44 protein-coding genes and 5 tRNA genes (1 of these 49 cut by a window edge) are annotated in these 57671 nt (G+C 37.3%); 21 read left to right on the top strand and 28 right to left on the bottom strand.

What is annotated here, in order from left to right:
- The 5 genes from ND2E_RS00630 to ND2E_RS00650 form a co-directional block, all read left to right on the top strand.
- Positions 1-367, top strand: partial view of a hypothetical protein gene (locus tag ND2E_RS00630; RefSeq protein WP_033095918.1) — the 3' portion only. It extends 233 nt beyond the left edge of the window; 367 of the gene's 600 nt are visible here — the last part of the coding sequence; the start codon falls outside the window, past its left edge; its stop codon occupies positions 365-367.
- 59 nt (positions 368-426) lie between these two features.
- Positions 427-1896: a beta-barrel assembly-enhancing protease gene (bepA, locus tag ND2E_RS00635; protein ID WP_223303720.1), complete on the top strand. Its 1470-nt coding sequence runs from the start codon at positions 427-429 to the stop codon at positions 1894-1896.
- Positions 1897-1969: 73 nt separating this feature from the next.
- Positions 1970-2326, top strand: a complete 357-nt coding sequence (arsC, locus tag ND2E_RS00640; protein WP_033095916.1) for an arsenate reductase (glutaredoxin) — start codon at positions 1970-1972, stop codon at positions 2324-2326.
- Between the two features lie 44 nt (positions 2327-2370).
- Entirely contained in the window at positions 2371-2766 is a 396-nt protein-coding gene (locus ND2E_RS00645) for a DUF2069 domain-containing protein (protein ID WP_033095915.1), read from the top strand.
- A 35-nt stretch (positions 2767-2801) separates the two neighbouring features.
- Positions 2802-4745 carry a hypothetical protein gene (locus ND2E_RS00650; protein WP_033095914.1) on the top strand — a complete coding sequence of 648 codons (1944 nt, stop codon included), beginning with the start codon at positions 2802-2804 and terminating at the stop codon, positions 4743-4745.
- A gap of 103 nt (positions 4746-4848) precedes the next feature.
- On the opposite strand, the gene hda is transcribed toward ND2E_RS00650, so the two are convergent.
- Positions 4849-5556, bottom strand: a complete 708-nt coding sequence (gene hda, locus ND2E_RS00655) for a DnaA regulatory inactivator Hda (RefSeq protein ID WP_033095913.1) — start codon at positions 5554-5556, stop codon at positions 4849-4851.
- Positions 5553-6944, bottom strand: coding sequence for a DUF2066 domain-containing protein (locus ND2E_RS00660; RefSeq protein ID WP_223303719.1), 1392 nt, complete (start codon positions 6942-6944; stop codon positions 5553-5555). Before ND2E_RS00660 ends, hda begins: the two co-directional genes overlap by 4 nt.
- A 601-nt stretch (positions 6945-7545) precedes the next feature.
- Here ND2E_RS00660 and purM point away from each other — a divergent pair.
- The 4 genes from purM to ND2E_RS00680 all read left to right on the top strand — a co-directional run bounded on the left by purM (position 7546) and on the right by ND2E_RS00680 (position 11406).
- Positions 7546-8586 (top strand): phosphoribosylformylglycinamidine cyclo-ligase, encoded by a 1041-nt coding sequence (gene purM / locus ND2E_RS00665; protein ID WP_033095911.1) that lies wholly within the window; start codon positions 7546-7548, stop codon positions 8584-8586.
- A gap of 119 nt (positions 8587-8705) precedes the next feature.
- A complete protein-coding gene (gene purN / locus ND2E_RS00670; RefSeq protein WP_033095910.1) occupies positions 8706-9347 on the top strand; it encodes a phosphoribosylglycinamide formyltransferase in 642 nt (213 codons plus the stop codon).
- 191 nt (positions 9348-9538) lie between these two features.
- Positions 9539-10294 (top strand): DUF3108 domain-containing protein, encoded by a 756-nt coding sequence (locus tag ND2E_RS00675; protein ID WP_033095909.1) that lies wholly within the window; start codon positions 9539-9541, stop codon positions 10292-10294.
- Between the two features lie 620 nt (positions 10295-10914).
- The gene (locus ND2E_RS00680; protein ID WP_033095908.1) at positions 10915-11406 is read left to right on the top strand and encodes a hypothetical protein; all 492 of its coding nucleotides are present in this window, start codon (positions 10915-10917) and stop codon (positions 11404-11406) included.
- A gap of 146 nt (positions 11407-11552) precedes the next feature.
- Here the strand turns inward: ND2E_RS00680 and ND2E_RS00685 are convergent, their stop codons facing one another.
- Positions 11553-13454 carry a DUF885 domain-containing protein gene (locus tag ND2E_RS00685; protein WP_033095907.1) on the bottom strand — a complete coding sequence of 634 codons (1902 nt, stop codon included), beginning with the start codon at positions 13452-13454 and terminating at the stop codon, positions 11553-11555.
- A 267-nt stretch (positions 13455-13721) separates the two neighbouring features.
- On the opposite strand from ND2E_RS00685, the gene ND2E_RS00690 reads away from it, so the two are divergent.
- The 3 genes from ND2E_RS00690 to ND2E_RS00700 all read left to right on the top strand — a co-directional run bounded on the left by ND2E_RS00690 (position 13722) and on the right by ND2E_RS00700 (position 19106).
- Positions 13722-16022: a YgiQ family radical SAM protein gene (locus ND2E_RS00690; RefSeq protein ID WP_033095906.1), complete on the top strand. Its 2301-nt coding sequence runs from the start codon at positions 13722-13724 to the stop codon at positions 16020-16022.
- A 547-nt stretch (positions 16023-16569) separates the two neighbouring features.
- Positions 16570-18162 carry an ABC-F family ATPase gene (locus tag ND2E_RS00695; protein WP_033095905.1) on the top strand — a complete coding sequence of 531 codons (1593 nt, stop codon included), beginning with the start codon at positions 16570-16572 and terminating at the stop codon, positions 18160-18162.
- Between the two features lie 104 nt (positions 18163-18266).
- Positions 18267-19106, top strand: coding sequence for a 23S rRNA (adenine(2030)-N(6))-methyltransferase RlmJ (locus tag ND2E_RS00700; protein WP_033095904.1), 840 nt, complete (start codon positions 18267-18269; stop codon positions 19104-19106).
- 79 nt (positions 19107-19185) lie between these two features.
- Here the strand turns inward: ND2E_RS00700 and ND2E_RS00705 are convergent, their stop codons facing one another.
- Complete coding sequence (locus tag ND2E_RS00705) at positions 19186-20856, bottom strand: FMN-binding glutamate synthase family protein (RefSeq protein ID WP_033095903.1); 1671 nt, start codon at positions 20854-20856, stop codon at positions 19186-19188.
- A gap of 393 nt (positions 20857-21249) precedes the next feature.
- On the opposite strand from ND2E_RS00705, the gene ND2E_RS00710 reads away from it, so the two are divergent.
- The gene (locus tag ND2E_RS00710; RefSeq protein WP_033095902.1) at positions 21250-22572 is read left to right on the top strand and encodes a transporter family protein; all 1323 of its coding nucleotides are present in this window, start codon (positions 21250-21252) and stop codon (positions 22570-22572) included.
- 399 nt (positions 22573-22971) lie between these two features.
- Here the strand turns inward: ND2E_RS00710 and ND2E_RS0122095 are convergent, their stop codons facing one another.
- The 4 genes from ND2E_RS0122095 to ND2E_RS00725 form a co-directional block, all read right to left on the bottom strand.
- Positions 22972-23454 (bottom strand): hypothetical protein, encoded by a 483-nt coding sequence (locus ND2E_RS0122095; protein ID WP_052057080.1) that lies wholly within the window; start codon positions 23452-23454, stop codon positions 22972-22974.
- Positions 23455-23475: 21 nt separating this feature from the next.
- Complete coding sequence (locus tag ND2E_RS00715) at positions 23476-24180, bottom strand: C39 family peptidase (protein ID WP_033095901.1); 705 nt, start codon at positions 24178-24180, stop codon at positions 23476-23478.
- Between the two features lie 11 nt (positions 24181-24191).
- Complete coding sequence (locus ND2E_RS00720) at positions 24192-24560, bottom strand: hypothetical protein (RefSeq protein ID WP_033095900.1); 369 nt, start codon at positions 24558-24560, stop codon at positions 24192-24194.
- An 87-nt stretch (positions 24561-24647) separates the two neighbouring features.
- A complete protein-coding gene (locus ND2E_RS00725; protein WP_033095899.1) occupies positions 24648-26780 on the bottom strand; it encodes a hypothetical protein in 2133 nt (710 codons plus the stop codon).
- A 600-nt stretch (positions 26781-27380) separates the two neighbouring features.
- Between ND2E_RS00725 and ND2E_RS00730 the strand changes: the two genes are divergently transcribed.
- Entirely contained in the window at positions 27381-28190 is an 810-nt protein-coding gene (locus ND2E_RS00730) for a winged helix-turn-helix domain-containing protein (protein ID WP_033095898.1), read from the top strand.
- A gap of 217 nt (positions 28191-28407) precedes the next feature.
- On the opposite strand, the gene ND2E_RS00735 is transcribed toward ND2E_RS00730, so the two are convergent.
- The 10 genes from ND2E_RS00735 to ND2E_RS00780 form a co-directional block, all read right to left on the bottom strand.
- Positions 28408-29757, bottom strand: coding sequence for a DEAD/DEAH box helicase (locus tag ND2E_RS00735; RefSeq protein WP_033095897.1), 1350 nt, complete (start codon positions 29755-29757; stop codon positions 28408-28410).
- A gap of 54 nt (positions 29758-29811) precedes the next feature.
- Positions 29812-31224, bottom strand: coding sequence for a glutamate--tRNA ligase (gene gltX / locus ND2E_RS00740; RefSeq protein ID WP_033095896.1), 1413 nt, complete (start codon positions 31222-31224; stop codon positions 29812-29814).
- Positions 31225-31569: 345 nt separating this feature from the next.
- A tRNA-Val gene (locus ND2E_RS00745) sits at positions 31570-31645 on the bottom strand.
- Positions 31646-31681: 36 nt separating this feature from the next.
- Positions 31682-31757, bottom strand: a tRNA-Val gene (locus tag ND2E_RS00750).
- A gap of 36 nt (positions 31758-31793) precedes the next feature.
- A tRNA-Val gene (locus ND2E_RS00755) sits at positions 31794-31869 on the bottom strand.
- A gap of 36 nt (positions 31870-31905) precedes the next feature.
- Positions 31906-31981, bottom strand: a tRNA-Val gene (locus ND2E_RS00760).
- Between the two features lie 36 nt (positions 31982-32017).
- Positions 32018-32093: transfer RNA gene (locus ND2E_RS00765), tRNA-Val, on the bottom strand.
- A gap of 162 nt (positions 32094-32255) precedes the next feature.
- A complete protein-coding gene (locus tag ND2E_RS00770) occupies positions 32256-33569 on the bottom strand; it encodes a BamA/TamA family outer membrane protein (RefSeq protein ID WP_081962138.1) in 1314 nt (437 codons plus the stop codon).
- Positions 33570-33589: 20 nt separating this feature from the next.
- Complete coding sequence (locus tag ND2E_RS00775; protein WP_033095895.1) at positions 33590-34282, bottom strand: DUF3313 family protein; 693 nt, start codon at positions 34280-34282, stop codon at positions 33590-33592.
- Between the two features lie 101 nt (positions 34283-34383).
- A complete protein-coding gene (locus ND2E_RS00780; protein ID WP_223303718.1) occupies positions 34384-36582 on the bottom strand; it encodes a carbohydrate-binding family V/XII in 2199 nt (732 codons plus the stop codon).
- Positions 36583-36714: 132 nt separating this feature from the next.
- On the opposite strand from ND2E_RS00780, the gene ND2E_RS00785 reads away from it, so the two are divergent.
- Both ND2E_RS00785 and ND2E_RS00790 read left to right on the top strand, forming a co-directional pair.
- Positions 36715-37134, top strand: a complete 420-nt coding sequence (locus tag ND2E_RS00785) for a hypothetical protein (RefSeq protein ID WP_033095893.1) — start codon at positions 36715-36717, stop codon at positions 37132-37134.
- Positions 37135-37159: 25 nt separating this feature from the next.
- The gene (locus ND2E_RS00790) at positions 37160-37612 is read left to right on the top strand and encodes an RNA-binding S4 domain-containing protein (protein WP_033095892.1); all 453 of its coding nucleotides are present in this window, start codon (positions 37160-37162) and stop codon (positions 37610-37612) included.
- 135 nt (positions 37613-37747) lie between these two features.
- Here ND2E_RS00790 and ND2E_RS00795 read toward each other — a convergent pair whose 3' ends face one another.
- Complete coding sequence (locus tag ND2E_RS00795; protein ID WP_033095891.1) at positions 37748-38230, bottom strand: GNAT family N-acetyltransferase; 483 nt, start codon at positions 38228-38230, stop codon at positions 37748-37750.
- A gap of 364 nt (positions 38231-38594) precedes the next feature.
- Between ND2E_RS00795 and ND2E_RS00800 the strand changes: the two genes are divergently transcribed.
- From ND2E_RS00800 to yfbR, 3 genes are all read left to right on the top strand, one after another.
- Entirely contained in the window at positions 38595-40304 is a 1710-nt protein-coding gene (locus ND2E_RS00800) for a proline--tRNA ligase (RefSeq protein WP_033095890.1), read from the top strand.
- A 309-nt stretch (positions 40305-40613) separates the two neighbouring features.
- Positions 40614-41843 carry a pyridoxal phosphate-dependent aminotransferase gene (locus ND2E_RS00805; RefSeq protein WP_033095889.1) on the top strand — a complete coding sequence of 410 codons (1230 nt, stop codon included), beginning with the start codon at positions 40614-40616 and terminating at the stop codon, positions 41841-41843.
- Between the two features lie 49 nt (positions 41844-41892).
- The gene (gene yfbR, locus ND2E_RS00810; protein ID WP_033095888.1) at positions 41893-42486 is read left to right on the top strand and encodes a 5'-deoxynucleotidase; all 594 of its coding nucleotides are present in this window, start codon (positions 41893-41895) and stop codon (positions 42484-42486) included.
- A gap of 213 nt (positions 42487-42699) precedes the next feature.
- Here the strand turns inward: yfbR and ND2E_RS00815 are convergent, their stop codons facing one another.
- On the bottom strand, positions 42700-43278 hold the full coding sequence (locus ND2E_RS00815) for a DUF4136 domain-containing protein (RefSeq protein ID WP_033095887.1): 579 nt from the start codon (positions 43276-43278) through the stop codon (positions 42700-42702).
- 533 nt (positions 43279-43811) lie between these two features.
- On the opposite strand from ND2E_RS00815, the gene ND2E_RS00820 reads away from it, so the two are divergent.
- Together ND2E_RS00820 and ilvN are read left to right on the top strand one after the other, a co-directional pair.
- Positions 43812-45539, top strand: a complete 1728-nt coding sequence (locus ND2E_RS00820; RefSeq protein ID WP_033095886.1) for an acetolactate synthase 3 large subunit — start codon at positions 43812-43814, stop codon at positions 45537-45539.
- The gene (ilvN, locus tag ND2E_RS00825) at positions 45539-46036 is read left to right on the top strand and encodes an acetolactate synthase small subunit (RefSeq protein WP_033095885.1); all 498 of its coding nucleotides are present in this window, start codon (positions 45539-45541) and stop codon (positions 46034-46036) included. The genes ND2E_RS00820 and ilvN overlap by 1 nt, the downstream gene beginning before the upstream one ends.
- An 80-nt stretch (positions 46037-46116) precedes the next feature.
- Here the strand turns inward: ilvN and ND2E_RS00830 are convergent, their stop codons facing one another.
- The 8 genes from ND2E_RS00830 to ND2E_RS00865 form a co-directional block, all read right to left on the bottom strand.
- Positions 46117-46947, bottom strand: a complete 831-nt coding sequence (locus ND2E_RS00830; protein WP_033095884.1) for a hypothetical protein — start codon at positions 46945-46947, stop codon at positions 46117-46119.
- A gap of 67 nt (positions 46948-47014) precedes the next feature.
- Complete coding sequence (locus ND2E_RS00835) at positions 47015-49144, bottom strand: transporter substrate-binding domain-containing protein (protein WP_033095883.1); 2130 nt, start codon at positions 49142-49144, stop codon at positions 47015-47017.
- Positions 49145-49573: 429 nt separating this feature from the next.
- Positions 49574-51244 carry a glutamine--tRNA ligase gene (glnS, locus tag ND2E_RS00840; RefSeq protein ID WP_033095882.1) on the bottom strand — a complete coding sequence of 557 codons (1671 nt, stop codon included), beginning with the start codon at positions 51242-51244 and terminating at the stop codon, positions 49574-49576.
- A gap of 263 nt (positions 51245-51507) precedes the next feature.
- On the bottom strand, positions 51508-52794 hold the full coding sequence (locus ND2E_RS00845; protein ID WP_033095881.1) for an HD domain-containing phosphohydrolase: 1287 nt from the start codon (positions 52792-52794) through the stop codon (positions 51508-51510).
- Between the two features lie 246 nt (positions 52795-53040).
- Positions 53041-53451: a hypothetical protein gene (locus ND2E_RS00850; protein ID WP_033095880.1), complete on the bottom strand. Its 411-nt coding sequence runs from the start codon at positions 53449-53451 to the stop codon at positions 53041-53043.
- Positions 53452-53688: 237 nt separating this feature from the next.
- On the bottom strand, positions 53689-54702 hold the full coding sequence (locus tag ND2E_RS00855; RefSeq protein ID WP_033095879.1) for a glycosyltransferase family 2 protein: 1014 nt from the start codon (positions 54700-54702) through the stop codon (positions 53689-53691).
- 13 nt (positions 54703-54715) lie between these two features.
- The gene (locus ND2E_RS00860) at positions 54716-55981 is read right to left on the bottom strand and encodes an oligosaccharide flippase family protein (protein WP_052057078.1); all 1266 of its coding nucleotides are present in this window, start codon (positions 55979-55981) and stop codon (positions 54716-54718) included.
- A 174-nt stretch (positions 55982-56155) separates the two neighbouring features.
- On the bottom strand, positions 56156-57622 hold the full coding sequence (locus ND2E_RS00865; protein ID WP_033095878.1) for a sigma-54-dependent transcriptional regulator: 1467 nt from the start codon (positions 57620-57622) through the stop codon (positions 56156-56158).
- Positions 57623-57671 lie beyond the last annotated feature (49 nt).

Raw genomic sequence — 57671 nt, 5'->3', positions numbered from 1 at the left:
AAACAAGCCACAAATTGTCTTACGCCATGAATTTAATGATATGGGCTATGAGTTACATTGCTATCCAGCTATTGAAGGTGAAGTCGTTACACATAATATGATTGATAAGGGTAACTGCCCTTTTAATCATTGGATACCTGAGAAGACACAGATGCTATTTCGCCTAAATAGCTTAGTTGCTTTTGCTATTTTCTGTTTCCAAAGTGGTGATGAAGCAGATAAAGCGCTGCTAAAATATGCGCATTACAAAGTGAAAGAATTAATCACAACTTTAAGCGAATCTTTCCAGATTGTTGTGGTCAAAGGCTATAGTATAGCGGAGTTTTACCAAGAAATAGCCAAAAGAAATGGTAATATCCTTACCTAAGATACCTAAGTGATAATTATCGCTCTTGTATATTTCCATTATGACCCTAGGATGTAATATTGTTTACTCTAAAACCTATGTTTACTGCCCTGTTATTTACAGTAGGCATTGCTGCAGCCACTAGCTTTAATGCCAGTGCTCTTGATAACCAAAACAATAAAAATAAATTGCCCGATATCGGCATATCAGGTTACAGCGTATTATCAACCGATAAAGAGCTGCAAATTGGTAAAGCAATGATGCGTCAATTACGCGCTTCGCAACCTCTAATTCAAGATCCTGTTCTCATTGAATATATTAACCACTTGGGTAACAGCCTGGTGAAAAATGCGCAAGGTGTTAATTATGCTTTTGAATTTTTTCTTATCAATAATAACGAATTAAACGCTTTTGCATTTTTTGGTGGTCACGTTGGTATTCATAGTGGATTAATAACTACCGCAGACACGGAAAGTGAATTAGCTTCTGTTATTGCCCATGAAATTTCACACGTAACTCAGCGCCATTTAGCCAGACGTCTTGAATCACAAAGCCAAACACAAGGTTTAACCATGGCAGCTATGCTTTCTAGTGTTTTGATCACACTAGTTAACCCGAGCGTAGGAATGGCTGCACTTAGTGCAAGTATGGCAGCAACACAACAAGCCAGCATTAATTACACGCGTGGAAATGAAAAAGAAGCCGATAGAGTAGGAATTGCGTTACTAGCAAGTAGTAATTTTGACCCCCAAGGTGCTGCCAGTTTTTTTAGTAAAATGTCGACTAAATATCGTTACGCCAGCAAACCACCTGCAATGTTGCTTACCCATCCATTGCCTGAATCACGTATCGCAGATGCTCGCCAGCGTGCCTTAAATTACCCGGCAAGACCACTGCCACCAAGCTTGGGCTTTGAGCTAACCAAGGCGAGATTAAAGGCAAGATATCAAGGAGATGCGCGGTCAAACATTGCATTCTTCGAGCAAAAATTAGCGAAAGATCGATACGCAATAAAAGCGGCGGCACAATATGGCCTAGCTTTATCATATTTTGAAAACAAACAAACTCGTAAAGCCTTGCAATTATTAGAAATATTAAAGAAAAATGACGAAGATAATTTATTTTATGTCGACGCGTTAACGGATGTCTATATCGCAAATAATCAAGCAGATAAGGCTATTAAAATGCTTGAGCAATTAAACTTATTCATGCCAAACAATCAAGTAGTGAGTTTAAACTATGCTAACGCATTACTTACTGTTAAACAGTATGATCTTGCAGCTCAGATTTTACAGGACTTCTTATTAGTCAATCCTGGTAACTTCATCGCTTATGATATACTTACGACCTTGTATAGAACTCAAGAAAAAACAGGCTTAATGCATATGAGTAAAGCTGAAGTTTATGCGTTGCTTGGAGCCTATCCAAAAGCCGTAGATGAATTGCAGACCAGCTATGCCTTTCTTGATGAACAGCCTTTAATGCAAAAAAGAGTAAAGGCCCGAATATTACAATTACAAGAACAAGAGAATCGATTAAAACGTCTCTAACTATTTAAAAGATTGTCTTCTTGCTGGCATTTTAATTACCATTTCACTACCAATTAATTATTAAAGGAAAACTATGTTTACTATTTATCACAACTCGAGATGCTCTAAGAGTCGCCAAACACTTGCATTACTTGAAGCAGAAGCACAAAAAACACAACAAGAAGTTACTATTGTTGAGTACTTAAAAACACCACTTGATCAAGCACAAATTAAGCAATTATTAGCACAACTTAATTGCTCTGCTATTGAAATGATGCGGGTAAAAGAAGCCGAGTTTACTGAAAGTAATTTGAAAGAGGCGAATGAAGAAGAACTTATTAACGCCATGGCCAATACCGCTAAACTTATTGAACGTCCTATTGTCACTGATGGCAGTAAAGCAATTATCGGCCGACCTCCAGAAAATGTTTTAACCTTTTTTAAACAGTAAACTCTTAAATTACTTTTAAATTATTAATCTAGATAAGCAACCAAATGAACAAACAAAGATTTTCAACGAGTAATTATAAAAAAATAGCCTTAACAGGTTATTTTTCTTTATTAGTATTTATGCCGTTATGGTTAATCGTATTAAGCCCAAGTGAAAGTTTGAGTACAACAACGTCACTGTTAATGTTTACCCTACCATTATTGTTTCCATTAAAAGGTTTATTACAAGGAAACCCATTTACCTATGCTTGGTCCAACTTTATTGTGTTAATCTATTTTCTGCATAGTTTAACAACCCTTTGGGTGCTGCCAGAAGACAGATTGTGGGCGATGTTAGAACTAATCTTTGCGAGCGCTATGTTTTTTGGAGCGACTTATTACGCCAAGTTTCGTGGTCAAGAACTTGGTCTGAGCATTCGTAAAAAGAAAGACGCTAAATAGCTCTTGTACCAGATTGATTAAGAAGGAAGGAGTGAATGCGCTACAATTTTCGAAATATCAAGTTGTTACCAATGCTTTTCACCCTAGTACTAACGGCTTGTGGTGGCAGTTCTAATGAGCCTGTAACCAATTACCCCACGGCTAGCATAGTACAACTTGATGAAGTGCAAAATATAAATCAAAGCGTCGATCTTCTTCTTCATTTTCCTTCTGATAGCGTTAGTCAGATTAATTGGGAGCAAACATCCGGTGAGCCCGTATTACTTTTAGCAAAGAGCAGCAAAGTAGTATCGTTTACACCAACGCAAGCTGGTCATTACGGTTTTACTGTCAGTTTTATACTCAATGAAGGTGTAGAGCAAACCTTAACAAAAAATATTACAGTGAATGATGAACACCATAAGTTAACGACACGTCTATCTCATGAAGCGTTAGCGGGTAACAAGGTGTCCTTTCGTAGTCAGCTTCCTAGTACAATTGATGCGAACACCGTAAAGTGGAAGCAAATAGACGGACCTCGTGTTGCTTTGAGCAATGAAAGTAGTGATGGTGAGTTAGCGCTTTTTTTTGATGCTCCCCAGGTTGAATTCGATACAATCATTTCCTTCGAGGCATCAGCGACAGATCCTGAAAGCAATATCATATATCGAGATCAAGTCGCCGTTCTCGTTGAACCAGCGGCTGAAATAGGTAGTAATGCTTATTTTTCAGATCGCAAAGCCTCAGTTTTTGTTTTTAACCGACAAAGTCCTTATGCAGATGCGCTCATCAATTGTGTGTATTCTAATACGTTGACCAGCTCATGCACTTTATCCCAAACACCTCTGCTTGCGAAGGAGGTAAATAACACATCTGTGACACCTTCAATAGAAAGTATTATGGATCGCGTTGTGGTATCACATCAGTGGATGGGAGATCGATTTAAGGATTTTCTCATGAATAATGATACCAATGACGATATCAAAAATTTACTTAGAGCAACTACCGCGATTGTTATTTCTTATGATGTACGTCCTTCTTTTTATTGGGCAGCAACAGGCGCAATTTATTTAGACGCAGAAAATTTTTGGTTAACGCCTGATGAGCGTGACACTATTAATGAGGCTCCTGATTATCGAGCCAATTTTGGTCAAGACTTACAATTTACCATGCCTTGGCGTTACGTGAAGCAGAATGCATATGCGAGTCAAAGCTATAGTAAATCCGAGCGAGTTACGCGAACCGCAGAAGAAGCATTATATCGCTTAACCTCTTTAATGTATCATGAACTCGCCCACGCCAATGATTTCTTTCCAAGTAATGAATGGTACGTACATAATAGTGAGCAGCGCGTTCTTGATGCTGCTACTAGTACAACATTTGAATCAGACGAGCTCGCAATTTCCTTTCCACTCAATAGCCAAGAAATGCGTGGATTAGCACAAGTTAGTTTTACTGGTGAAAGCGCTAATCAAACACAAAAGAACTATTTACCAGCAGATATTGAAGAATTTTTTAGCCCTGAATCTGCTTCAGATTATTATGCTTATTCAAGTTTACGTGAAGATTACGCCATGTTATTTGAAGAGTTAATGATGCAAAGCCGATTTAATGTAATACGTGATGTTGCCATCACCAATCAACCGAGTGGTGAAAATATCTCCACCGCTGATTATATTGTCACTTGGGGACAACGTGGCCGTATTGGCGACGATAAATTACGAGACCGAGTACTTTTTACTGCCAGTCGTGTCTTACCTGAATTTGATAGTCAAACAGCAATGAACTTAGTGTCTGCGCCTATTGAAATGCTTGAAGGTAGTAATTGGCTCGAAAATTTAATCATTAGTCCCAATGAGCGTAGTAACAGAAAATCAGTAAAGCGACTGACTAAAGCCACCATGATTACCGGTATTACTGAATCCTCGTTAATCAACGTCGCTGCTGAACATGAAAATAATTTTACCCGTTATTATCAAAAGCCTTTACCTAGCCATTAATGGCTCATTACGTCTGTACCATTAATTACTCTTGCAACAAAAAACGCGATTAAACAATCGCGTTTTGGTACGGCTCTTAAATTCCACTTCGCTTTTCTAAAAGCTATTGAAGCGTTAGCACTTCCTTGATAAAAGGAATGGTGATTTTTCGTTGCTCTTGAATAGACGCTTTATCTAAAACATCTAGTGACCTAATTAAACTGCCCATATCTCGACTCAAACGATTTAGTAAAAATTTTACTACTTCATCAGATAAAAACAATCCACGCTGCGTGGCTCTATATTGAAGGGCAATAACTTTTTCCTCATCATCAAGTGGTTTAACTTGTTCTGTTAATCCCCAACTGAGTCGTGAAACTAAATCGGGTAAACTAATACCTAACTGTTGGGCACTCTCATCACCTGAGATCAATAAGTAATTATTTTGTTCAAGCACTCTGTTGTATAAGTCAAAAATAGCTTGTTGCCAGCGTGTATCGCCCGCAATCAAATGAATATCATCTAAGCAGATTAAATCTATTTGTTCTAGACCATCTAAAACTTCTACCGGTAAATGTTTCAACTCAGCACAAGATAAACACACAGAAGACTTGCCAATCTGCGCGGCATAAGTGCTACTTGCATGCATCAAGTGTGACTTACCAACACTCGATAACCCAAAGAGAAAAAAACTGTGTGGTGTTTCTTGTTTGGATTCGATAAAAGACTTTAACTGGCCAACAATTCCTTGATTAATTTCACTTTTAAAACTATCAAAGGTTTCATCATCAGGTAATTGCACCATCAAGGTTAATTGAGCCACTTGCTTCATCCTTGCTCCCAATAAAAAACTGGCACTTGAGGTACGATAATTAGTGGTGCTTTTGCTTCTGTTATTATCTGCAAATCATCCTTATTAATAAGTTCATCAGCAGAGTCAGTAGTAAGATTTGTCTTATTCTCTACTGTTGAGATAGGCTCAGCGATGTTACTACCTATGGGACCTTCAGTATTTTTTATACTCTCAGGTTGTTTGTTAAGTTCACCTCCATTAGTGTCACCAGCGCTTAAAGCTGTGATCTTTACTTGATCATTAGCTTTGCTGTTCAGTTCTATATCATCTTGAACTTGTCTATTAAATTGTTGAACATTAAATTCTTGAGTATGAGAAAAACCTTCAAGTAGATTATCAAGTTGTTGCGTCAATTTATCATTTAACTTTAATGAGGCTAAAAATGATGATTTTGAACCAATTAAATCTAACTTGAATTGGCGAACATCACCTTGGGCACTAATTAGTGTGACAGCTTTAACAGCTGACAAGTCTTTTAAAAAGTCATACAGTTCCATATCGCTTGCCAATGAGGTGACATTTTTAACTTCAATGACAAAATCATTTTCCGCTGTGGTTGATAAAGCATAGGATTGATAAATTAGCTCAGTAATATCTGACAAACCTTCCCCAATCAAACTAACTTTATCAACACCTTCATATTGTTGAGTATAAAGAATACCTTGGGTGAAAATACGCCAGTCCAGCACTTTAGGAGTAGCCTGCTCATTTTGGTCACATAACAAGCCGCACTGAGTATCAGTAGAGGTTAACGCTGTCTTATTTTCATCAGTATCAACAAGCAAGGTCGAGTCTGATACTCTCATCACTACAATGGTATCGGCAAAATAACGTTGCGATGCTTGCAAAATTTGGTCAGGAAAATACCCCCAAAAGTCACTTAAAACGACTTGTTCATTATCGGTTAAATCCATTAAAGGCATAACAATAGGTAAGCCGCGTTGTATAGAAAAGTCATTGATAATTTCAGGAATAATACTATTTTCATCAGAAGCCACGATTTTACGGCTTAGACCTTGCTCATCAATTAACCATAAAAGTACCTGTGGACGTAAACTGCCCCATAATGCGAGATTAGCCTTTTTAAACAATTGATTTACTTTATTTTCATCAAAACTAACAACAAGACTTAGTGCTTCTCCTTGTTGTTGATATCTATATTGACTAACGTAGCGACTGGCATTGTTTTGGGCTTTTTTTAACACATCATGTGTTAAAACAGTTTTTTTGCCGCCAATTTTTAAAAAGACACCTTGGAGGGCCTTTTTTATTGCTTGTTCACGTTGTCCCCGCGCCTGTGAGTCGACAACAACATGGGCTTGGTAAAGATCGTTAACTTCAAGCGCAGCTAAATTAGCACTAAACAACGTAAATACCAGCATTATTAATACAAAGGAAAATCTAAACATATCGACTAAAAATTTTAAAAACTCTATGATTTTATATGTATTATCTTACCACATTGACAGCAATTAATACTCGCAAATATTCATAATAGCCGTTCTATGCACTTTATTTCCTAGTCAAGGCAGTAAGACTCGTACAGAAAAGCATCGACTGCTTATCGTGCAGCTCCATTTCCCTATAACTTTGTTGCAATATTTCATTAGTAAATAAAATATAAAGATCGGTTTTTAAGAGTCGCATGCCATGGCTTGCCTAACATAACAACGATGAAAAATAGAAATACGTTATTTTCATCTAATAAGAAGAGACAAACTAACGGGATGATGCAAGTCTAATTATGCTGAGCATATTCTTCTAAATAATTGATGTCATCAATGACTTCCTTACCTCAAAGCCCATTCACTCGAACTAATTAGATACTAAAAGGTTTCGTATCAGTTCTTTGGAAAGACAACAATAAAATAAAACAAGTCGAAGATACTGTTTATCGTCTTGAGTATGAGTCTTTGCGCTGGTAGAATACGGCCCTTAAAATACTGTCGGTAATTTCTGAGGTTTCCCGTGAGCGAACAAAAACAGTCGTTAAGCTATAAAGATGCTGGTGTTGATATTGATGCTGGTAATGCCCTTGTTGAAAACATTAAAGGTGCAGTAAAACGCACAACACGCCCAGAAGTTATGGGTGGTTTAGGTGGTTTTGGTTCGGTATGTCAATTACCTACAGGTTATAAAGAACCTGTGCTAGTTGCAGGTACCGACGGTGTAGGTACTAAATTACGTTTAGCTATTGATTTAGCTAAGCACGATACTGTTGGTATCGATTTAGTCGCAATGTGTGTTAATGACTTGATTGTTCAAGGTGCTGAGCCATTATTCTTCCTCGACTATTATGCTACAGACAAACTTGATGTTGCAGTTGCTTCATCGGTCGTTGAAGGTATCGCTGAAGGTTGTATTCAATCAGGCTGTGCTCTTGTTGGTGGTGAAACTGCCGAAATGCCAGGCATGTACCACAAAGGTGATTACGATATCGCTGGTTTTTGTGTTGGTGTGGCTGAAAAATCTCGCCTAATTGACGGTACTAATGTTGCTGCAGGCGATCAACTGATTGCTCTTGGTGCTTCGGGCCCTCACTCAAATGGTTTTTCATTAATTCGTAAAGTGTTAGAAGTAAACAACACTGATACTAATGAATTACTTGAAGGTAAGAAAATCGCTGATCATTTACTTGAGCCAACAAAGATTTATGTAAAGTCTGTGCTTGAGTTATTAAAAGATGTCGATGTTCATGCACTTTCTCATATCACCGGTGGTGGTTTCTGGGAGAACATCCCTCGCGTATTACCTGAAACGGCTCAAGCTGTAATTAAAGGTGATAGCTGGGAGTGGCCAAGTATCTTTAACTGGTTAAAAGAAAAAGGGAACATCACTGAACATGAGATGTACCGTACCTTTAATTGTGGTGTTGGCATGATTATCGTTGTACCTGCTGACAAAGTAGCACACAGTATTGAAGTGCTAACGGCCCATGGTGAAAAGGCTTGGCATATTGGTACTATCGCAGATATGGCTGAGGGTGAAGAACAAGTTGTTTTTGCATAAACAACGAGTTTACTAAACCAAATTAAGTATATTTTAAAGGGGCTATTTAATAGCCCCTTTTATTTATTACAATGTTATCAATCCTTTTTAACCTTTTATTAAGTAAAGTAGGAAAATATATGTCGAGCAAAATAGTAGTATTGATTTCTGGCAGTGGCACTAACTTACAAGCCATTATTGATGCCTGCACTGACAGCAATTATCCCGCAGAAGTCGTTGGAGTCATTTCAAATAAAGCCGACGCTTATGGCCTAACCCGCGCTCAAAATTCTGACATTAATGCCGTGACCCTTTCTCATAAGGATTTTGCTAGTCGTGAAGATTACGACCAAGCACTTATCAAAAAAATTGACTGTTTTGATGCAGACTTAATTGTATTAGCGGGCTTTATGCGCATTCTTACCCCTAAGTTTGTTCAACATTTCCAGGGGAAACTGATAAACATTCATCCTTCGCTATTGCCTAAATATCAAGGCTTAAATACACACCAACGTGCTATTGATGCAGGTGATGAAGTTCACGGTGTTAGCGTACATTTTGTCACCGAAGAGTTAGACGGCGGTCCAGTAATTCTTCAAGCTAAAGTCCCCGTTTTTGAAGGCGATACTAGTGACGATTTAGCTGCGAGAGTTCACGAGCAAGAACATCGTATTTATCCATTGGTAGTAAAATGGTTTGCTGAGCAACGACTTATAATGCAAGGTGACAATGCAGTGCTCGATGGTCACGTCCTACCTATTTCAGGTTATGCGGCTGACTAATCTGTTTCTTTGAGAACATAAAACCAGTGTGAAGCATGATAACCTTACGGCTACAAATTGTATGAAAAATGCTTCAAGTGTTTTAAACGATAATCCAATAACTGGCACAACAAATAATTACCAAATTATTGCTCTCCTCTAGGACAGAAGCTGTTAGTATAAAAGTATACTCATCGCTTCTGGACTGTTTAATGCAAAAACTTCTCCCCATACTCTTTTTATTAATGCCTATGTTGGCTTATGCTACTGATGTTGAAATATCACCTAAATCTGTAGCCCAGCAGCAAAACTCATTTGCTGAAACTATTCCTGCTTTTCGGGCGACTTACACACTGTTACGAAAATCAGATCCTGTAGGAGAAGCTATCAGAGAGTTAAGTTACCTTGATGATGGTAAAATTAAATACCATTATGAAACAGATATCAGTTGGTTAATTTTTTCTGATACTCGAAGTGAAACGGCCATTGTTGATATCAAAAATAACCAAGTAATACCTTTTCATTATGACTATCAGCGTGAAGGTACTGGTCGTGATAAGTACTATCAATGGCAATATGATTTAGCAGGAAAAACGGCTACAGATCTGAAGAAAGATAAAAAGATATCACTCGACTTTACCGATGGTTTACTAGATAAGTTGAGTTATCATCTACAAAATCGCATTGATTTGATTAACAATCCAGAGCAGAAACGTTTTATATATCCAGTTATTAGTACAAAGGGTTCTATTAAAAATTATCAATATCAATATGATGGTAAAGAAGAGCTAATTCTCCCCTATGGTTTAGTCAAAACTATTCGATTAAAGCGTGAAATTGTTGAGAAAAAACGCATCACTTATGCTTGGTTTGCGCCAGAGTTAAATTACTTGTTAGTAAAGCTCTATCAAGTAAAAGGAGGCTCTGAACAGTTTGAAGCTCAATTATCAACTCTTGAGTTGAAATAATCTGCCCTCTTAGCCACAGCTTGATCTAGCAGATAATTCATTCACTACAGCCGAAATAAAACTACATAGTTTCTATATCCTATATTTTCTTAGCCCTAAATAAGTCAAAGGCCTATTTAGGGCTAATGCTTGCTAAAGCATTTCCTCGATAATCCTCTTCTAAATCTTTCGCTCAGCCAAACCTTATTCCACTAGGTTTTCTCAACTGTGCTATTTAACTCAACAAAACAACTTCCACTTAGACCATTTAATAGTAATTACCCAAACTTGCCCGTAACTTTTCATACCTAAAGCACTTCAAATGACGTATTTCTATCGCTTTGTTAAACATGTACGGCCAAGTCCTCTTTTAATGATAACAGTCATTTAGATGTCAAAATTAATAACAACGCATGACCACTTATCGGCCATTTCTGAGCTAGTTTTTTTGCATATCACTCGGAACCTAAATACCACTATATAGCGAGCAGACTGCGACTGCTTATTTGTAATTGCCTTTTCATATGGTTAAACAGCTTTTGCTCATAAAAAACAAAAAATGCTTGAATAGTCACCAAATACCGTATACTGTACATCTATACAGTATAGTTATATAACACGACTTAGCACGAGGCATCACTATGATCACAACCAATACAAGTATTAACCCGAGTATTAATAATGCCACGAGTACTCCCCTTGCAGTGCAAGCTTGTTTAAAGCTAGCCAATGTCGATAACCATCAGGAATTGTCTTCACATTATGTAAATATTTGCCAGCAACATAATCAAGAAAAAAAATGGCTGCTTTTTATCAACCCCGAAGAATCATCTATTGAGCAGCTAGCACTTACCCATGGCGTTGATATTTCAAAGGTGCTGTGTGTTAGCTTTAAAGGTAAAAATAAAGTAAATAACCTGCTCAATTCAAAATCAGCTCACTTAGATATTGAACAAATAAAAAACGTGTTGTGTCGTGGAAATTGCTCAGCAGTTATTCTATCAAATGCTTCCTTTGCTGTTGACGAAATGGCTGAACTTGATAATTGTGCTCGTTTAGGTGAAACCCACTGCCTCTTACTTAAAAATAATCGCACAAATGCAACCGGCCTGAGTAGCTCAAAAGTTCACTAAACGTGGTTGAGTCACTTCAAATAAAAAAGCCGTATTGTGATTAACAATACGGCTTTATTATTTTAAGACTAGTCGTAGCCATAAAACCATGGCTTGATGATTTAGCTTTTGGTTTTCTTTATATGACAAATATTTATCAAAGACTGTTAAGACTTATTATCTAGCCAATGATTTACATTACGCGTTAACACTGCCATAGGCACCGCACCATTTAGAAGCACCACATCATGAAATTCAGCCAAATCAAACTTATCACCTAAACGAGCTTTGGCTTGTTCTCTTAAACTTAATATTTTTAGCATACCAAGTTTATAGCCAAGTGCTTGGCCCGGCCATGCCATATAACGTTCTATCTCTGCCACAACATCAGATTCAGCTGTACCCGTTTGCTCTGACATATAACTGATGGCTTGCTCACGAGTCCAGCGTTTATCATGCAATCCGGTATCAACCACTAAACGCACTGCTCTAAACAGCTCCGCTTGTAAGCGACCTAAATCACCAAAAGGGTCATCTTCATACATGCCTAATTCATACGCAACTTGTTCTGAATACAAGGCCCAACCTTCAGCATATGCGTTATAAGGTGCTATTCTGCGTAAAAAAGGAAGTTCAGCTTGATCTAAGTTCAATGCAATTTGCCAGTGATGTCCCGGATTTGCTTCATGATAAGTTAGCGTTTTCAAGCCAAACTTAGGATTAGCTTTCATATCTCTTAAATTAATCCAATAAATACCAGGTTTACTGCCATCAACAGCAGGTGATGTATATTGTCCTCCTGGAGCACCATCTTGCACCTCTACCGGAAAAGATTTTACTTCAACCTGGTAACTCGGCGTCGTTTTAAACACTGGCGCCATTTTTGTGGTTATCTCAGCGATATAGCCATTAATATCGTTAAGTAATTCTTCACGTCCAGCTGTTGAATCTTCATATAAAAATCGTGGTTCTTCATTTAATGCCACCATACGTTCACCCACAGAGCCCTTTTTATAACCCTGCTTTTGCAAAATGTCATTCATAGCGTTACTAATACGCGCTACTTCATCCAAACCAATTTGATGAATTTCACTTGGTGATAATTCGCTATCCCCTAGCTGCTTAATAGCATCTTGATAATAAGCACCACCATTTGGCTGTGCCCAGATACCGGATTCAGAGCGTGCTTTACTCAAGAGTTCTGCACTTGATTTTTCTACTGATTGATAGGCTGGATATACTATTTGACTTACGTTATCGATGACTTGGGTGATTAAAGACTGTTTTTGTTCTGCTGTAAGTGACTTAACTTTTTCAATTTTCTCACGAAATACACTCACAAAGGGATGTAGTTCTGCTGATACACTAGTAAAGCCTTTTAAGTATTTAATCGCCCCTTGTAAGGTTACTTTTGAAGGTAGCCAGTTTTGAGCGGCATCAGCAGTTTGTTTTTCAATAATTGTCGCAGCTAGTTTATCAAACTGAGCTAAACGTGTGATGTAATCTAATGCCTCTTGTTCTGTAGTAATAGGCTGATCATTTTGCATCACCCTTGGAATATCTATTAATGGACCATTAATTTGATTAACAATAAACGGGGAAAGTCCCATCCAGGTATCAATATAACCAATGCTAAAACTGGGATCTCCAGCAAAATAACGCGTAATTCCTGCCATAACTTGTTGATTATTTCTGGCTGTTATATCTTCATTTGCTAATTTAATACTGGCAATTTTATTAGATATTGATAATAACTCAGCTCTCAATTGCTTTTCATCATCCGGACTGAAAAACTCCATGTCGCCACTAATAACTTTACCGACATCTTTTTTAGATAAACCATACATGGTTGCAGACAAAGCTCTTCGTTTAAAAAGGCTTTGCTTAGCTTGCTGATATAATGCAGCTAATTGTTGTTTTGAACTAAGCACTTCTTTAGGGGCCGTAATTGTTGGAGTAGCAGTTGTTTTCGTTTCCGTCACATCAGTTGTAGTATCATTACATGCGGTCAAGCCTAATGCGGCAATGACTGCACTAGCCAACAAGCTGCTTTTTAGATTCTTATTCATATTTTCCTCAGAAATGCGATTAGCACTATGGTTTATTCATCTTTTTAATTATTGTAAGGGTTACGTGGAATTTGAGTTCACTGCGATTAAAACAAATGAAATAAAGATTGTAAACAATATACAATCTTTATTTATAAATAACCTCTCTGATGTCGTTTAAAAAATAGACAGATATAATTGAGAATCATCTAGATTATCTGATATAATCCCGCGCCCGCTGACGCGGTACGATGATTTAGCATCGGATAACCCCAATGGGAAGGTGATATGACTTCAGTAAAAAAACAAGTAATTTCAAAAACTCAACAGGGATTGTTTGATTATCCAAAATACTGGGCTGAGTGTTACGGCACAGCACCTTTCTTACCTATGTCTCGCAAAGAAATGGATATTCTCGGTTGGGATAGTTGTGACATTATTATTGTCACCGGTGATGCTTATGTTGATCACCCAAGTTTTGGCATGGCTATTATCGGTCGTATGCTTGAAGCACAAGGCTTCAGAGTTGGTATTATTTCACAACCGGCATGGCATTCAAAAGACGCCTTTATGGAATTAGGAAAACCTAATTTATTTTTTGGTGTTACCGCCGGTAACATGGATTCCATGATCAACCGGTACACCGCAGAGCGCAGAATGCGTCATGACGATGCCTATACGCCAAACGATGAGGGTGGTAAACGCCCCGACCGTGCCGTAACAGCATACACCCAACGCTGTAAAGAAGCCTTTAAAGGTGTACCAGTCATAATTGGTGGTATAGAAGCAAGTTTACGTAGAATTGCGCATTATGATTATTGGTCAGATAAGGTACGTCGCTCTGTTTTATTTGATTCAAAAGCAGATTTGTTAGTATTTGGCAATGCCGAACGCCCGTTAGTTGAAATTGCTCATCGTATCGCCCGAGGTGAAGATGTTAAAAATATAACTGACGTTAGAGGCAGTGCATTCTTAACCAATCAAGCCCTTCCTGGTTGGCAAGGTATTGATTCTCGGGATATTGATAGACCGGGTAAAATTGATCCCATTCCTAGCCCTTATGAAGAAATCACACCCACGACATGTAGTGATAATGAACCGCAAACAGAAAATACTGCATTTAATAATGATATCACTAAAACGGCACAAGCTATTGAAATTGCTGATTATCGAAATAAAACTTGGGATAAGAAGGCTAAACCTTGGCAAACCACTTACATTAACTTACCTACTTTTGAGCAAGTAAAAGATAATAAAGTACTCTATGCCCATGCATCACGTATATTCCATCAAGAAGTAAATCCTACTTCTGCAAAGCCCTTAGTACAGAGCCATGGAACTCGTTTGATATGGTTAAACCCACCTGCTAAACCTCTATCGACTGAAGAAATGGATGGGGTATTTGGTTTGGAGTACAAACGCGTGCCCCACCCGAGTTACGGTAAAGCGAAAATACCGGCTTATGACATGATAAAAACGTCGATTAACATAATGCGTGGCTGTTTTGGTGGCTGTACTTTCTGTTCAATTACCGAGCATGAAGGACGCATTATTCAGAGTCGCTCCCATGAGTCTATCATTAATGAGATTGAAGACATTAAAGATAAAGTGCCCGGCTTTACTGGCGTGATTTCAGATCTTGGTGGTCCAACGGCCAATATGTATCAACTTAACTGTAAAAGTGAAAAAGCTGAAGCAACCTGTAGAAAACCTTCATGTGTTTGGCCAACAATTTGTGGCCATTTAGATACAGATCACACGCCAACAATAGAGTTATACCGTAAAGCACGCAAGGTCAAAGGCATTAAGAAAATATTAATTGCTTCAGGTGTCCGTTATGATTTAGCAATAGAGCATCCAGAATATGTGCAAGAATTAGCAACCCATCATGTTGGTGGCTATTTAAAAATTGCCCCTGAGCATACCGAGCAAGGCCCTTTAGATAACATGATGAAGCCTGGTATGGGCAGTTATGATAAATTCAAAGAAATGTTTGATCATTACTCTAAAGTTGCTGGCAAAAAGCAATATTTGATCCCCTATTTCATCTCTGCACATCCTGGCACAACCGATAAAGACATGGTTAACTTAGCGCTTTGGCTTAAAGGAAATAACTTTAAGTTAGATCAGGTACAAAATTTTTACCCTTCGCCTTTAGCAAATGCTACCACGCTATATCACACTGAGCTTAATTCCTTACGCAATGTAACCAGTAAAAATTTAGCCAAAATAGACGGTAAAATTAACGTACCAAAAGGAACTATTCAGCGACGTTTACACAAAGCAATACTACGTTATCACGATCCAGTAAATTGGCCTCAAATTCGCCAAGCCTTGACTAAAATGGGACTCACTAAACTTATTGGCTCTGCACCGAATTGCCTTGTGCCGAGAGAAACTCGTGGTGAACAACAATTAGCCAATAAAGACAGGCAAGGCAAAAATAATTCACAAGGCTTTAAAACAAGTCCAGGTCAAAATAAAGCGAGATCAGGACATAATGGTAAAAGAAAGAAAACACCAGTCCATAAAAGAGGCTTAACACGTTTTTCTGACAATCAATTTTCTGATAGAAAAAAAGCTAAGTAATAGCTTTTTATGGTAATAAAAATAAAGAAGCATGATAGTTAGCAGGTATTCAATCATATCTGCTAATGGTTTCTTTAACTGCCATAGAAGTAACTGACGCTTTGGACTATTTATAAAAGACAAAAAATGTACATAATACCAGTTTCATTAAGTTTGTGATCTTGTTGTGCGTAGGAAAAATAAATCAGGGCAAGGCGCTCGATTGAGTAATAGCTGGCTATTGGGATTGAGAGCAACGCAGTCGTGAAGTATTTTAACCAGCACAAGTGAGCAATAATTTAATGGAATTGGTATAAGCATCATTATTGCCTGTAACTATTTGCCTTTGCGTCATTTTCAAAGCTCGCTTCTCTTTTAAAAATTTTTCCAATTCTACATGAAATAGCTACAGTTACTGTATTAATATATGGCTCCTTACAGATAACACTCAAATTTAAATAGTCTAAGAATATCACTAAAATTAGTGTATAATCGCGCGAAATATTTTATCGGTTATTTTACTGGCGAAAATCAATTCAGTAAAACTCAACATTCGACGGAAAACATCATGCTAGCAGCAAATAATATCACTCAACAATTTGGCGCTAAGCCATTGTTTGAAAACATTTCACAAAAATTTGGTGGCGGTAACCGTTACGGTTTAATCGGCGCAAACGGTTGTGGTAAATCAACCTTTATGAAAATTTTAGGTGGTGATTTAGAGCAAACATCAGGTAACGTAAACCTTGATACAGGCGAACGCTTGGGTAAATTACGCCAAGACCAATTTGCTTTTGAAGAATACAGCGTTATTGATACTGTGATTATGGGACATACTGAACTTTGGGCAGTAAAAGAAGAACGAGATCGCATTTACGCTTTACCTGAAATGAGTGAAGCTGATGGCATGAAAGTGGGTGATTTAGAGTCTGAATATGCAGAAATGGACGGTTACTCTGCTGAAAGTCGCGCTGGTGAATTATTAATGGGTGTTGGTATTCCTGTTGAACAACACTATGGTTTAATGAGCGAAATAGCTCCAGGCTTTAAACTTCGTATATTGCTTGCTCAGGCTTTATTTTCGGATCCTGATATCTTATTACTTGATGAACCAACCAACAACTTGGATATTCATACAATCCAATGGCTTGAGGAAACGTTAAATGAGCGTGACTCAACCATGATCATCATTTCGCATGATAGACACTTTTTAAACAGTGTTTGTACCCATATGGCCGATTTAGATTACGGTGAGCTTAGAGTTTACCCTGGTAATTACGATGAATACATGTTGGCAGCAACGCAAGCCCGAGCGCGTTTATTGTCTGACAACGCCAAGAAAAAAGCGCAAATTGGCGAGCTTCAAGCCTTTGTTGCCCGTTTCTCAGCTAACGCATCAAAAGCTAAACAAGCAACTTCACGTGCTAAGCAAATAGATAAAATTCAACTGGATGAAGTCAAAGCATCAAGTCGAAGCAATCCATTTATTCGTTTTGAGCAAGAAAAGAAATTATTCCGTAATGCATTAGTTATTGAGCAATTAAATAAAAGCTTTGACGATGCACACATTCTTAAAGATATTTCTGCCCTAATCGAAGTTGGTGAACGCATTGCTATCATCGGTGAGAATGGTATTGGCAAAACAACCTTCTTACGCTCATTAATGAATGAAGTGGGCTATGAGGCAGATTCTGGAGAGTATACTTGGTCTGAAAATGTTAATATTGGCTATTACGCTCAGGATCATGAATACGAATTTGAAAATGATATGAATTTGTTTGAATGGATGAGTCAATGGCGCCAACCAACAGATGACGAGCAAGCTGTACGTGGTTACTTAGGTCGCTTACTTTTCTCTGCTGATGATATTAAAAAGAATGTAAGCGTGCTGTCTGGTGGTGAAAAAGGCCGTATGTTATTTGGTAAGTTAATGATGCAAAAACCAAATATATTAGTGCTCGATGAGCCAACGAACCACATGGATATGGAATCAATTGAATCATTAAACATGGCATTAGAGCAATACGAAGGAACCTTATTATTTGTCAGTCACGATAGAGAATTTGTTTCGACCATTGCTACCCGTGTAATCGAGTTAACCAGTGAAGGATATGTCGATTTTGCAGGTACTTACGACGAGTACTTAGCCAGCCAGGCTTAACCTATCTCAGAACATCAAGCGACGAGGTAGAACGTTACTCTATTTTGTCGCCTTATTCTTTCCACTATTTTCACTATTAACCAAACAATTCAAAAGGTCTTACTATGCTAAGTTATCGTCACGCCTTTCATGCGGGAAATTTCGCTGACGTATTAAAACACAGTGTTTTATCGCTAGTGCTTGATTATATGACTCGTAAGGAAAAAGGGTTTTGCTATATTGATAGCCACTCAGGTGCAGGAATGTACCAATTAGCTGACGAATATGCACAAAAGACAGGTGAATATAAAAACGGTATTGCCAAAATAATCAATGATGTTAATGCACCACAAGCACTTGAACCGTATTTATCATTAATTAACAGCCTTAACCTTAATAGTGAACTTGACATCTACCCTGGCTCTCCTGGCGTTGCAAAAGCATTTGTTCGACGTCAAGACTCAAGTCATCTATTTGAATTACACCCGAGTGATATTCACCACTTAGAAGATTTTTGCCAACGCTGGCGGAAAGTATTTGTTAAGCAATCTGATGGCTACAAAGGTGTGCTTGGTTTAATACCACCACCCAGTCGTCGTGGCGTTGTTTTAATCGATCCGCCTTATGAACTAAAAGAAGATTATCAAAAAGCGGTAAGTACCATAGTTAAAGCTTATAACAAGTTTTCAACAGGAACCTATATCGTTTGGTACCCTGTTGTTAAACGTCACTTTATCGAGCAAATGGAAAAAGACTTCACAAACAGTGATGTGAAAAACTTATTACAAGTTGAGTTTTGCTTAAATAGAGATACTGAAGAATACGGCATGACTGGTACAGGGTTGTTCATTGTTAATCCGCCTTGGCAATTAGCATCACAACTTGAAGAGGTATTACCTTACCTAAAAGACAAATTAGGTAATAACGATTCAAAGTTTACCCTAACGCAACTTATTGCAGAGTAATCTCTGCTAGATTTTTGCTCGACATACAACGAGGTTGTGAGGGCTTATTACTTTGCCCACCCAACCTTAGGTTGTTTGTCTAATTAACTTTGCGAGCTCTTTCTTGGTGAAATTCTGGCGCTTTAAGTATAAAAACATCATCAACGTAAAACTGCTCAGCACTACTAGTATGCCACCAGTGTTGCCATGACTCATCCAATTCTACATCGCTAAGTGAAGGCTCTATCAACGCATTTAATGATAAAGGCGTCACCAGACTTCCCATTGACATTTGCATGCCATAAGGCGAGCGTCGCTTTATCATTTGGGGTATAAGTTTAGCTGGATCATCCAATCCCATACTACCTACCAATTCAAAAAAGCTCGACAACGTGTTGCTATGGAAATTTTTTACTCTATCGCTTTTCGATGCTATATCAATGGCTTTGCCTCTAGCAGGATCTTGGGTCGCAACACCAGTCGGACAAAGGTTAGTATTACAATGTCTTGATTGAATACAACCAATAGCCATCATCATAGTACGAGCAGCGTTAACCACATCAGCACCAGCAGCAATTTTTTCTAGTAAATCAAAACTTGATGCCGTTTTGCCCGAAGCAATTATTTTTATTCTATCCCTAAGTCCCACACCAACTAAAGCATTGTTAACTATGCTTATGCCCTCTAAACAGATCAAACCTAATCGGTTAGTAAACTCCACTGGCGCGGCGCCTGTCCCTCCTTCTGCTCCATCAACAGTAATAAAGTCAGGCGTAATACCTGTTTCTAACATCGCTTTACAAATACTTAGAAATTCAGCGGGGTTACCAATACATAATTTAAAACCAACAGGCTTACCGCCACTCAAACTACGTAATTGTTCGATGAATGTTAACAAGTCTTTTGGTGAAGTACATTCTGGGTTTACCGCGGGTGAAATGCAGTCTCTATCTTTAGAGATATGACGAATATTCGCTATTTCATCGGTTATTTTAGCTTTAGGAAGTACCCCGCCATGACCTGGTTTTGCCCCTTGAGATAACTTTATTTCAATCATCTTTATTTGTGGTAATTTAGCAGTTTTTTCAAAGGTATCGGGGTTAAATCGCCCCTTTTCATCACGGCATCCAAAAAGCCCAGTCCCTAACTGCCATACAATGTCACCACCATGTTTCAAATGATATGGGCTTGCAGCGCCCTCACCAGTATTATGATAACACCCCGCTTTTTTAGCTCCTAAATTTAATGCTTCAATCGCATTAGAGCTTAATGACCCAAAACTCATTGCTGAAATATTTAAATATGATGCTGAATAAGGCTGCTGGCAATTACTTCCTCCAATGATCACTCTCTTGGATGTTTCTTTCACAATAGTAGGTGCCAACGAATGCCATAAACTCAAATAGTTATCTTCAACAAGGTTACGTTGAGTACCAAAAGCAATGGTATCTCGGACATTTTTAGCGCGCTGATATACCAGACTACGTTGCTCTCGATTAAATGGACGTTCTTCGGTGTCGTTAGCAATAAAATATTGTTGAATTTCAACGCGGTAAGATTCAAGAAAATAACGCAGATAAGCCACAACAGGGTAAAGGCGATTTAAGCTATGGCGACTATAGAAGATATCATATATGCCAATAATGCTATAAATTAACGTGGAAATTAAAACGAAGAAACTAAAAGCACTTTGGCTGTGCATATAGAAGTACCCTGCTGAAAAATTACCAACACTGGCAATAAACCATAGTACTTTTTGCATGATGGTCATGAAACATCCTTATATAAATATAATAATTATCTTAGTCAAACGCATTAATCATAAGTAAAAATCAATTCGCTTGTTCATAATAACTTACCATTTTTCACTATTCATTGAATACGAAAGTTTTTATTAATAAAAACGAATTACCTATTATCAAATAAAAACATGAACTTACAGCGAGTCATTGGTTCGTTAGCCGATAATATCTATAAATAAAAGTGATAAAGCTAGTTGTCTACTCTTGATTATTTCCCCCTAAATTTGCATTTCAAGGGTTAACATATAAGCTTATATTAACTACCTCTTAGGTCTAAAAGCATGATGTTAAGTTAACAAATATATTTGTTAACTTTCAATGACTGACTAAAAACTTTGAATGTTTTCATATAAGAGAAATTTATGAAAAAAACTACTAGCCACATAATCTTAGCCCCTGTAAAACGATATAAACTAGTTGTATTTATGTTTGCATTGTTGATGTCTACAAGCCCTATTAGTTACTCACAGGATGCTGCTGCCCAGTCAGAGTCCGTTGAAAAAAAATATCAGCTTGAATTAGAGAGACAATCTAAAATACTGACACAACAAGGTCGAGAAATAGAAAACTTAAAACGTTTAATTAGAAACCAATCCTCTAAAAACAAGCAAACACAAAAAAAACCTTCTCCTAATAAAAGCAGCCAACAAGCCAGTAATCAAAAGCCTAAATCATCTACGAATAAAAACGCCCAACAAGCTAGTAATAAAAAACCTAAATCGACAACTGTTATCAATAAACCCGTAGGTAAAGCCCCACCTAAACAAGCCACTCGAATCGATGTGTCTGCGATACCGAAGTTAAGTACAAACAATAGTGGTGTGTTAACAAGATCAGGTACTTTGATTATTGAGCCAAGATTTGGTTATTCATATACAGATTCTAATCGTGTATTTCTAGATGCTTACTCTTTTCTTCCTGCCTTAGTTGTTGGTTTGATAGACCTTAGAGAAATCAAGCGACATACATTTGTTGGTAGCCTAGGTGCTAGATATGGTATGAATGATCGTTGGGAAGTTGATATGAAACTTTCATACATTGGGCGAAATGACAGTCAACGCTCTCGTCCAGTAAGTGTAGGCGTTAGTGAAGATGAAATATTTACCGCTAGTGGAAGTGATATGGGTGATATTGAGTTATCTACGCGTTACCAGCTTAATTCTGGCGCTAACGGGGGAGCTATTTATGTCTTTAATCTAGTCGCGACAATCCCGACAGGTACAAGCCCATTCGAAGTTGAGTATATCGAATCAAATCCAGGCGTTGTTTTTCCCGTAGAGTTACCAACAGGCTCTGGTTTCTATAGCATCCAACCGAGTTTAACGGCAATTTATTCAACAGATCCTGGCGTACTTTTTGGTAATATAAGTTACGGTAATAATTTAGAAACTAATGAAGAAGTTGGGCAAGTTAACCCTGGTGATAGCGTAGGTTTTAGCTTTGGTTTAGGCCTCTCTTTAAATGATCGTACATCCATGAGTTTAAGTTACTCCCATAAACATGTACTGAAATCGAAAATTGATAATATCAAAATTGAAGGAAGTGAACTTGATATTGGACAGTTGATTATCGGTTATTCATTCAACTATTCAACAACAACTAATTTAAACTTATCTTTAAATATTGGTGTTACTGACGATGCTCCAGATGTTCGACTTAATTTCAGGGTTCCAATGATGTTCTAACACGATACCTTTAGATAGTATCGTTTTATATACTTCTCATCACTTTAAAACTAGAAGGTTAGATAAACAAATGAGAGCGCTAGCTATTCTCTGTCATATAAAATGATCATCACTTTAGCCTAAATACAGCAAAACTTGAGCTGTGTTTGAATTATCCCTTCTAAACACTTTGATGCCTTTATGCTTAAGATATCACGAACGTACTCTTAAGTAGAAAGCGGCGAAAAAACAAGGCATGCCTTATTAAATTTTGAAAATAAAAAGGCAATTATCCTGAATGTCTTCTTTTGAAATAACATTAATAGACAAGGTATACTAACAACACTTATTATTACTTTTCAAATACTTGATAGAAGTTAGAAAGTTTTGTGAAATAGGATAACTTTTGGTTTATATCTATTAGTTAATCGTAATAGGTAAGGAGTGCAAATTATAAAATTGGCTATTACTTGGGCTTAGATTGATATTATTTAAATTTTTAATATCAATGTTAATATTGTTTATGGTTTGTAGCGTTTGGTTATCTAGATCATTTTGGATAACAGACTGAAATAATTCATTCGATAACCCTGGTATATTCAACTTCCCATCATTAACTAAATACTGGTTATCTGCGGTTTCAAAATATGAGCTAGCGGTTTCTTCACCATTTCTAAATAATAGTTTTTCAAAACTGATATCTACAATAACACCGTTAGGTAAAATAAATCCTCCTCGTGTATAAGCTAAGTGTGAATCAGATACCTTGTGCCATTTCTCTGTCTCTGAAGGTGGTTCAAAATCTCCATCTTCCGAGCTGACAGCTAAAGCTACTCCTGACATAGTGACTAAGACCACCAGCATATATAGATTATTTAGAAGCATATCTGATTTAATATTCATGTAAATATCCTAAAGTTTATATCAGAAATCAACACCAGAAGGTTGGAGTATATTAAAGAGTGCTAAACTAGAATGATCAACAGCAAGACCTAAATGCCCTTTTACTCGTAAATTCCACTCTTCTTGCGTTTGGTAATGATTAGAAGCGATATCTTTTTTATCTTGGATAACAAAAATAATTTGTTTATTCCACATTTTTTCAAACTCTTCTCTGCTGTACACTTTAATTCCCAGAGCAGGATCACCTACTAATACTTCTTTTTCATCGCTACCTTTTATAATAACAAAATGCATATAGCCTTTATTATTAATAATAGTAATGGCCGGAATTTCAGCTTTAGCTAGCTGATTTAAACTGATTTTAAAACCATTAGATCTATAACCCCGCCGTGAAAGATATAACTTCATATCAAACAATGAGAACCCATGTTGCTGTATTTTTTTTTGATCACCATACTTATACATATCTTTAAAAACCATTAGTTCATCAACAACATCGTCATAATGAAAAGATAATAGACTTGCGAGGGTTGCAGAGCCGCAACTGAAATCATATTGTTGCTTATAAATTGTTTTAAAGCGCTGTTCTTTGATACTTGAAACATTTATCGAGAAGTTACCTCCACTAAAGCCTCCTCCTAAATTAACAGTACCTGCAGAAGCAGGAAACATTAGGGTTAGCAGTATGACTAGTAATGATAGAGATACCTTAAACAATTTACTCATAACGGGTACCTTTACTCGGGAGTTATTGTAATAGTAATAATAGTCGAATCTTGAATAATGACATTGTTTCCCGTATTTTGAATTATAGAAAAGACACCACTTGCATCATGAAATGAGCCTTGATCTATGATGTTATATCCGGTCACACTGTCGCTGACTTTATTATCAGTAAGCTCGGCTGCTAAATTTGCATTATTAGTAACATCAACATCAACAATTCCGCCAAGACCTCGGGTTTGATCTAACTCTTCAAGCAAAACCGGTGCAACATCAATTATCGCAGCGTCTAAAGCAACATCATCAGCAAAGATTTTGTTACTACATAGAACTAACAAGGTTAGTAATGTGATTAGGCGAATATTTTGATATAGCTTTTTCATAGCCCTTATCCTTATAAGAGTTGCTAACATCATGTCAGCAACTCCTTTAACGTCTTACCCCATAAACTTATCGAGTAGTCGAAGAGTTTATTGGTTTACATTAACATTCCCTTGAAGTGACACTTGTTGTTGGGTTAAAGCATTATTACCAAGGTTTTGTACATTTTGGTTAATACCTGCAGTTCCATTAAAAGTATCTGTCATATTATTGCTATTTGTGACTGTAGAAGCACCGTTAAGGTTATACGCTACATTATTTTGAGTTACAGCACCTGTTAAAACAGACTCATTAACTCTATAGGTCGTAGTTGCTGTACCGCCATTATTTGCTGAAGATGTTCCCCATCCGTCAGCCCAAGCTCCACTATTGTCGCTATTATCGGTATTGGTACTATTATCACTGTTATCAATACTGGCAGTCCCGCCATTATTTGCTGAAGCAGAGTGATCTGTCGCCTCGGCATAACTGTGGTCACTGTTATCAGAATTATCACTATTGTCAGTATTATCTACACTAGCGACACCACCATTGTTAGCCGCTGCAGATCCCATTGCATTTGCATTTGTCATACTATGGTCTGAGTTATCTGAGTTATCACTGTTGTCGGAGTTATTCGAATTATCATTTGCATTATCCGAAATCATCAAGTCAAAATCGGTACTGCTATCTGAGTTGTCCGAATTATCAGAGTTATCACTATTATCTGAGTTGTCTGAATTATCGCTATTATCGGAGTTATCCGAATTATCATTAAAGCTATCTGTAACAGCTAGGTCTACGTCATTACTGTTATCTGAGCTATCAGAATTATCAGAATTGTCAGAATTATTACTGTTATCATTAGCATTATCTGAGATGGCTAGGTCTAAATCAGTACTGTTATCTGAGCTATCAGAATTATCAGAGTTGTCTGAATTGTCTGAATTATCACTATTATTCGAATTGTCATTCGCGGTATCAGATACTGCTACATCAGTACTGTTATCAGAATTGTCCGTATTATCACTGTTATCTGAGTTGTCCGAATTGTCATTCGCTGTGTCAGATACTGCTACATCAGTACTGTTATCTGAACTGTCGGAGTTATCTGAGTTATCACTATTATTCGAATTGTCATTCGCGGTGTCAGATACTGCTACATCGGTACTGTTATCTGAATTATCACTATTATTCGAATTATCATTCGCAGTGTCAGATACTGCTACATCAGTGCTGTTATCTGAGTTGTCCGTATTATCACTGTTATCTGAATTGTCCGAATTGTCATTCGCGGTGTCAGATACTGCTACATCAGTACTATTATCTGAACTGTCTGAATTATCTGAATTGTCATTCGCAGTGTCAGATACTGCTACATCAGTACTATTATCTGAATTATCACTATTATTCGAATTATCATTCGCAGTGTCAGATACTGCTACATCAGTGCTATTATCTGAATTATCACTATTATTCGAATTATCATTCGCAGTGTCAGATACTGCTACATCAGTACTATTATCTGAATTATCACTATTATTCGAATTATCATTCGCAGTGTCAGATACTGCTACATCAGTACTGTTGTCTGAGTTGTCGGTATTATCAGAGTTATCATTACCTGAATCAGCTACATCAACGTCTAAATCATTACTATTGTCAGAATTATCGCTATTATTAGAGTTATCATTGGCATTATCTGAAATGGCAAGATCATTACTATTATCTGAATTATCACTATTATTCGAATTGTCATTCGCGGTATCAGATACTGCTACATCAGTACTGTTGTCTGAGTTGTCGGTATTATCAGAGTTATCATTACCTGAATCAGCTATACCTACGTCTAAATCATTACTATTGTCGGAATTATCGCTATTATCAGAGTTATTGCTATTATCCGAGTTGTCATTAGCAGTATCAGAAATAGCTAAGTCATTACTATTATCCGAATTGTTGGTATTATCGGAGTTGTCATTAGCACTATCTGAAACAGCTAAATCATTACTATTATCTGAGTTATTAGTATTGTCAGAGTTGTCATTAGCATTATCCGAAATAGCAAGGTCATTACTATTATCTGAATTGTTATTCGCTGAGTTATCGGTAGAGGTTGCGGTCGAGTTATCATTTGCTGCAGCGGAGCCATTGTCCGCTTCATTTGCCAATGCGACATTGGCTGCAGAACTAAGTATCAGGGCAATACTTACTGCTAGTATATTTTTGTTAAAAAATTTCATATTTTACACTCCACTAAAAATTATTTAGTAACTATTAATCTGATTGAAAATCTAACGTTACAAGAAAAATAGTGACACCTTAAACGTCCATATAAAGCGTGTATGCCTATATAAAATGCGTTAACTAAAATCTGCGTTAACATATATCTGAATGCATCGGCTTCGTATTCACTGTGAATAGTAGTCTACGGCTAACTTAAAATTCCATTAAAGACACATCAAAAAACACTTAAAAAATGAACGTCAGAAACTTAATTTAGAATTGATGTTACTAAATACAAAGGCATTAAAAGTAAGGTGTTACTGGGTTTTGAATGATAAATATCGTGTGGAAATAAAGTGTTTAAGGATAGTCATATTGTCAGTATTTTTTACACTTTTCACTTATATTTCATCAGCTTTTTATTCAGAGTCATTTAAGCGATTGTATTAGTGCTAAAAATTATTTAGGGCGCAAATATTGCTTAATTTTTAAGCGTATTAATTAAATTTTTTTTGTTAACAACGAATTAACCTTTTATTCAGGCCTCGATCTTACCTTCAGATTAAGATTACTTATTGGGTTAATTACGTCATTTAAAATTTGAAAAGGATTTAAATATGCCGTGTTTTCAGCATGACAACAGTATGCTCATAATTTCCAATGATAGTTTTATTATTGGTTTATTAACGGGATATTGTGTTGCCAATCATTTCACTCTTAAATGTATCCCCCGCTCTAAGCCTCTTTATTGCAATGGAACTCATCCTAAGTATAAGTTAATTATTTTTGATTTACGTGAAATGACCCCCTCATTAATTGAAGATCATTTAGAGTCTTTAAACAATATCCATCATAAATATTCTATCCCGATTTGTGCAATACATAATAGAAATAGAATGCCACTTCATCTTTTACTACCTTGGTTAAATTATTATAAAGATGAAACTTTTATTGAAAAACTTGATGATTATATTAATAAATACATCATCGATTTCACTCATGTATTTGATGAACGAAGAAATTACAATCGTAGATTAGGGACTGATCGGCGAAAATTATTAGGTACCATAGACTCTTTTTCAACCAAACAACATAATGGCTCAGTTAAGTTACTTAACCCCGATGTTGAGCTCGAATTATTAGGTTTATTTAAAATTGATAGAGATTGTCAGAATGTCTATTTGAAAGGGAAAAACTTAGAACTTACCGCTAAAGAGTTCAAGCTTTTTAAGTTGTTAGCTGAAGATCCCGAACGGGTATGCACAACGGAAAAACTAATTACGCATTTGTGGCCAAATAGAGGACGGGCAAATAAATCAGACCTTTATCAATACATGCATTTATTAAGAAAAAAAGTAGAACTGGATCCAGATAACCCACATTGGATAATAACCATAAAAGGTGTTGGTTATAAACTACATATATAATTATTTTGTTTCAAATTTATGCCATGATACAAGAATGTTAGCAGTGACTTATTTACCTTATCGCAGAAGATAAACAAGTAATTTAATCCTATGTTCGGCAAGTATCGCAGCGTTTAAAAGGTACTAAACCTTATTATTCACTGCGATCAAAATGAAGAGTGCTCACAACTATAAAACATGGATACTGCATTGTGATAGCGTTACTCTTATCCAGACTTTAGTCTTGTTCCTTCTTAGTATCATCTTCAATTTGTTCTGGCGCTAATGCTTTTTTTCGCTTAATAATTTTCATTTCACCTGCATCTTGTATATCCAAGAAAGTTTTCTTAATAACTTTTCTCGGTTTATTGTGTGTCGACTTTTTCTCTTGAACGACGTTAGCTTTGCTTTTTACCGCTTTGGCTTTCTTAGGTTTTAAACCTTTAAACTTAACTTTAATTCCTTCAACTTTGGTAAAAGAAATTTTTTGCTGTAAAAAGGCCTCCACATTTTTAAAGCTTAGCCAATCATTTGGCCCAACTAATGAAATAGCATCACCTTTTGTTCCTGCACGACCAGTTCGCCCGATACGATGAACAAATTCTTCAGTGTGCTTTGGCATATCAAAATTAATAACATGTGAGACGTTAATTAAATCAAGGCCGCGAGAGGCTAGATCAGTTGTTACTAATATTTTATGTTGGCCTTTTGAAAAGCTCTCCATAATTTGATTTCGTTGGCTTTGATTTAATTCACCACTCAATGCAACAGCGTTAAGCTCTTGCTCTGATAATAGCTTAGCTAGACGTTCGGTATCACTGCGCGTTGCCGTGAAAATTATAATTTGTTCAGATTTTTCACTCGCTAAAAAATGTAATAATAACGCCTCTTTTTGCGTGAGATTATCAGCAAGGTAAAAACGCTTGGCAATGTCAACATGCTCACTATGGCCTGCTTCAACAGCAATTCGCTTTGGCTTAGTCAATAATTCAGTAGCGAACTCATTTACTTGTGCATGATCTAAAGTTGCTGAAAACAGTAAAGTTTGACGCTTACGATGATCGGCCGCCTTATTTATTTGACTAAGTTCACTACTAAAGCCTAAATCAAGCATACGATCAGCTTCATCTAATATAAGTAATTCTAAACCATTGAGGTAAAAATGACCTTGCTTCAAATGATCTGCTAGACGCCCTGGTGTTGCAACGATAAAGTGAGGATCCTTCTCTAACACTTTGACTTGATCATTAAAGTTTTCCCCGCCTAAAATTAAAACCGCTTTAAACTGAGTATTCGAAGTAAATAAACGTAGCTGACTGAAAACTTGTTTAGCCAGCTCTCGTGTCGGAGTTAAAATAACAACACGTGGGTCACGCTTTGATAAAGGTCTGTTCTTACTTAATCGCTGCAATGCAGGGATGATAAAAGCTAACGTTTTACCAGAGCCTGTTTTTGATGAAGCAATTAAGTCATGCCCAGCCATTGCTGCAGGAATAGCCTGTTGTTGAATTTGTGTTGGCTCGTTAAAACCAAGATGTTCTACAGTATCGATTAAACATCTATCTAAACCAAAGTCACTAAATTGCACTAGGCATTCTCCTAAACGTATTTAAAGTGGTTAAACTAATCATAAGAGATATCATTAACCGGCTGCAATTCTTGCTTCTACCACAACCAAGGCTTGTTCAATTCTTTCAATGACTTTGCTTTGATCTAACAGTGCTAAGGTAATATCAAGCGATGGTGAGTTACCGCCACCTGTTGCAGCAACACGAAGAGGCATACCTACTTTGCCCATGCCTAGTTCTAACTCTACTGCGGTATCGTTGATTGCTGCGTGAATAGGCTCTGGTGACCAATCAGTGAGTGCTGCTAATTTCTCTTTAACTAACATCATTGGCTCTTTAACAACTGGACGTAAGTGCTTTTTAACTGCTTTTGCATCAAGTTCCGTAAAATCTTCATAAAAATAACGTGAAATATCTGCCATTTCTTTTAATGTTTTAACACGATCGGCTTGAATTTTCACAACGTCTGCCAACGCAGGTCCATTGTCTGTGTTAATTCCTTGATCAGCCATATGCCATGCTAAATGTTCTGCAACATAAGTCGGATCCATCGTTTTCATGTAATGCTGATTCACCCAAATAAGTTTATCGGTATTAAAACCTGATGGAGCACGATTACAGTCCTTTAAATCAAATAATTCAATCATTTCTTCACGAGAGAATATTTCTTTATCGCCATGAGACCAGCCTAAACGTACTAAATAGTTTAGAAGTGCTTCAGGTAAAAAACCATCATCACGGTATTGCATAACACCAACTGCACCATGGCGTTTAGATAAACGCTTACCATCATCACCTAGAATCATAGGAATATGTGCGTATTGTGGTACATCTGCACCTAAGGCTTTGAGAATGTTAATTTGTTTAGGCGTATTACTAACATGATCATCGCCACGAACAACATGGGTAACTTTCATATCCCAATCATCAACCACAACCGTTAAGTTATACGTAGGTGTACCGTCAGAACGAGCAATGATTAAATCATCTAATTGCTCATTACTAATCGCAATATCACCTTTAACCATGTCTTTAATAATAACGTCGCCTTCAAGCGGATTCTTAAAACGAATCACAAACGGTTTATCTGCCGGGTGGTCTGTACGGTCACGCCATAAGCCATTATATTTTTCTATTTCGCCTTTTGCTTTGGCTTCTTCGCGCATTGCATCAACTTCTTCACTTGTGCAGTAACAGCGATAAGCATTACCGGAGGCAAGTAGTTGTTCTATTGTTTCGTTATATCGGTCAAAACGTTCAGTTTGAAAGTATGGTCCATGTGTCCACTCAAGATTTAACCAGTTCATTCCATCCATAATGGCATCAACAGAAGCTTGGGTTGAACGCTCTAGATCGGTATCTTCAATACGAAGGATAAAGTCACCGCCATTTTTCTTGGCGTATAACCAGCTATATAAAGCTGTACGGGCACCACCAACATGAAGGTAACCTGTTGGGCTTGGGGCAAAACGTGTTGTTAAAGTCATAAGAATCTCTATAGCTGTCACTAACAACGCCTATTTGGCGACATTAGGATTATAAATCGAAAAATTGACCGCATTTTAACACCGCAATTGAGTTAATTCATCACTTTGATGTAATTAAATAACTTATCTTTGCAATGGACTTTAACGGAAAGAAAAATGAGCAATAATCACTCTCTTTTTTGATTTATACAACAGCTAAATTCATAGTAGTTTCAAATGAAAGCAGCACAGTGTCTATTGTTTGAAAAGAGGACCTTCGAACTATTGACATTTTGTGGCAAAGAGAGAAAATAGGGTTATAAAACTTGTTTAAGTGAAAATTAAAAGGGAATTTAAAATAAAGAGTGGTGGACGATACTGGGCTTGAACCAGTGACCCCCGCCTTGTAAGGGCGGTGCTCTCCCAACTGAGCTAATCGTCCATCTAAGTTTTAATTCTTCATGGATAAAGAATAAAGTGGTGGACGATACTGGGCTTGAACCAGTGACCCCCGCCTTGTAAGGGCGGTGCTCTCCCAACTGAGCTAATCGTCCATCTAAGTTTTAATTCTTCATGGATAAAGAATAAAGTGGTGGACGATACTGGGCTTGAACCAGTGACCCCCGCCTTGTAAGGGCGGTGCTCTCCCAACTGAGCTAATCGTCCATCTAAGTTTTAATTCTTCGTGGATAAAGAATAAAGTGGTGGACGATACTGGGCTTGAACCAGTGACCCCCGCCTTGTAAGGGCGGTGCTCTCCCAACTGAGCTAATCGTCCATCTAAGTTTTAATTCTTCGTGGATAAAGAATAAAGTGGTGGACGATACTGGGCTTGAACCAGTGACCCCCGCCTTGTAAGGGCGGTGCTCTCCCAACTGAGCTAATCGTCCGTCTCTTCGGGGGCGTATTATAGGCAGTTCGTAAAAGCTGTCAACCGAAAAGCTTGAAGTTTCTTGTTTTTTTTCAAAAAGCCATGCGTTTGATTTATTTTTACCCACAACGCTACATTAATACCCAATAAAACTCAGACATTATATGCTTAAGTTAATTAACTAAAACGGATGACCTATCATCAACCAAGTACTTCCCCCTTCTTTTGAGCTTGTGAAGTCTAATCGAACGACAATACCTGCAGTTAACGCTCTAAGGGATACACCTACATCAGATTTCCAATCAGAAAAAAGTGTGTCTCGATTAAATGTCGGTGAGACTCTCCCTCCTTCAACATACAAAACGGTTTGTAACCAATCAAGCTTTAAAAACCTTAACCATCGTACATTCTCTGTTGGGTTATAGTCCCAAGTCATACGGTATTCTGCTGTTGCATAGACAACAGCTTTATCATGAAAGCGGTTTTGTCTAAATCCTCGCAAACGATACATACCGCCTAATGTTGCTCCTTCTAAAAAAGGAGCATTATTGGTGACTTGGCTGTTCCCTTTATCGTCATATGCAACATCCCAGCTGGGTGAATACCCCAACCAAGCATTGAGCGCAATAATATTTTGTTTCGCATATGAACTTTTACCTAGAGAAAAATATTTACTCGCTTCGATTTCAACAAAGTCCCACTGCTCTTTTGATTCTAACCACTCAGGGTTATAACTATAAGCAATATATTGTGAACTTCCTTTACTGGGGTTAGCAGGAAAGTCGGTATTATCGTAAAGTAGACCTAACTCAAGTGCGTGGACTGCGCCTGAAAGCTCACCACTCTCATTTCTGTATTGTTGATAACGGTTAAATTGCCTAGCAATTACTATGCTAGTACCTGTTGTTAGTGGATTCCAATTAGGCTGTTCGCTATCATTTTTCAATAATCCGCCACTTAATTGGTAATGAGACATACTGTGCTCTTTTGCACTGCCCCATGGTAGTACATATTCTAAGCTCACCTCCCACCAATTGCTTGAACCACTTCCCTGAATGAAATCATCAAAGCTAGAGTCATTAGATCCTGCTCTAGGTGCAGGTGTATAGACCTCTGGTAAAGGTGAGTATGCACGTAACAGCGGGTATTCTCCCATCATGCCAATCGCGCTAACAAAAAAGCGTTTACTGCCCAAAAGACGGTAATTCCAGAGACCAGCCCCTAAACCTTTGGTTTCTCCGCCACCATAAACAGTGCCCCCCAAAGTCATTTGCTTTTGATAAAGACCGGTAGCCATAGCGCCAACGCCGAAAACTAAGCCTAAATCATCGGTACTAAATGCATAGGGTAAAACTAAACTCTCACGCTTTTTAATATTCTCTTGTCGCTGCACCGAGTATTTAACCTTACTCGGTGGTTTAGCTTGTACTGCAGAGCAAACAAAAATAAATACGCCAAAGGCATACACTAATAACGCTTTAACACTCTTTTTCATGTAGACAATTTAGCCCTCGCCTAGTTACTCTTAGGCGTATGGGCTTCATCAAATTTAATTCTTAGTGCTTTAGCCCATTTTCGGATCATACGCTTTGCATCTGCACGATTAGAGACACGGTTTGCCCACTGATAATAACTATTGTCTCCTGCAACTGCCGTATTAACGGCACGGGCTAATATTTCACCGCTGACACCATCATACAACTCTATAAATAAAGTAGCTTGTCCAGCTTCACTAGCATAGGTTTTTACATTTATTGATGACTTAATATCTGGTGCTGCAACATCTAAATTGATAATAGCAGGCCTTATAACTAAGGTATTTGAACCAACTTTATTAACGATAGGAAATTTAGCACTCTTACCAAACTCCTCTTTAAACACTTCATCAAACAATTTAGCCACATCGGCTTTCATGCGTATGACATCGGCATCACTTATTCTTGTCGATAATGAGAGCTGATCTCTATTGTAATCGCGCTTCCAATTCTTTTTGAACGCGACAGCACTTGGGAGAATTTGCACTTTGTCATATTCAGAAAAATCAACGCCTTCTTTTTTATAAGCAATAGTTGAGCGTGTTGATTTTTTTAATTCCATCCCCTCTGGCGAGATTTGTGGAGCATTCGTTGGATTAGTTGAATTACAACTCATCACCATAAATGCAGCAATAGCAATAAAACTTAACTTGAGACCGTGTTGTTTATTCATCTTTCTTTCCTTTTATTGACGTTTAGTGAAAAACCTTATCCGGTATTTACTAAGGCTTTCTGTCCATTTATTTTATAGCGGAGATCATTTGGTTGAGCAAATTATCTACCTCGTCGAGCACTTCCCATCGGCTGACGAGCTCCTCGCGACATATTTCCCATTTGTCGACCATGCAACTCTCGGTTCATCGTTTTATGATCAAAGGTACGATTATTGCGCTTTTGACTATTTATCTGTTGGTTACGTGATTGTTGATTAGGAAAAGAAGGGGAATTCAGCGTTCCTTGTTTCGGCACCGTTTTCCAGTTTTTATTGCTACGGTTTTGCCACTGACCATTTTCATGTCGTACAACACCACCACGCTTGTCGGCATAGACATTGTTCGCTCTTTTAGGAGAGACTTTTGCTCTGTTTATTTTTCCTGTCGAGGGTTGTTTAATAGCATTACGCTTTTTATTAACCCCTTGATTATATAAGTTATTAGCTCTATGACCTTGTGTTATTCTCCCCCCTGCCCTATTAGCCGGATTTTCAGCTATTCTTTTCTTAGCATGAGCACGATTTGCAATACTCACTGAGTTGCCAATATTCACATTACCATTAATGTTTATGTTGGTATTGCCTCGATAGCCACCGCCATAATAGCGACCGCAACAAGGTCTTGGGTGGTGGTGATAACCACCGCTCCATACAACACCAACTCTAAAGAATGGGCTCCCCCAACTTACACCAACATTCCAACCAGTCCATGGGTTATAACCTACATGTAGCCCCCACGTGGGAGGTCTAGGGTAATACCAACCGCCAACATAATAAGGAGGGTAATACCAACCGGTACCATAAATAGGTACCCCATAATAGGGGTAGGACCACATGTAACCAGGGGTATAACCTACGTAAACGATTTCAGGTGTCGAATCATAAACGGTGACATAAGTCGTATTGTACATAGGTGAGCTAGGTGGAATTTGGGCTATCGCTTCTTGAGGTATATTATCGGCCACTTGCCATGGGCCTTTAGGCTTAGAGGCAACAAACCAAACACCATTATCAACCGCATAATACTTTTCCGAGATTTTGAGTACCTGCGCTGAAGTATTGGTTGCATACTCAACTTGTGTCTCAGCTATTTTCTCGAAAATAGGCTCACCGTCGTAATTTACCGTTAGTTTAGCTTCACTACGTTTAATCGCCGCTGTTTGCGGGATTTGAGCATCTAATACCGCTTGTTCTGCTTCGTCGGTCCCGGCCACAGAAGTTCTAATGCCACCAATAGCAGAGTCAGGTGGGATTTCTTTAAAGCTTTGTGGCAATTTATCAGCACGAACGAAAATCCAAGGTCCTTGTTCACTTTTACTTCTAAACCAACGTCCTGATAACAACACATACATTTCACCACTGGCAAGCTCACGCAACCAAGGTGTTTCTGTATTTTCAACATAGAGTAATTTGCCCCCGACTAAACTCGTCCAATTAGCTTTACCATCTGAAACAACCAATTCTGTCGGCTCAGTTACCGTTACAATATTGGGTGCTGAAATGACTTGTGGTGCATCGCTTATTTCATCTTCTTTTGGGATTAACGCTTTAAGATCTGCTGGAGGATTAGCTAAAATAGTCCATGGTCCCAGCGCTGAAGACGCTTGATACCATAAGTGACCACTGGTTAAATAAAATTTTTCTTGGTTTTTTTTCTTTACTACCGCCAGAGGTGTATTTAAAGCTCGTTGATAACTACTCTTTTCTATATCTCTAAAGACAGGGTCACCGTCATAACTAAGTAATACAGAAAGCGTACTGGTGAATTGTATTATCGGGGGATCATTTTTAATCGCGGCGAGGCTTTCTTTTATTTGTTCCGCACTAGTTAAACTCGCTGTCAATTTAGATAAAGACGCGGTAAATGAAGAACTAACTAATTGCGCTTCAACAAATTGACTAAACTGCTCTTCATCTGACTCTTTCGAGTCAGGCCAACCTACTTTAGTTACTTTCAATTGGCTAATCGTTACTGTATTTTCACTACGATCTGTCGCTATTTTAGCCGAGAACCAAAACACACCAAAAATGGGGCTTGGGTTGTCTTTTAATTCAAGGGACATTGCTGCTCGTCCAGTTAAAATATTACCTTTAAGTTTTTCCGGTTGAGGTTGATAAACCACTATCGTGCCGCGATCACCCGATAATTCTTGTGGCCAATCAGTAGCAAAACTAGTTAAAGAAAAAAGTAGGAAAAAACATATTATAAACCATGTTTTAATAACTGTTAGTATGGGTACATTAAGGCGAAGTTTCATCATACAATCCTGTATTGTGTACGGGTTAATGTAAAAAAAATGTCAGTATGCTAATATCGCCTGAAATTATGCCGCTGTAAATAAAATTACGTTAAAAGTTTAAGCGGTAACTACTTATATATACTAGGATTATCTATGAAAGCTCCTTTATACGCTGACATTCTTACCATTTGCCAAGACATTGCTAACGCTTCGAATACCGACAATGATGAACTGAGACTTGCCAGTTGTAAAAAATTACAGCAGCTTTGTGCCACGAACCAAGGCTCACCAAAAGATCACCCTCTGCAGTGGGAAGCACTTGCTGACTTTACCGAAGATGGTGATCAAGCGATGGATATCTATGAAATAGCGTTAGCAACAGCAGAAAAATTAACATTGCCAGTGTTCACGGCATCGACCTATTTAGCGATGGCGCTTCGTCAAGTTGAATTTGAAGAGAAAGCACAAGCCCTGATTTTTGCAAACAAAGCGAATGAAGCTGCAAAAACTATTGATAACGATGAGATAAAAGCTGAAATCTCAGAGCTGTTATCTCAATTAATACAAGAATAAATCTCAGTTTATTATCGAGAAGTCTATGTCAGATAGTTACCTAGTTATTGAATTAAACCACCAACCTGTCGAATTATGTAAGTTATTAAAAATAGCTGACTTGGTAGGCGGGGGTGGTGAAGCAAAAATCGTTATTAGTGAAGGCTATGTTTTACTAAATGGTGAAGTTGAATACCAAAAGCGTAAAAAAGTATATCATGAAGATGTGATTGAATTTAATGGAGAAGTGGTTCAGTTAATCATCAATGAAGCGCTTGTTGAATCGACCTCTGAACAAACAGAAACAGAGCCGACAGCACCTTCCTTAGGTAGCCCGATAACTAAAACCAAAGCGGTTAACGACCAAGCTAATACTCCTTCAATATCAAATACAACACAGAAAAAGGCTAAATCAAATAAAACTAAGCCTGATCCTATGTCTATATCACAGGATGATAACGTTAAGGTACCAAAAAAAAGAAGACCCATTTCGTTTTAGCACTGGCAAGAAAAACAAGACAAAGATTTACCCATAAGAACTAAAAATGACAGCTTGTAATGATTATACGCTATCCGTTTGAAACTGAATATTATGGGTATGTTTACTAGGCAATATGAACGTGCAATAAAAAAGTTAAAGTACTTTTTCCCAAAACAGCGCTTTACCTGTTTTTTCATCTAACTCATAGCTACTAAAGCCTAGTTTAGTGTAAATATTTTGCGCCACAGTATTACCCTCTAACACTTCAAGCGTTAATTTGCAGTAACCACGTTCACGCGATATTTTTTCGACTTCATTAAACATTTTTTGACTGAGGCCTAAACCTCGGTATTCTTTTAATACACCGCAATCATGGATATTAAGTAGCGGCTTGCATTTAAATGTAGAAAACCCTTCAACACAATTAAGAATTCCCGCCGGTTGACCGTCAACATAACAAAGTAGTGTTAAAAAATCATGTCGCTTTGCTATTGTAGTTACTAAATTTTGCTGAACTTGATCAGATAATGCTTCACCACCACCCATTGGATCAAGTGCATAAGCATTTAACAACATGACTAAATCTTTACCGTGTTGCTCATTATGGTAATCTGCTTGAATAACCGTTATTTGCACACTTGCCCCTTTTTATTTTCTTACTCATCAATAGCGCAAACTATACGCTGATAATAAATATAATAAAATGATTGTGCCGATATAAAAATTTCCCTCCAGCGAAAACTAGAGCTTTTACTATCTCGTTGAGGCGAAAAGCTTTCCGGCAAGTTATTACAATTATATAAGTGTTTAACCAGCGTTGTTATGCTCATTACCTCATCATTTTTTGTAAAGAAAACGACTCAAAACACCGATAAAACGACGCATTAATAATTTTGACGTAACTAAGTCATAAATATTACATATATTACTTTTTCATAAGCTAGCCCCCTGATAGAATAACGCCAATTATACTTATCTCTATTTTACGGAAAATTTTACGATGCGTACCAGTCAATATTTACTGTCTACTCTTAAAGAAACTCCTGCTAGCGCAGAAGTGATCAGTCATCAGTTGATGTTACGAGCAGGCCTTGTTCGTAATCTTGCCTCGGGTTTATATACGTGGCTTCCAACTGGCTTGCGTGTTTTGAAAAAAGTGGAGCAGATTGTTCGTGAAGAAATACAGCGCGCCGGTGGTAATGAGATATTGATGCCTATGGTACAACCTGCAGATCTTTGGCAAGAGTCAGGTCGATTGGAAGATTATGGTCCTGAATTGTTACGTATCAATGACCGTCATAAGCGCCCTTTTGTTTTAGGCCCAACGCATGAAGAAGTGATCACAAAATTAGTCGCTAATGAGCTAAGCAGCTACAAGCAATTACCATTAAATGTATTTCAAATTCAAACCAAATTTCGTGACGAAATACGCCCTCGTTTCGGTGTGATGCGTGGTCGTGAATTCCTGATGAAAGATGCTTATTCTTTCCATTTAGAAGACGAATGTTTAGAAAAAACCTATCAAATTATGTTTGATGCCTATTGCCGTATTTTTGAGCGATTAGAGTTAAATTTCCGTCCTGTACTTGCCGATACTGGCTCTATTGGTGGCGAGAAGTCGCATGAGTTCCATGTGCTTGCCGACTCAGGTGAAGATGATATTGCTTTTAGTGATGCAAGTGACTTCGCAGCGAATATTGAAAAAGCGGAAGCCTTAGCCCCCGTAGGCGAGCGTGCAGAACCAACACAAGAATTAACCAAAGTAGCGACACCAAATGTTAAAACTATGGATGACTTAGTAGCGTGCTTATCTGTTGACTTGAAAACAACAGTAAAAACCCTCTTAGTTGTCGGTGCAACGGCAGAAGATGAAGCAGAAACAGTTGTTGCCCTTGTACTTAGAGGTGATCATCAGCTAAATGAAATTAAAGCTGAGCATTTACCACAAGTCGCGTCACCATTAACGTTTGCCAGCGAAGAACAAATAGCAGCCGCGGCTGACTGTAATGCTGGCTCTATTGGCCCTATAGGTTTAAACATTGAAGTGATTGTTGATCGCAGTGCTGCTCATTTAAGTGATTTTGTTTGTGGCGCCAACGAAGATGACGCGCATTTAACTGGTGTAAACTGGCAGCGTGATTGTAACGACATTAGTGTACATGATATTCGTAACGTCGTTGCTGGTGATCCAAGCCCATGTGGTCAAGGTAACATTGAAATAAAACGTGGTATTGAAGTAGGTCATATTTTCCAATTAGGCCGTAAATATGCAGAAGCAATGAACTGTGCGGTGCTCAATGAAGGTGGTAAAAACCAAACATTGACTATGGGTTGTTACGGTATCGGTGTTTCACGAATTGTGGCTGCTGCTATAGAACAAAATCATGATAAATATGGTATCAAGTGGCCGAAAGCTATTGCACCATTTCAAGTGGCTATCGTGCCAATGAATATGGCAAAATCAGCACGAGTAAAAGAAACAGCTGAGACCTTATATGAATCATTAAACCAAGCAGGCATTGAAGTCTTATTTGATGACAGAAAAGAACGCCCTGGCGTTATGTTTGCTGACCATGAATTAATGGGAACTCCATTATTACTTATCATTGGTGAACGTAATCTTGATGTTCAACAAGTAGAACTTAAAAACCGCATCACTGGTGAAAAGTCGCTTATTGCTATTGCTGATGTCATGTCTTTATTTAACTAATAATGCAATCGGTTAAATAATTAAGGCAATAAAATAAAGGGGCTTTTGCCCCTTTTTTATTGAAAAAATATAATTTACTTAGCGCTCCTATTGTTAGTCATTATTGAGTAAAACACTTTTCATATTGTTAACGCTTTTGTTCACTAATCGACAAATAAAAGTAAATGCATTGTTGCAATATGCCTTTTACCGATAAAATAAGATAAATTATCATAAATAAAGCCAAAATAAGACTTTCAAAACAGTGCATTATTAGCAACAATGAGGTGTTCCCTTTTCTTTCCATTTTACTTAAGAAGTTGCCAACTCATGAAAGCTATTACCAAGTCATCTAAATTAGATAATGTTTGTTATGATATTAGAGGACAAGTAGCGGCCGAGGCAAAACGCCTTGAAGATGAAGGTCATAAAATTCTTAAGTTAAACATAGGCAACCCTGCCCCTTTTGGCTTTGAAGCACCTGATGATATTTTAAAAGATGTTATTCATAATTTACCTAGTTCACAAGGTTATGCCGAGTCTAAAGGTATATATTCTGCACGTGTTGCCGTTATGCAATATTTTCAACAACAAGGCATTAAGGATGTCAGTGTAGAAGACATCTTCATCGGTAATGGTGTGAGTGAGCTGATTGTTATGGCAATGCAAGGATTGCTTAATAATGGTGACGAAGTCTTGATCCCTGCACCAGATTACCCGCTGTGGACTGCTGCAGTTTCACTTTCAAGTGGTACCCCAGTACATTATCAGTGTGATGATGAAAACTTTTGGTATCCAAATCTAGTGGATATGGAAGCAAAGATCACAAAGAAAACTAAAGCAATTGTATTGATCAACCCAAACAACCCTACAGGTGCGGTTTACCCCGAAGAGATTTTACAAGGTATTATCACGCTAGCACGTAAGCACGACTTGATCATTTTTAGTGATGAAATCTACGATAAGATACTATTTGATCAAGCTAAACATATACCTACGGCCAGCCTAGCACAGGATGTATTAATCATTACCATGGGCGGGCTTTCTAAGAACTATCGTATTGCTGGTTTTAGAGCTGGCTGGATGGTGATCTCTGGACCTAAGATCCATGCTGAAGATTATTTAGAGGGGTTAACTATGCTCTCTTCAATGCGACTTTGTGCCAATGTTCCCTGTCAACATGCTATTCAAACGGCATTAGGCGGTTATCAAAGTATAAATGAACTAATCGAAGGTGATGGCCGATTATTAAAGCAACGAAATATTGCTGCTAAAATGATTAATGATATTGATGGTTTATCTTGTCACCCTGCAATGGGCGCTTTGTACTTATTTGTCAAAGTAGATAATAAAAAATTCAGTATTTATAATGATGAAAAAATGATTTTAGACTTGTTAAAACAAGAAAAAATATTACTTGTTCATGGCCGTGCGTTTAATATCAAAGAACATAATTATTTCCGTTTAGTCTTTTTACCACACGTTGATGAGTTAATACCTGCACTTGAAAAATTAAAAACTTTTTTTGCCAGCTATAAGCAAGTTAAGCCAAGCAAGTAGATATAACTATTTTTAGTCATCAAGCCAAAATTAATAGCAAGGAGACATCATGCAAAGTTCATTTCTAGCCTGGATGTTTCGCATGCCATTGATCAAACGGTGGTCATTAATGTTTTGTGTCAAGCCTGAAAATATCGCTGAACACTCTCATCAAGTGGCTATTGTTGCCCATTTACTGGCTGTCATTAAAAATAAAAAATTTAATGGCAATATTAATGCCGATAAAATATCAACTATTGCCATGTACCATGAAGCGAGTGAAACTCGCTATGGGGATATTGTTAATCCGACAAAGTATGCCAATAAAGAAATAGCGAGAGAATTTAAGAAGATTGAGCTATTAGCAGAACAAGAGTGTTTAGCCTCCTTACCTGAAGAACTTCAATTGCTTTTTAGCGATATTATCGTACAAGATAATGTTTCAGAAGAGTACAAAGCAATTGTTAAAGCTGCCGATATAATTGTCGCTTATATAAAGGCCTTAGATGAGATTAATCATAAAAACCCAGAATTTGATCATGTTGAGCAACGCTTAGCGATAAAAATCTCAACATTAAAAGAAAATATGCCTGAAGTAGCATACTTTATTGATACATTTATGGCGGCTTGTTTAGCGACAGTAGATAAGTTATCAACGGACTAATTATTACCCGCTATAGCATTATTCTGATAATATCAGCGATTTAGCCCCCCTAGAGCAGTTCTTCTCTATGCTCATAAGGACATCAAGCTAAGCACTCCCTCCTTGTTTTATTGCTCCATAAGTCGTATCACTTATTCAACACCATGACTTGCTAAATTTGAAGCAAAAAAAAGCGGCTAAGCCGCTTTTTATATCATTGTATAGTGTTAGTGGTTATTGAAATTGATTTACAACTTTAATAACAATCTCGTTCAATGTTGCTGATGGTGTTTCTTTATCTTCTGAAGACAAACGTTTTGTTGCCCAACCATGCCATACTGGTTGATGATTTTTAACATCGTAGACATCAATAGCTAACTTACCTTCGGTGTATTGTCTAACGCTCGTTTCAGTACCCATTGACATAGTACCGTAATAACCACGACCGCCATAATAACCGCGGCCCCAACCAAATCCACTGTTATAGGTAGCTGGGTAACTATTTACTTTAATTTTATCACGACTACCTACTGTATATGAGATAGCAAAATCAGCATTTTCTGGGTCATCAACTAATGTATAACCTTTCGCAATAAAAGCTTGTTCAATGCTGTTATCAACTCTTTCTTTCATCACAGGGTTAATATCAACAGGTGGTGCCATTATTTTAGCATTCGTTAACCAAGCAAACGTTTTATAGTTAACCGTTTCAATTTCAGTGTTCTTGTCAAAATTCACTTTAGCTGAATTGGTCGCGCAAGCTGTGGTAAAAATGATTAAGCTGGTAATCACTAATAATTTAATAGGGTTCATATCTGTTCCATTTTTTGTAAGACCAATGTTATAGCGATAATGATATAGCTCTTCAGGTCTGCGATATAAGATTACAGTTAATATAAATCATAATACGTTACTAATACAGACAAAACAGTGATTTAAATTGTTTCCAAGCTTAACAATCTGTAAACAACATCATAAAAATTACACAGATATAACTGCCGTCAATACTCAATATAAACTATAAAGAGTGCTATTTTTACTGTTTTGTATTTATTGGTTGACACCAGTGTCGAAAGCCTTTAAAAATAGTAGTCACTAAACTGTTTAAATTTTTGCAAAATTATATGATTTTTAAAGCAACTATCCTCAATGTCGTCCTCATAGTCGTAGTGGTACTTTTACCATTAGCGGGGATAACTTGTGCTTAGCAAAAATGATTAAGCCGAATATCAAGAAACCCTCGCTCTTTTTAAGACCGAGGGTTTTTTATTTGCTCGACAATAATTTTAATTTTAAGAACAACACTCTATTTACAATAAACTAGTTAACAAAATCAAGGTGATGGTATGACAACAGAGCTTTTTACAGGTGCAGAAATGGTAGTTAAATCACTATCAGCACTGAAAGTTAAATACATTTTCGGCTACCCCGGCGGATCCGTTCTAGATATATATGATGCAATATTTCAGCAGGATGAAATAGAACATATTTTAGTTCGTCATGAACAAGCCGCGACACATATGGCGGATGGTTATACAAGAGCAACGGGTGAAGTTGGTGTTGTATTAGCAACCTCTGGTCCAGGAGCAACTAACTGCGTAACCGGTATTGCTACGGCTTATATGGACTCAATTCCTATGGTAGTTCTTGCTGGACAGGTTGCGAGCACGCTTATTGGTAATGATGCTTTTCAAGAAACAGATATAGTCGGTTGTACACGCCCAATTATCAAACACAGCTTTAACTGTCGCAGTTTGACTGATATTCCTGATGCCATAGCTAAAGCCTTTTATTTAGCAAACACAGGTAGACCTGGACCTGTGGTTGTAGAGTTACCTAAAGATGTATTGATACCGCAAAATAAGGGACCATTTAGTATCGATACTGATATAAAAATGCGCTCTTATAACCCTAATGTTAAGGGCCACACTAAGCAAATTAAAAAAGCAGCACAAACTATCGCCAAGGCAAAGAAATTAGTTGTTTATTCTGGTGGTGGTATAGTGATTTCTGATTCTTCAGAATTGTTAACAACCTTAGTAGAAACGCTCAAGGCACCTGTAACAAATACCTTAATGGGGTTGGGCGGTGTTCCAGGAACTCATGACCAATATATTGGCATGTTAGGAATGCACGGTACGCTGGAAGCCAACAAAACCATGGCCAATGCTGATGTTATTTTAGCACTAGGGGTTCGTTTTGATGACAGGGTTACTAATAATGTCGAAAAATTTTGTCCTAATGCAACAATTATCCATGTTGATATTGATCCTACTTCTATCTCTAAAACCATTAATGCCCATGTACCTGTTGTTGGGTTAGTCGAAATAGTAATGCAACAGCTAATTGACGAGTTAAAGGAAATTAATTTCACGCCTGATAAGGACGCATTAAGCCTATGGTGGCAACAAATTAACTTATGGCGAAATGTTAAAAGCTTAAGTTATCAGCAAGATGAAAACGAAAAAATCAAACCACAACGTGTCGTTGAAGCCATGTATAAGATAACTAATGGTGAGGCTTATGTTTGTTCTGATGTTGGCCAACACCAGATGTTTGCAGCCCAACACTACCCGTTTGCCAAACCACGCCAATGGATTAATTCTGGCGGTTTAGGCACTATGGGTTTTGGTTTACCTGCTGCAATGGGGGTGAAACTTGCCTTTCCTGATAAACATGTTATTTGCATCACAGGTGATGGCTCAATTCAAATGAATATTCAGGAACTTTCTACTTGCTCTCAATATAACTTACCTGTAGTTATCGTTACGTTAAATAACCGCTCTCTTGGGATGGTACGCCAATGGCAAGATATGGTTTATGGTGGTCGCCATTCATCATCTTACATGGAGTCTTTGCCTGACTTTATTAAAATTGCAGAAGCATATGGCCATGTAGGTATTCAAATAGATACATTAGATGAATTAGAAGATAAGTTAACACAAGCTTTTGCTATTAAAGATAAATTAGTTTTTGTTGATGTAATGGTTGATGAAAAAGAACATGTTTACCCTATGCATATACGCACAGGTGCAATAGATGAAATGTGGTTAAGTAAAGGAGTTAAAGCATAATGCGTAGAATTTTAGCCATTTTGATGGAAAATGAGCCTGGCTCACTATCACGTATCGTTGGATTATTCTCTCAACGTGCTTTCAATATTGAAAGCTTAACCGTTGCACCCACTGATGATAATAGTTTATCCCGAATGACGATTGCAACGAAAGGTGATGACAAGGTACTAGAACAAATTGTTAAACAAGTAAATAAGCTTATTGATGTGATAAAAATCACCGATATTACTGATAGAAAGCATATAGAGCGTGAATTATTATTAGTAAAAGTGTCAGCGATGAATGATAAATCTCGCACTGAAGTAAAACGGATAACTGATATATTTCGCGGTAATATTATCGATATTGGCAAGCAGGTTTATACGGTTCAACTGACCGGTGATGCTGATAAACTCAATGCCTTTATTAATGCCTTACAAAACGAGACTGAAATTATTGAGTCGGCTCGTTCGGGTTGTGTTGGTATGGCACGCGGCGATCAAGCCTTACGGATTTAGCTAAAAAAATAAAAAGAGGCCTTGAGCCTCTTTTTATTTTAACTTACGAGCTCATAAAACCAAAAAATTGAATTGTAGCGTTAAATTGGAAAACTAAACAATAATCGAAAAGCGCTAAAATTCTTACTATAACGATAACTTAACCCTAACCTTTCAATTCCTGCCCACGTATAACCAATCGTTTTAGCAAATTTCAGGGTAAAACCAAACTCGACACTATTAGTTAATGTGACATTATCTTCTTCGTTAAAACTTCGTGTTCGCGGTGTTAAAAAGTCAACCTCACTAAAATACCAAAAGGCGGTGGCAAAAAGTCTCGGTTGAAATGGGTAATCTAGTACTTGATATTGTATGGGTAACCCCAAATCTATACCAATCTGCGCTGCAGCATAGGAGTCCTTCGCATTATAACCATTACCATCATAACGTGCGTAATAAAGTCTATTGGCCCAAATACCATCATGATTTTTAATGTCGAAATGATAAAGTGCTGAAACGCCTGATGAGTGAATACTGACGCCTTTATTTGTGGTGAGATTCCGGCCATAACCTAAGTCAATATAGCTCTCAATAAACCAATCCTTGCTGTATTGGTAGTTAAAGGCAAGTCCTGGGGTAAAAGTTACTGTGCCTACACTATCGGGTAAATCAAGGCTTGGTAAATCAGCAAGTTCAAAGTCAAAAAATCCGACGGAAACAGGCAAGCGTAAACCATATGTTGTTTTTCCTACATGCCCAATCTCGTAGGAAAAAGGCATGCTGATCAAACTAGCATTTTGACCCGTAGTTCGATAAATACCACTGCCTAAGTAATTAGCGTAAGCATAATGCACTGGTTCAATGTCTTCGGCTTCTACTGGCAGAAGGAGAAAACTAAATAACATTAAAAAAATGTTTCTTATTGGTTTCATAATATCGACACTATTAATTAGACAGAAATGGTTATGCCCTCTCGGCAAAATACGGTTGCTCAGTCCATCAATCCGTGATGCGAATGTAACTTAAATAACGCTGATGGATATCACGCACATAATTCACTGGCTCTCGTCCTCGAACATAACCAAAACGAGCCTTGTTATAATATTGTCTGCGTTGCAATAATAACATGGCTTTTTCAACATGATTAAACCAGCGATCACTTCTTAATCCTAATTGTCTTGCTAAGCGTTGCGCATCTTTTACATGGCCATATCCCGCATTGTAGGAGGCTAAAGAAAAGAATATTTGTTCTTGTACTGGCAGGTCCTTAGAGAATCGATTGCGTGTCCAGTCTAAATATTGCACACCTGAAGCAATGGCTTGTTCAGGATCTTTTAAATCCTTTACGCCCAGCTCTTCAGCTGTACGCGGCAACATTTGCATTAATCCTAAAGCCCCCGTGGCATTACTGGCAAGTGGGTCAAACCGGCTTTCTTGATACATTTGCGAGACAATAAGTCGCCAATCAAAGTGATAAGGTTGTACTTGAGAGCGCACTATATCATCGTAAGGTGATAAGATTGATCCTGAAGTTAGACGATGTTTTTTATGACTTTTTTGCAGTCTTTCATTATAGAAATATTTGTTTTTAACCACATTGTAAAAAGTGCCACGATAGTATTTCCTGATAAATTCATTTAAGTAAGCGAGCAATTGCGGGTTATTTTGCCTGACTAAATAAGCGTAGGGTACATTTTCCTTAAAAGTGAGCGGCGTAATAATTTGTGAGCGAAAGGTCTTTTCGATGGCGATCAAATTACTGTCGGCAATAGTCAAATCTATCTCTTTATCCGCGACTTGGGCAATTAGTATTTCGGTAGCAATATCTTCATTTGCTATGACAATGTTAGCGCCAAAATCTTTGGCAAGCTTTTGAGCTGTAGGCCAAAAGCTGCTGCTCTTCCTGATAGTTATCGTTCTATCTTTAAGATCAGATAATTCATTTATTAGTTCACCATCTTGATGCGCAACCAATTGCTCTTTTACTCGATTATAACGAATACTTGTGGCCAACTTAGCCTTAGTTATTTTTTTCGTACGAGCTTTGGTACGTGAAAGACCTGCGGCAATAATATCCCCTTTACCCTCCGCTAATAATTCCAGCATTTCTTCATAACTGTCAGCAACAACAATAACCAACTTCACCTTATGAATATCAGCAAACTTACGCATCAAATCATATTCGAAACCGAGTAACTCACCGCGCCATAAAAAATAAGTTTCAGGGCTATTTCGAGTGATCACCCGCAGAGGAAGTTTGTCTTTTCTTAATTGTTTAAAGCCAACCGTCCGCTCCGGCTCTATCATTTGCATAACGTGATGAACTGAAATGAATTCATTTAATTCATGCAAAAAACTGTCATTATTTAAATTAACGGCCCAAGCAAGATTAATGGCTTTGGGTAAAGTAAAAACACTTTGAATATCATCTCGATATTGTTTTAATGTTTCTAAAGCGAAACCATCTATGATGGTATATTTACTTAAACCTTGTGCAACATGATCTGCCATTTCTTGTGAGCTAACTTGTTCTTTAACAACATTAACATTCCAATGAGGATATTGACTTACCACACTTTCAATATAAGCTGAGCCGATGGGTAAGTGAAGATTATTAATAGCACTGGCATTAAAATCATGTTTACCTGATTTCGCGATAACCACTTCTTTATCTCGTAATAGTGGATAGGTAAAACTATATTTTGCAAGGCGATTTTCAGTAATCGTTAAATGTCGCGGAATAATATCAACCTCAAACGCTGATAATTTCTCAAACATAGCCGCTAAATTACTTACCCTATGCCAGGTAACTGTTAAACCTCGTGATTGAGCAAAACCTTGCAATAAAGTCGAGTGATATGCACCTGTTGAACCTGCTCGGGGTAAGGCTGACTCCAACTGCCAATCCAGTTTTACCGCATTAATATGTCCTGATGCTATTATTTCAGACCAAGTTCTGGCGGCTATTCTCTTTTTGACAAGTTTTACTGCCTTTTTGAGGCTAGGCTTTAGATCGTTTTGTCCGGTGGTAGTGTTTGCACTTTTTTCTTGCGGCGGCTCTTGACAGCCAGCTAAGGTAATTAATATAAAAAAACTTGCTAGAATTATTGCAACTAACTGTTTATACATTAAATATGCCCGAGCTAATTTTGGATGAGTTATACCAATCGTACTAATTTATTAATCACTTAGCGAGAATTAAAAACCTAGAGGCAAGGTATGGATTAAAGATAATAGTTATTCTCTAGTCAAAATCGATAACGCTGCATGTAAGCTTTTTAAAAATAGCCCTCTGGCAGTTCATTATCACATTGAAAACTTCAAAAAATAAATGAAATATAGAGTAACTATAGTTAACTTACTTTCTTTACGCTAAGACCGCTAATAGAACTCTTAGCTGACCAATAAATTAATCCGATTGATATTCACCTAAAGCTAACTGATTTAGTAAAAAAAAAGCCAATGGTAAGTTTAATTAACTCGCCATTGGCTTTTTCACGAACATACAATGCAAAATGTTAATGTATTAACTGCATCTTTCGCTAATTTATTACTAGGCTACTGCCCCATTTTAGCCCAAGTATCTCGCAGACCAACTGTACGGTTGAAGACTAATGCTCCAGGCTCTTTAATATCATTATCTAAGCAAAAGTAACCTTGACGTTCAAATTGATAAGCAGATTCAGCTTTTGCCTCTGCTAATGCTGGCTCAACTTTAGCACCCGCAATAGTCACTAAAGATTCTGGATTAATGACAGAATGAAAATCTTCAGCTGCTGCTGGGTTTGGCACAGTAAATAAACGATCATATAAACGTACAGTTGCATCTAATGATTTATGAGCATCAACCCAATGTATAACACCTTTAGGTTTAGTGCCATCGGTCGGGTTTTTACCCAAGGTATCTTCATTATAATTACAATATACGGTTGTAACATTACCCTGTTCATCTTTGTCGCAGCGAGTAGCGGTAACCACGTATGCACCACGTAAACGAACAGCTTTATCAATGACTAATCGCTTATATTTTTTGTTAGCTTCTTCTCTAAAGTCTTCTGCTTCAATATAAAGTTCTTTAGAAAATGGCACAATACGCGTTCCTTGCTCATCATCACTTGGATGATTTTTGACAACAAGATCTTCATTTTTATCTGCTGGGTAATTTTCTATCACCAATTTAATCGGATCTAAAACTGCCATAGCACGTGGAGCATTATCATTTAAGTCTTCGCGAATACAAGCTTCTAACACACTCATTTCAATAGTGTTTTCCATTTTGGTCACTCCGATTCGCTTAGCAAATTCGCGCATTGAAGCCGGGGTATAACCACGTCGACGAAATGCAGCAATGGTTGGCATACGCGGATCATCCCATCCATCCACTAACTTATCTTCTACCAGAGTATTTAGCTTTCGCTTACTCATTAGCGTGTACTCAAGATTCAAGCGCGAAAACTCATATTGATGAGGAGTACTTGGCACAGAAACGTTTTCAATGACCCAATCGTATAAACGTCGGTTATCTTGAAACTCTAACGTACAAATAGAGTGAGTTATACCTTCTAATGCATCAGATAAACAATGGGTAAAGTCATACATAGGATAAATACACCACTTATCCCCTGTTTGGTGGTGATGAGCAAAGCGCACACGATAAATAATTGGATCACGCATACACATAAAGCTTGAAGTCATGTCTATTTTCGCGCGCAAGGCACAAACACCTTCTTCAAATTCACCATTTTTCATCTTAGTAAATAAAGCTAAATTTTCTTCAACAGACGTATCACGGTATGGGCTATTTTTACCTGGCTTATTCAAAGTACCGCGATATTCTCGAGTTTCTTCCGCATTTAGGAAACAAACATAAGCTAAACCTTTTTCAATAAGTTCAACGGCAAAACCGTGTAGTTGATCAAAGTAATTTGAAGAATAATGAATATCCCCAGCCCACTCAAAACCTAACCATTTCACATCTTTTTGGATAGCATGAACATAATCAATATCTTCTTTTTCAGGGTTGGTATCATCAAAACGTAAATTACATAAGCCTTTATAATCTTGAGCAATACCAAAATTTAAGCAAATAGCTTTTGCATGACCAATATGTAAAAAGCCATTTGGCTCAGGTGGAAAACGGGTTTGTACACTTTTGTGTTTACCACTCTCTAAATCGGCATCAATGATATTACGAATAAAGTTTGTTGGGCGGTTTTCGGTATCCGACATGAAAATAAACCTCTGAAATAACCTAATACAATTGGCTCAGCTTATGATGCCAATTGGTATGAAGCTTGGTATAAAGTGCGCTTTACGCACAAAGATATGGGGCATTATAGCAAGTGTTTACGGGGGAGAATAGCGTTAGATAAGAGTATATTGCTTAATACTCTTATCGAAATATGGGGGTTATTCAGTTATCGCGCTTCTTACGTATATTTCGTGTTCAAATCCCGTTAATAAAGGCCTTTTTATTTCCACATTACAACATATCAACGGGCGTAAATAAGAAAGAACTCACCTTGACTCTTTTCAATATCGAGCAGTCTATCAATATGGTGCTGCTCTAGTTTAGTTTCTCTAGTTAACATGATCTTTTTATCAGCATTGACAATGTCCCTAGTTAATTCCATGCCTTCTCGTAAATCACTGCAATTGAGTAGGTAATCGACTTTACCTTCACTGGAACTCGGGTGCTCTTCCAATATGGTTAAATAGTGTTTCACTAAACTTGGATCAAACATCGTTTTAGCCAACTCTTTTAGTCTGTGTTTAGCCCCAACGGTAGTTGTTTTAACCGATGATTGCCGTCCATTAACTAAATTATCATACATTGAAACTATGGCAATAATACGTGAGCCTAGCGGTATTTCTTCCTCTGCTAAGTGCTCTGGAGCCGAAGTCCCGTTATAATTTACTGGAATGTTTTTAATTATCTCAGCAACATAAGAAAGTTCATCGACTCTTTTAAGTAGTTCGTAACTTTTTTGATAAAAACCACTGTATAGATTTTTTTCCTGCTGAGTCATGGAATCAAAAGGTTTGCTAAGCAAGGTTTGTTCAAGCGATAACTTACCTGTTTCGTATAATAAACCAGCTATATAAATCTGAAACGTGGTGAGTTTGTCACAAGAGTGCCTTTCTGCAATCATTCTGGCATGAGCAGCAATACGGAAATTATGACGCGAGCTATCTTGATTGTGCAAACAAATCGTTTCAGCATAAATATCAATGAAGGTCGAAAAGGTCTTTTTAAGGCGACCAAAGTTATTCGCTTCGCGAGTAGAGATAAGCTTTAATTTTTGTTGATTCTTATTGGTTTCTAACTCAAGCGAGCTATTAATCAGTGATAATTCTGCATTTTTAGCCAAATTAACTTTCAATAACTGCTTAGTTTTTCTTTCATTAACGTACAATTCATACGCATTTTTCAGTTTACTTACAAGTTCTTCATTGTCCCAAGGCTTTGAAAAGTAGTGAGATATTTTACCTTCGTTGACAGCTATCACAGTTGAATTGATATCTGCATGGCCGGTTAATAAAAACCGTTTACAGTGCGGGTTAATTTCAATAATTTTCCCTAAGAAAGTTGCCCCATCCATAATAGGCATTCTCATATCAGTAAGAACTAACGGAATATTAGGATTATCTTGGTAAAAACCAATAGCTTCATTAGCATCCGTAAATAAATACAACGTAAAATGTTTGCGTAAAACACGATTCAAGGCATTTAACACTTCCTTTTCATCATCAAGTATTAGTAATGAAGTTTTTTCCATTGATTGTTCCTTGGTTATCGGCCAACTAATTAGAGCTCAAAAACAAACATTGTACAATATGTTTGGGTAATTATAGTCGTGTATTCATATATATAACTGTTACTAGTGAAAGTAAAACTTTTCTGTAAAGAATAAAGTAAGCAAAAACAACACAAATATATTTCATTTATGATGTCTAGTGAAGAGCAGAAAAAAACCATTATAATTCCTTCCAAGTATATGAATATTGTCTAATTAACTATAAATTTAAAAATAACTTGTGAATTTATCCCAGACACCTAAGGACTCATTTGGAAATAAATCAATTCCTAACCAGGATTTGAGTAGGTAAATAAGTACAAAAGTACATCCAATAACAAATAAACCAATCATAAATAGAATGAACAAAACCATAGTAAAAGCTATACAGCGCTCTGCCGGTAAAAGTCCTCTTTTGTTTACACCAACAAGAAACACAAGATAAAAACTCCAAGGAATGAAAGGCAATGCTAACGTAGGTCTAAAATCTACCGTGTGTTGGCGCCAATGCTGCGTGGTAATACTTTTTTGTAATGCTTTACGCTGTTCGTAGGTAAAACTATCAGCAACAGACTTTTCCATACCGCTAAAAAGTTGTTTAAGGCTTGAGCTTCTAGCTGACTTTTTAATACGATTCATATTGCCTCTGAATGTTACGTTGGATTACTTTTTAGCTATTTTACTAGCTAGCACTACTGATAAAACTTCTTCAATATGCAAGGTCAGCCAGTACCAAGTTTAGAAAATAGCCGTTTATTTCTACATCGCTCACTACAATATTTATGGCGGTTAACTGCGTTAATTCATCCTAGATAGAAGTAAAACCAAACCTTAAAACAGTTAAGGTCGCCTATTGTGAATAATAAGGTTTATTAATTACGACTTGATTGAACTATTACCAAAATTCAACATGGCATATCGCTCTATACGGCTGTATAACTTACTTGGTAAAAATTTCATCCAGGCGCAACACAAAGTCATGGCCGTACGATTAGGCTCTTGCAGCATAATTCGATAATTGCAATAAATAGCTTGGTGAATAAGCTTAAAGGCATTGATCTTGCTCTTCGACTGTATTGCTCTTCTAGCTAGATACCTTAATTGATACGCTTTTGCTAAGCTGTAAAACTGTTTAAAAAAAGCTGGATGAGATGCTTTATTTAACATGACAGCATGTTGCCAACTTGCAAACTGTTTATTTACATCTGCCGAAAGACCGGAATCATTAACTCGGTAATAAGTTAATGGCGTAATAATGCCTTCAAACTGCCAATTTGTATTCAAAGCTATGCGTGTCCAAAGCTCAATATCTTCAGACTGCCTTAAATTTTCATCAAAATACATTTTTCGGTATTTGTCTTTTTCAACCCCAAAATAGCCAATTTCTGACAATACACATCTTCTAATGACGGGTGAGGAACCATTGCCAACAGGATTACGGCAAAAAATATGCTGTTTAGTAATATTGTTAAGTTTAGGAAATTGACCTACGCCTAAAAGTGCACCTTCCTCATCAATAAATAATGACGGGCAATAACTGATCCCTACTTTGGGGTTGGCACTTAAATGTTGAATATGTTTAGCTAGCTTATCTGCTGCCCAATAATCATCTGCATCCAATAAGGCAATATAAATTCCTCTAGCAGCCTCTATACCTGTATTGCGAGCTCCCGATAAACCTCTGTTAGCTTGTCGAATAATACTAATACGGGGATCGCTAAATTTATTTACTATGTTCAGTGTATTATCTGAGCAGCCATCATCCACAAGAATCAATTCAAAGTGATGGTAACTTTGATCGAGGACACTGCTAATACTTTGTTCTATATATTTTTCAACGTTATACATAGGTATAACGACCGAGACGACTGGAATTGAAGTAGTATTCATGTGTTTTCTCCTATCAAATGGCAGTACGAAAATTGCTAGCAAAGGGCTTTATAAGCTTCATTAAATAAATTGGCACTAAACAAAATAAACTACTAAAGAAGATCGCCAGTGCGAACTCCATAGGTTCATTTGGAGTTATGGAAAACAGCGTTAAGAGACTTACAAGTAGACAGATTAAGCGAGTAACTGTCTCACCATGATATTGTTCATTGACACGTTGCAAACAACAAACAATATCTATCATCAAATTAGGCAGAGCGACTAAACATAATATTGTGATGATAGGCACCACTGAAGACCACTTTTCGTCAAATAAGAAAGGGACATAGAAAGGTGCTATCAGCGCTTGAATAACAAACAACAAACTAATGATTAAAGAGAGTGCAATTATTTTTTTTTGTTGCGTTAATAGCTGACCTTGTCGCTCTAAATCGCACAAATACGGAAACAAAGCCCCCAAATAGACTTGACTGATAGACTGACTTAAACCTACGCCCGCATTTTTCGCAAAGGTGTAAAACCCAAAGAGCTCAGGTGTTAATAACTTACCTGCAATAAAAGTATCTGCGTGTAATCGAATACCCCGCAGAAACTCGGTATTAAACAATTTCCCTGAGGTTTGAAGCATTTGATGAATAATAGAGAGGTTACAAGCAACCCCGTATGATTTAACGGGTGTAAATGAAAACAATAAAAGCCAAAAGAGTGAAAAAGCAATTTTACCTAAAGCGACTGACAAAATGTCAGCTCCAAATAAAGCAGCTAACGCGATTGTTACATTCTCTATTATTACGCACACCCCATTTCTAATACTGTACCAGCGCATTTTATTTTCACGCTGTATTAAAAATATTTTAATGCTAACCCATGGATACAAAAGATAAATGATAGCCATAGTTTGCAATAACAGAGTAATCTCATCGTTGTCGTAAAGTGAAGAAAGATAGCTTGCCGAGCTGTATTGGCCTATCGCTATAGTTAAGCAAATTCCCCATTGGATTATGACGCCATTTTTAGCAAAGCTTTCTAATTGAGAGGGTTTACAGTTAATAATTTGGCTACCCACACCAGCACGTAACAACAAGCCAAAAACATCATGAAATGCTAATGCTAACATGGCGGTACCATAGGACATTGGAGATAACTGAGCAGCCAACACAATAATAGTGAATATACGGGATATTTTAGCTACAAGCTCCGCACTGAGTAACCAAAGAGTATTAGATAAAAGTTCAATGACTGAATGTAACTGTATTTTAAATAAATGTAGCCACTGCATTAGAATATTCCTGAACCATTGTTAATTAACAAGGTAGTTTCAAGATTCATTCCAAGATGTGACTTTATTTAAAGTACTGATATATAATAATTTTATTTTTTACAGAAGATAAAAACCGTAACGATTTGCATGATAAAAATAATTACGGGAGTTATTTGCATTATAAGAATACTGTTATTCTGCTGGCGTTGTTTGCCATTGTTGTATTTTTCGATACAAGGTTGATGGACTAACGCCTAATTCACTCGCTGCTTTAACAATATTATCCTGGCATGAGTCTATGGCCTGTTCAATGGCCTGTTTCTCTACCTCCGCTAAGGTAATAATTGAAGTCGGCGAATGGTTAATCTGATGAGAACTGGTATGTTGATTGTTCTGATTTACTAACGAAGTATCGCTTGGTGTATTAGAGTTTAACGTTGGTGCAACTTGTTTACTTTGTCTTCCAAGTTGTTGAGCAATTATTTTCTCTGAAATGAGTGGCCCTTCAGACATAACAGTTGAACTATGAATGATATTTTGTAACTGGCGAACATTACCTGGCCATGAATATGACTTGATCAATGCCTCTGCCCCTGAAGAGAATCCGGCAAACACTTTACCTTCAAGGTCACTAAAATGGCTTAAGAAGTGTTCCGCCAATTTAATAATATCATTATCTCGTTCATTTAATGCCGGTAAGTCGATAGAAATAACGTTTAATCGATAAAAGAGATCTTCACGTAATTTATGTTCAGCAATGGCAATTTGTGGCTCTCTATTCGTTGCACTAATAAAACGAATATCCACTTTTTCCTCTTTTCCACTACCAACCTTTTGAAAACAACCCGTTTGGATAAAGCGTAAAAGTTTAGCTTGTAAACCAATATCCATTTCACCTATTTCATCAAGAAAAAGGCTACCACCGTTGGCCAGAGAAGCAGCCCCATCTCTATTGGAAACAGCGCCAGAGAATGCGCCTTTAATATGCCCAAATATTTCTGACTCCATCAATTCTGACGGAATCGCAGCACAATTAAGGGCAATAAAAGGGCCATTTTTCCTTTTGCTCAGTCGATGAATCGCTTGTGCGGCAACCTCTTTACCTGCACCACTTGGTCCTGTAATAAAAACAGAAGCGTTACTCGGTGCGCTTTGTTCGATACAAGAATAAACAAATTGCATCGCCACTGAATCACCAATAAATCCTTCAAAACTAGATTTGTGATATTTTTGGTACTGATCAATTGTTCTTCGCATTAACGTTCGTTCAGCCAAAACCTGTTGTAACTGCAGTGCTTGCTTCAACTTTATTATAAGGTCGAAGTTATCCCAGGGTTTCTGTAAGAAGCCCCAAACATGGCCATTGTTGATTAAGTTAACCATCATTTCCATATCGCCATGACCTGTTAACACCATACGTACCGTTTCAGGTGAAATTTGAGCCACCTGTTCTAATAGTTCATTACCATCCATTTTGGGCATATTGAAATCAGATACAATGACATCTACAGGGCACTCATTAATAATATTGAGTGCATCTTGCCCATTAGAAGCAGTTAAAATAACAGCATCCATTTTTTTTGTAATGCGCTGTAACGAACGCAGGATTTCTGGTTCATCGTCTACAAATAAAATTCTAGATTTATTTAAATTCTGCATTTCTAGTCCTTAAAATTGCGAGTATTGTACAGTTAAATTATATGGGGAA

The sequence above is a fragment of the Colwellia psychrerythraea genome (genome assembly GCF_000764225.1).
GTDB lineage: Bacteria > Pseudomonadota > Gammaproteobacteria > Enterobacterales > Alteromonadaceae > Colwellia > Colwellia psychrerythraea_D.
This window is presented reverse-complemented; position numbering and strand designations above follow the sequence as displayed.

Bases quoted from the DNA above. Each gene is read 5' to 3' on its own strand.
- arsC (WP_033095916.1), top strand. From the start codon at position 1,970: ATGTTTACTATTTATCACAACTCGAGATGCTCTAAGAGTCGCCAAACA.
- ND2E_RS00645 (WP_033095915.1), top strand. From the start codon at position 2,371: ATGAACAAACAAAGATTTTCAACGAGTAATTATAAAAAAATAGCCTTA.
- ND2E_RS00650 (WP_033095914.1), top strand. From the start codon at position 2,802: ATGCGCTACAATTTTCGAAATATCAAGTTGTTACCAATGCTTTTCACC.
- hda (WP_033095913.1), bottom strand. From the start codon at position 5,556: ATGAAGCAAGTGGCTCAATTAACCTTGATGGTGCAATTACCTGATGAT.
- purN (WP_033095910.1), top strand. From the start codon at position 8,706: ATGTCGAGCAAAATAGTAGTATTGATTTCTGGCAGTGGCACTAACTTA.
- ND2E_RS00675 (WP_033095909.1), top strand. From the start codon at position 9,539: ATGCAAAAACTTCTCCCCATACTCTTTTTATTAATGCCTATGTTGGCT.
- ND2E_RS00680 (WP_033095908.1), top strand. From the start codon at position 10,915: ATGATCACAACCAATACAAGTATTAACCCGAGTATTAATAATGCCACG.
- ND2E_RS00685 (WP_033095907.1), bottom strand. From the start codon at position 13,454: ATGAATAAGAATCTAAAAAGCAGCTTGTTGGCTAGTGCAGTCATTGCC.
- ND2E_RS00690 (WP_033095906.1), top strand. From the start codon at position 13,722: ATGACTTCAGTAAAAAAACAAGTAATTTCAAAAACTCAACAGGGATTG.
- ND2E_RS00695 (WP_033095905.1), top strand. From the start codon at position 16,570: ATGCTAGCAGCAAATAATATCACTCAACAATTTGGCGCTAAGCCATTG.
- ND2E_RS00700 (WP_033095904.1), top strand. From the start codon at position 18,267: ATGCTAAGTTATCGTCACGCCTTTCATGCGGGAAATTTCGCTGACGTA.
- ND2E_RS00705 (WP_033095903.1), bottom strand. From the start codon at position 20,856: ATGACCATCATGCAAAAAGTACTATGGTTTATTGCCAGTGTTGGTAAT.
- ND2E_RS00710 (WP_033095902.1), top strand. From the start codon at position 21,250: ATGAAAAAAACTACTAGCCACATAATCTTAGCCCCTGTAAAACGATAT.
- ND2E_RS0122095 (WP_052057080.1), bottom strand. From the start codon at position 23,454: ATGAATATTAAATCAGATATGCTTCTAAATAATCTATATATGCTGGTG.
- ND2E_RS00715 (WP_033095901.1), bottom strand. From the start codon at position 24,180: ATGAGTAAATTGTTTAAGGTATCTCTATCATTACTAGTCATACTGCTA.
- ND2E_RS00720 (WP_033095900.1), bottom strand. From the start codon at position 24,560: ATGAAAAAGCTATATCAAAATATTCGCCTAATCACATTACTAACCTTG.
- ND2E_RS00725 (WP_033095899.1), bottom strand. From the start codon at position 26,780: ATGAAATTTTTTAACAAAAATATACTAGCAGTAAGTATTGCCCTGATA.
- ND2E_RS00730 (WP_033095898.1), top strand. From the start codon at position 27,381: ATGCCGTGTTTTCAGCATGACAACAGTATGCTCATAATTTCCAATGAT.
- gltX (WP_033095896.1), bottom strand. From the start codon at position 31,224: ATGACTTTAACAACACGTTTTGCCCCAAGCCCAACAGGTTACCTTCAT.
- ND2E_RS00770 (WP_081962138.1), bottom strand. From the start codon at position 33,569: ATGAAAAAGAGTGTTAAAGCGTTATTAGTGTATGCCTTTGGCGTATTT.
- ND2E_RS00775 (WP_033095895.1), bottom strand. From the start codon at position 34,282: ATGAATAAACAACACGGTCTCAAGTTAAGTTTTATTGCTATTGCTGCA.
- ND2E_RS00780 (WP_223303718.1), bottom strand. From the start codon at position 36,582: ATGATGAAACTTCGCCTTAATGTACCCATACTAACAGTTATTAAAACA.
- ND2E_RS00785 (WP_033095893.1), top strand. From the start codon at position 36,715: ATGAAAGCTCCTTTATACGCTGACATTCTTACCATTTGCCAAGACATT.
- ND2E_RS00790 (WP_033095892.1), top strand. From the start codon at position 37,160: ATGTCAGATAGTTACCTAGTTATTGAATTAAACCACCAACCTGTCGAA.
- ND2E_RS00800 (WP_033095890.1), top strand. From the start codon at position 38,595: ATGCGTACCAGTCAATATTTACTGTCTACTCTTAAAGAAACTCCTGCT.
- ND2E_RS00805 (WP_033095889.1), top strand. From the start codon at position 40,614: ATGAAAGCTATTACCAAGTCATCTAAATTAGATAATGTTTGTTATGAT.
- yfbR (WP_033095888.1), top strand. From the start codon at position 41,893: ATGCAAAGTTCATTTCTAGCCTGGATGTTTCGCATGCCATTGATCAAA.
- ND2E_RS00815 (WP_033095887.1), bottom strand. From the start codon at position 43,278: ATGAACCCTATTAAATTATTAGTGATTACCAGCTTAATCATTTTTACC.
- ND2E_RS00820 (WP_033095886.1), top strand. From the start codon at position 43,812: ATGACAACAGAGCTTTTTACAGGTGCAGAAATGGTAGTTAAATCACTA.
- ilvN (WP_033095885.1), top strand. From the start codon at position 45,539: ATGCGTAGAATTTTAGCCATTTTGATGGAAAATGAGCCTGGCTCACTA.
- ND2E_RS00830 (WP_033095884.1), bottom strand. From the start codon at position 46,947: ATGAAACCAATAAGAAACATTTTTTTAATGTTATTTAGTTTTCTCCTT.
- ND2E_RS00835 (WP_033095883.1), bottom strand. From the start codon at position 49,144: ATGTATAAACAGTTAGTTGCAATAATTCTAGCAAGTTTTTTTATATTA.
- glnS (WP_033095882.1), bottom strand. From the start codon at position 51,244: ATGTCGGATACCGAAAACCGCCCAACAAACTTTATTCGTAATATCATT.
- ND2E_RS00845 (WP_033095881.1), bottom strand. From the start codon at position 52,794: ATGGAAAAAACTTCATTACTAATACTTGATGATGAAAAGGAAGTGTTA.
- ND2E_RS00850 (WP_033095880.1), bottom strand. From the start codon at position 53,451: ATGAATCGTATTAAAAAGTCAGCTAGAAGCTCAAGCCTTAAACAACTT.
- ND2E_RS00855 (WP_033095879.1), bottom strand. From the start codon at position 54,702: ATGAATACTACTTCAATTCCAGTCGTCTCGGTCGTTATACCTATGTAT.
- ND2E_RS00860 (WP_052057078.1), bottom strand. From the start codon at position 55,981: ATGCAGTGGCTACATTTATTTAAAATACAGTTACATTCAGTCATTGAA.
- ND2E_RS00865 (WP_033095878.1), bottom strand. From the start codon at position 57,622: ATGCAGAATTTAAATAAATCTAGAATTTTATTTGTAGACGATGAACCA.